Annotated in this window: 46 protein-coding genes and 4 pseudogenes (1 of these 50 cut by a window edge); 42 read left to right on the forward strand and 8 right to left on the reverse strand. The window is 52.9% G+C overall.

Annotation, left to right across the window (positions count from 1 at the left end; genetic code table 11):
* From nuoG to proB, 13 genes are all read left to right on the forward strand, one after another.
* Positions 1-509 carry the 3' end of an NADH-quinone oxidoreductase subunit NuoG gene (nuoG, locus tag NSCA4_RS0103695; protein ID WP_016686886.1) on the forward strand. Its footprint begins 1,753 nt before the window's first position, so 509 of the gene's 2,262 nt are visible here — the last part of the coding sequence; the start codon falls outside the window, past its left edge; the stop codon is at positions 507-509.
* Positions 510-511: 2 nt separating this feature from the next.
* Entirely contained in the window at positions 512-1,588 is a 1,077-nt protein-coding gene (nuoH, locus tag NSCA4_RS0103700; RefSeq protein WP_016686887.1) for an NADH-quinone oxidoreductase subunit NuoH, read from the forward strand.
* 79 nt (positions 1,589-1,667) lie between these two features.
* Positions 1,668-2,147: an NADH-quinone oxidoreductase subunit NuoI gene (gene nuoI, locus NSCA4_RS0103705; protein WP_016686888.1), complete on the forward strand. Its 480-nt coding sequence runs from the start codon at positions 1,668-1,670 to the stop codon at positions 2,145-2,147.
* An 11-nt stretch (positions 2,148-2,158) separates the two neighbouring features.
* Entirely contained in the window at positions 2,159-2,830 is a 672-nt protein-coding gene (locus tag NSCA4_RS0103710; protein WP_016686889.1) for an NADH-quinone oxidoreductase subunit J, read from the forward strand.
* The gene (gene nuoK, locus NSCA4_RS0103715) at positions 2,827-3,132 is read left to right on the forward strand and encodes an NADH-quinone oxidoreductase subunit NuoK (protein ID WP_002215628.1); all 306 of its coding nucleotides are present in this window, start codon (positions 2,827-2,829) and stop codon (positions 3,130-3,132) included. Before NSCA4_RS0103710 ends, nuoK begins: the two co-directional genes overlap by 4 nt.
* A gap of 36 nt (positions 3,133-3,168) precedes the next feature.
* The gene (gene fic, locus NSCA4_RS0103720) at positions 3,169-3,744 is read left to right on the forward strand and encodes a protein adenylyltransferase Fic (protein WP_036538041.1); all 576 of its coding nucleotides are present in this window, start codon (positions 3,169-3,171) and stop codon (positions 3,742-3,744) included.
* A 274-nt stretch (positions 3,745-4,018) separates the two neighbouring features.
* Positions 4,019-6,043: an NADH-quinone oxidoreductase subunit L gene (gene nuoL, locus NSCA4_RS0103725; protein WP_016686891.1), complete on the forward strand. Its 2,025-nt coding sequence runs from the start codon at positions 4,019-4,021 to the stop codon at positions 6,041-6,043.
* 69 nt (positions 6,044-6,112) lie between these two features.
* Positions 6,113-6,418 carry a chorismate mutase gene (locus tag NSCA4_RS0103730; RefSeq protein ID WP_016686892.1) on the forward strand — a complete coding sequence of 102 codons (306 nt, stop codon included), beginning with the start codon at positions 6,113-6,115 and terminating at the stop codon, positions 6,416-6,418.
* 224 nt (positions 6,419-6,642) lie between these two features.
* Positions 6,643-6,963: a cupin domain-containing protein gene (locus NSCA4_RS0103735; protein WP_016686893.1), complete on the forward strand. Its 321-nt coding sequence runs from the start codon at positions 6,643-6,645 to the stop codon at positions 6,961-6,963.
* Positions 6,964-7,203: 240 nt separating this feature from the next.
* Positions 7,204-8,700 carry an NADH-quinone oxidoreductase subunit M gene (locus NSCA4_RS0103740; protein WP_016686894.1) on the forward strand — a complete coding sequence of 499 codons (1,497 nt, stop codon included), beginning with the start codon at positions 7,204-7,206 and terminating at the stop codon, positions 8,698-8,700.
* Positions 8,701-8,709: 9 nt separating this feature from the next.
* Positions 8,710-10,185, forward strand: coding sequence for an NADH-quinone oxidoreductase subunit NuoN (nuoN, locus tag NSCA4_RS0103745; protein ID WP_016686895.1), 1,476 nt, complete (start codon positions 8,710-8,712; stop codon positions 10,183-10,185).
* A gap of 326 nt (positions 10,186-10,511) precedes the next feature.
* A complete protein-coding gene (locus tag NSCA4_RS0103750; RefSeq protein WP_016686896.1) occupies positions 10,512-10,811 on the forward strand; it encodes a DUF2818 family protein in 300 nt (99 codons plus the stop codon).
* A gap of 54 nt (positions 10,812-10,865) precedes the next feature.
* Positions 10,866-11,990: a glutamate 5-kinase gene (gene proB, locus NSCA4_RS0103755; protein ID WP_016686897.1), complete on the forward strand. Its 1,125-nt coding sequence runs from the start codon at positions 10,866-10,868 to the stop codon at positions 11,988-11,990.
* A 393-nt stretch (positions 11,991-12,383) separates the two neighbouring features.
* Here proB and NSCA4_RS14515 read toward each other — a convergent pair.
* Positions 12,384-12,494: pseudogene (locus NSCA4_RS14515) on the reverse strand (IS5/IS1182 family transposase); the annotation flags it as partial.
* 134 nt (positions 12,495-12,628) lie between these two features.
* Here NSCA4_RS14515 and NSCA4_RS0103760 point away from each other — a divergent pair.
* From NSCA4_RS0103760 to lpxA, 15 genes and pseudogenes are all read left to right on the forward strand, one after another.
* Positions 12,629-13,912: an FAD-binding domain-containing protein gene (locus tag NSCA4_RS0103760; RefSeq protein WP_016686898.1), complete on the forward strand. Its 1,284-nt coding sequence runs from the start codon at positions 12,629-12,631 to the stop codon at positions 13,910-13,912.
* Positions 13,913-14,035: 123 nt separating this feature from the next.
* The gene (locus NSCA4_RS0103765) at positions 14,036-15,181 is read left to right on the forward strand and encodes an FUSC family protein (protein WP_016686899.1); all 1,146 of its coding nucleotides are present in this window, start codon (positions 14,036-14,038) and stop codon (positions 15,179-15,181) included.
* A gap of 54 nt (positions 15,182-15,235) precedes the next feature.
* Positions 15,236-15,685 carry a CopD family copper resistance protein gene (locus NSCA4_RS0103770; protein WP_016686900.1) on the forward strand — a complete coding sequence of 150 codons (450 nt, stop codon included), beginning with the start codon at positions 15,236-15,238 and terminating at the stop codon, positions 15,683-15,685.
* A gap of 80 nt (positions 15,686-15,765) precedes the next feature.
* A pseudogene (locus NSCA4_RS12770) lies at positions 15,766-16,733 on the forward strand (TerC family protein).
* Between the two features lie 254 nt (positions 16,734-16,987).
* Positions 16,988-17,545 carry a ribosome recycling factor gene (frr, locus tag NSCA4_RS0103780; RefSeq protein WP_003758927.1) on the forward strand — a complete coding sequence of 186 codons (558 nt, stop codon included), beginning with the start codon at positions 16,988-16,990 and terminating at the stop codon, positions 17,543-17,545.
* 57 nt (positions 17,546-17,602) lie between these two features.
* Positions 17,603-18,349 (forward strand): undecaprenyl pyrophosphate synthase, encoded by a 747-nt coding sequence (uppS, locus tag NSCA4_RS0103785; RefSeq protein ID WP_003758925.1) that lies wholly within the window; start codon positions 17,603-17,605, stop codon positions 18,347-18,349.
* Positions 18,350-18,351: 2 nt separating this feature from the next.
* The gene (locus tag NSCA4_RS0103790) at positions 18,352-19,146 is read left to right on the forward strand and encodes a phosphatidate cytidylyltransferase (RefSeq protein WP_016686901.1); all 795 of its coding nucleotides are present in this window, start codon (positions 18,352-18,354) and stop codon (positions 19,144-19,146) included.
* Between the two features lie 122 nt (positions 19,147-19,268).
* On the forward strand, positions 19,269-20,453 hold the full coding sequence (gene ispC / locus NSCA4_RS0103795) for a 1-deoxy-D-xylulose-5-phosphate reductoisomerase (protein WP_016686902.1): 1,185 nt from the start codon (positions 19,269-19,271) through the stop codon (positions 20,451-20,453).
* A 212-nt stretch (positions 20,454-20,665) separates the two neighbouring features.
* Complete coding sequence (gene rseP, locus NSCA4_RS0103800) at positions 20,666-22,006, forward strand: RIP metalloprotease RseP (protein ID WP_016686903.1); 1,341 nt, start codon at positions 20,666-20,668, stop codon at positions 22,004-22,006.
* A 4-nt stretch (positions 22,007-22,010) separates the two neighbouring features.
* The gene (bamA, locus tag NSCA4_RS0103805; protein WP_016686904.1) at positions 22,011-24,410 is read left to right on the forward strand and encodes an outer membrane protein assembly factor BamA; all 2,400 of its coding nucleotides are present in this window, start codon (positions 22,011-22,013) and stop codon (positions 24,408-24,410) included.
* Between the two features lie 162 nt (positions 24,411-24,572).
* Complete coding sequence (locus NSCA4_RS0103810) at positions 24,573-25,076, forward strand: OmpH/Skp family outer membrane protein (protein ID WP_438284942.1); 504 nt, start codon at positions 24,573-24,575, stop codon at positions 25,074-25,076.
* A 195-nt stretch (positions 25,077-25,271) separates the two neighbouring features.
* Positions 25,272-26,315, forward strand: coding sequence for a UDP-3-O-(3-hydroxymyristoyl)glucosamine N-acyltransferase (lpxD, locus tag NSCA4_RS0103815; protein WP_016686906.1), 1,044 nt, complete (start codon positions 25,272-25,274; stop codon positions 26,313-26,315).
* Between the two features lie 124 nt (positions 26,316-26,439).
* The gene (gene fabZ, locus NSCA4_RS0103820; RefSeq protein ID WP_003741990.1) at positions 26,440-26,889 is read left to right on the forward strand and encodes a 3-hydroxyacyl-ACP dehydratase FabZ; all 450 of its coding nucleotides are present in this window, start codon (positions 26,440-26,442) and stop codon (positions 26,887-26,889) included.
* A gap of 206 nt (positions 26,890-27,095) precedes the next feature.
* On the forward strand, positions 27,096-27,776 hold the full coding sequence (locus tag NSCA4_RS0103825; RefSeq protein ID WP_016686907.1) for an Abi family protein: 681 nt from the start codon (positions 27,096-27,098) through the stop codon (positions 27,774-27,776).
* Between the two features lie 42 nt (positions 27,777-27,818).
* Entirely contained in the window at positions 27,819-28,595 is a 777-nt protein-coding gene (gene lpxA, locus NSCA4_RS0103830; RefSeq protein ID WP_016686908.1) for an acyl-ACP--UDP-N-acetylglucosamine O-acyltransferase, read from the forward strand.
* 165 nt (positions 28,596-28,760) lie between these two features.
* On the opposite strand, the gene NSCA4_RS15450 is transcribed toward lpxA, so the two are convergent.
* Entirely contained in the window at positions 28,761-28,901 is a 141-nt protein-coding gene (locus NSCA4_RS15450; RefSeq protein WP_176621467.1) for a hypothetical protein, read from the reverse strand.
* On the opposite strand from NSCA4_RS15450, the gene pdxA reads away from it, so the two are divergent.
* Complete coding sequence (gene pdxA / locus NSCA4_RS0103835; protein ID WP_016686909.1) at positions 28,900-29,931, forward strand: 4-hydroxythreonine-4-phosphate dehydrogenase PdxA; 1,032 nt, start codon at positions 28,900-28,902, stop codon at positions 29,929-29,931. The genes NSCA4_RS15450 and pdxA overlap by 2 nt on opposite strands.
* A gap of 56 nt (positions 29,932-29,987) precedes the next feature.
* Here pdxA and NSCA4_RS12775 read toward each other — a convergent pair.
* Together NSCA4_RS12775 and arsC are read right to left on the reverse strand one after the other, a co-directional pair.
* Positions 29,988-30,661 (reverse strand): annotated as a pseudogene (locus tag NSCA4_RS12775) (YdcF family protein).
* 22 nt (positions 30,662-30,683) lie between these two features.
* Positions 30,684-31,043: an arsenate reductase (glutaredoxin) gene (arsC, locus tag NSCA4_RS0103845; RefSeq protein WP_016686910.1), complete on the reverse strand. Its 360-nt coding sequence runs from the start codon at positions 31,041-31,043 to the stop codon at positions 30,684-30,686.
* Between the two features lie 189 nt (positions 31,044-31,232).
* Between arsC and NSCA4_RS0103850 the strand changes: the two genes are divergently transcribed.
* The 7 genes and pseudogenes from NSCA4_RS0103850 to NSCA4_RS0103880 all read left to right on the forward strand — a co-directional run bounded on the left by NSCA4_RS0103850 (position 31,233) and on the right by NSCA4_RS0103880 (position 38,059).
* Complete coding sequence (locus NSCA4_RS0103850; protein ID WP_016686911.1) at positions 31,233-31,715, forward strand: TlpA disulfide reductase family protein; 483 nt, start codon at positions 31,233-31,235, stop codon at positions 31,713-31,715.
* 333 nt (positions 31,716-32,048) lie between these two features.
* Positions 32,049-32,699, forward strand: a complete 651-nt coding sequence (gene ftsE / locus NSCA4_RS0103855; RefSeq protein WP_003765335.1) for a cell division ATP-binding protein FtsE — start codon at positions 32,049-32,051, stop codon at positions 32,697-32,699.
* Positions 32,696-33,613: a permease-like cell division protein FtsX gene (ftsX, locus tag NSCA4_RS0103860; protein WP_016686912.1), complete on the forward strand. Its 918-nt coding sequence runs from the start codon at positions 32,696-32,698 to the stop codon at positions 33,611-33,613. The genes ftsE and ftsX overlap by 4 nt, the downstream gene beginning before the upstream one ends.
* A 105-nt stretch (positions 33,614-33,718) precedes the next feature.
* Positions 33,719-36,319: a DNA mismatch repair protein MutS gene (gene mutS / locus NSCA4_RS0103865; RefSeq protein WP_016686913.1), complete on the forward strand. Its 2,601-nt coding sequence runs from the start codon at positions 33,719-33,721 to the stop codon at positions 36,317-36,319.
* Positions 36,320-36,490: 171 nt separating this feature from the next.
* A pseudogene (locus NSCA4_RS16260) lies at positions 36,491-36,718 on the forward strand (hypothetical protein); the annotation flags it as partial.
* On the forward strand, positions 36,715-37,203 hold the full coding sequence (locus tag NSCA4_RS0103870) for a hypothetical protein (RefSeq protein ID WP_016686914.1): 489 nt from the start codon (positions 36,715-36,717) through the stop codon (positions 37,201-37,203). The pseudogene NSCA4_RS16260 and the gene NSCA4_RS0103870, both read left to right, overlap by 4 nt.
* A 319-nt stretch (positions 37,204-37,522) precedes the next feature.
* The gene (locus tag NSCA4_RS0103880) at positions 37,523-38,059 is read left to right on the forward strand and encodes a C40 family peptidase (RefSeq protein WP_016686916.1); all 537 of its coding nucleotides are present in this window, start codon (positions 37,523-37,525) and stop codon (positions 38,057-38,059) included.
* A gap of 189 nt (positions 38,060-38,248) precedes the next feature.
* Here the strand turns inward: NSCA4_RS0103880 and NSCA4_RS0103885 are convergent, their stop codons facing one another.
* On the reverse strand, positions 38,249-38,785 hold the full coding sequence (locus tag NSCA4_RS0103885; protein WP_016686917.1) for a porin family protein: 537 nt from the start codon (positions 38,783-38,785) through the stop codon (positions 38,249-38,251).
* A gap of 437 nt (positions 38,786-39,222) precedes the next feature.
* Between NSCA4_RS0103885 and NSCA4_RS15455 the strand changes: the two genes are divergently transcribed.
* On the forward strand, positions 39,223-39,369 hold the full coding sequence (locus NSCA4_RS15455; RefSeq protein WP_176621468.1) for a hypothetical protein: 147 nt from the start codon (positions 39,223-39,225) through the stop codon (positions 39,367-39,369).
* Here the strand turns inward: NSCA4_RS15455 and NSCA4_RS0103890 are convergent.
* From NSCA4_RS0103890 to NSCA4_RS0103900, 3 genes are all read right to left on the reverse strand, one after another.
* Positions 39,328-39,777, reverse strand: a complete 450-nt coding sequence (locus NSCA4_RS0103890) for a DUF4149 domain-containing protein (protein WP_016686918.1) — start codon at positions 39,775-39,777, stop codon at positions 39,328-39,330. The genes NSCA4_RS15455 and NSCA4_RS0103890 overlap by 42 nt on opposite strands.
* 282 nt (positions 39,778-40,059) lie before the next feature.
* The gene (locus NSCA4_RS0103895) at positions 40,060-41,292 is read right to left on the reverse strand and encodes a PilT/PilU family type 4a pilus ATPase (protein ID WP_016686919.1); all 1,233 of its coding nucleotides are present in this window, start codon (positions 41,290-41,292) and stop codon (positions 40,060-40,062) included.
* Between the two features lie 169 nt (positions 41,293-41,461).
* Positions 41,462-42,508 carry a type IV pilus twitching motility protein PilT gene (locus NSCA4_RS0103900; protein ID WP_016686920.1) on the reverse strand — a complete coding sequence of 349 codons (1,047 nt, stop codon included), beginning with the start codon at positions 42,506-42,508 and terminating at the stop codon, positions 41,462-41,464.
* 179 nt (positions 42,509-42,687) lie between these two features.
* Between NSCA4_RS0103900 and NSCA4_RS0103905 the strand changes: the two genes are divergently transcribed.
* The 5 genes from NSCA4_RS0103905 to dksA all read left to right on the forward strand — a co-directional run bounded on the left by NSCA4_RS0103905 (position 42,688) and on the right by dksA (position 45,842).
* Positions 42,688-43,395, forward strand: a complete 708-nt coding sequence (locus NSCA4_RS0103905; RefSeq protein WP_016686921.1) for a YggS family pyridoxal phosphate-dependent enzyme — start codon at positions 42,688-42,690, stop codon at positions 43,393-43,395.
* A complete protein-coding gene (locus NSCA4_RS0103910) occupies positions 43,392-43,787 on the forward strand; it encodes a hypothetical protein (RefSeq protein ID WP_016686922.1) in 396 nt (131 codons plus the stop codon). The genes NSCA4_RS0103905 and NSCA4_RS0103910 overlap by 4 nt, the downstream gene beginning before the upstream one ends.
* A gap of 90 nt (positions 43,788-43,877) precedes the next feature.
* A complete protein-coding gene (gene proC, locus NSCA4_RS0103915; RefSeq protein ID WP_016686923.1) occupies positions 43,878-44,675 on the forward strand; it encodes a pyrroline-5-carboxylate reductase in 798 nt (265 codons plus the stop codon).
* A 2-nt stretch (positions 44,676-44,677) separates the two neighbouring features.
* Positions 44,678-45,232 carry a YggT family protein gene (locus NSCA4_RS0103920; protein WP_016686924.1) on the forward strand — a complete coding sequence of 185 codons (555 nt, stop codon included), beginning with the start codon at positions 44,678-44,680 and terminating at the stop codon, positions 45,230-45,232.
* A 193-nt stretch (positions 45,233-45,425) separates the two neighbouring features.
* Entirely contained in the window at positions 45,426-45,842 is a 417-nt protein-coding gene (gene dksA, locus NSCA4_RS0103925; protein ID WP_003744416.1) for an RNA polymerase-binding protein DksA, read from the forward strand.
* Positions 45,843-45,984 lie beyond the last annotated feature (142 nt).

A 45,984-nucleotide genomic window follows, 5' to 3' on the forward strand; every position in this document is an offset into this window, starting at 1 on the left:
AATCCTTCCACGGTGTCGTTCAAGGTTTCGGCGATTCGCGTCCGCTGTGGAAAGTGTTGCGCGTATTGGGCAACCTGTTTGACCTGCAAGGCTTTGAATACCACGATACCGCCGCGATTTTGAAAGACGCGCTGGATGCGGAAAGCCTGTCGTCCAAACTGAACAACCGCGCCGCTTCGGCTCAAAAAGATTTTCAGACGACCTCAAACCGCCTTGTGCGTGTGGGCGGAGTCGGCATCTATCACACCGATGCCATCGTGCGCCGTTCCGCGCCGTTGCAGGCGACCAGCCATGCCGCCGTGCCTGCCGCGCGCGTGCATCCGAACACTTTGGCGCGCTTAGGTCTGCAAGACGGGCAAACCGCCATCGCCAAACAAAACGGCGCAGGCGTGTCCGTGATGGTCAAAGCCGATGCCGGACTGCCTGAAAACGTGGTGCATCTGCCGCTGCATACCGAAAATGCCGCGCTGGGTGCGTTGATGGACACTATTGAACTGGCGGGAGCTTGATTATGCAGGAATGGTTCCAAAACCTCTTTGCCGCAACGCTCGGTCTGGGCGATTTGGGCATCACCGTAGGCTTGGTGGTGTCCGTCATCGTCAAAATCGTGATTATCCTGATTCCGCTGATTCTGACCGTTGCCTACCTTACTTATTTCGAACGTAAAGTCATTGGATTTATGCAGCTTCGCGTCGGCCCGAACGTAACCGGCCCGTGGGGTCTGATTCAGCCGTTTGCCGACGTGTTCAAACTCTTGTTTAAAGAAGTAACCCGTCCGAAGCTGTCAAACAAAGCCCTGTTCTACATCGGCCCGATTATGTCGCTCGCCCCGTCTTTCGCGGCGTGGGCGGTGATTCCGTTCAACGAAGAATGGGTGCTGGCCAATATCAATATAGGCCTTTTGTACATCCTGATGATTACCTCGCTGTCGGTTTACGGCGTGATCATCGCGGGCTGGGCTTCCAACTCTAAATATTCGTTCTTGGGTGCAATGCGTGCTTCCGCGCAAAGCATCTCCTACGAAATTGCCATGAGTGCCGCGCTGGTGTGCGTCGTGATGGTATCGGGCAGCATGAACTTCTCCGACATCGTTGCCGCGCAGGCAAAAGGCATCGCGGGCGGTTCCGTGTTCTCGTGGAACTGGCTGCCGCTCTTCCCCATCTTCATCGTCTATCTGATTTCCGCCGTTGCCGAAACCAACCGCGCACCGTTTGACGTGGCAGAGGGCGAATCCGAAATCGTTGCCGGACACCACGTCGAATATTCCGGTTTCGCGTTCGCGCTGTTCTTCCTTGCCGAATACATTTTCATGATCCTGATTGCCGCGCTGACCTCGCTGATGTTCCTCGGCGGCTGGCTGTCCCCATTCCCGCAAAGCTGGGGCTTGATCGGTACGCCTTCCGCATTTTGGATGTTCGTGAAAATGGCGGCGGTGCTGTACTGGTATCTGTGGATACGCGCCACCTTCCCGCGCTACCGCTACGACCAAATCATGCGCTTGGGCTGGAAAGTGCTGATTCCCATCGGCTTCGCCTATATCGTGATTTTGGGTCTGTGGATGATTTCGCCGCTGAATTTGTGGAAATAAGTTTCAGACGACGTATCAAGGTCGTCTGAAAACGCAGTTTTGAATATTTAACGGAATCCCTGTTTTGAGGGAACAGAATATGGCTAATTTAGTAAAAACTTTCTTGCTCGGCGAGTTGGTAAAGGGCATGGGCGTAACGCTCAAAAACTTTTTCGCCCGCAAAGACACGATTTATTTCCCCGAAGAGAAAACGCCGCAATCCGTGCGTTTCCGCGGTCTGCACGCGCAGCGGCGGTATCCGAACGGCGAGGAACGCTGCATCGCGTGTAAATTGTGCGAGGCGGTGTGTCCGGCAATGGCGATCAATATCGAATCGGAAGAACGCGAAGACGGCACGCGCCGCACCACGCGTTACGACATCGACCTGACCAAATGCATCTTCTGCGGCTTCTGCGAAGAGGCCTGCCCGACCGATGCGATTGTGGAAACGCATATTTTTGAATACCACGGCGAGAAAAAAGGCGACTTGTACATGACCAAGCCGATCCTCTTGGCAATCGGCGACAAATACGAAGCCGAAATCGCCAAACGCAAAGCCGCTGACGCGCCGTACCGCTAAGGAGCAGACGAATGACTTTTTCCGCGATTCTGTTCTATATCCTTGCCGCCATCGTCCTATACGGCGCGCTGCGTACCGTTACTGCGAAAAACCCTGTCCATGCCGCTTTGCATCTGGTGCTGACCTTCTGCGTGAGCGCGATGATTTGGATGCTGATGCAGGCGGAGTTTTTGGGCGTTACGCTGGTGGTCGTGTATGTCGGCGCTGTGATGGTGTTGTTCCTGTTCGTTGTGATGATGTTGAACATCGACATTGAAGAAATGCGTGCCGGTTTCTGGCGTCATGCGCCTGTTGCCGGTGTCGTCGGTACGCTGTTGGCGGTTGCGCTGATCCTGATTCTGGTCAACCCTAAAACCGACCTTGCCGCGTTTGGTTTGATGAAAGACATTCCTGCCGATTACAACAACATTCGCGATTTGGGCAGCCGTATTTATACCGAATACCTGTTGCCGTTCGAACTGGCGGCGGTATTGCTGCTGTTGGGTATGGTGGCGGCGATTGCGCTGGTTCACCGCAAAACCACCAATCCGAAACGCATGGATCCTGCCGACCAAGTTAAAGTGCGCGCCGACCAAGGCCGTATGCGCTTGGTGAAAATGGAAGCCGTAAAACCGCAAATCGAATCTGCCGAAGAAAACGAAGTTTCAGACGACCTCAAGCCGAAAGAGGAGGGCAAAGCATGATTACCTTGACGCATTATTTGGTATTGGGCGCGCTCCTGTTCGGTATCAGCGCGATGGGTATCTTTATGAACCGCAAAAACGTGCTGGTCTTGCTGATGTCCATCGAGCTGATGCTCTTGGCGGTAAACTTCAACTTTATCGCCTTCTCGCAGCATTTGGGCGATACCGCCGGACAGATTTTCGTATTCTTCGTACTGACCGTCGCCGCTGCCGAATCCGCCATCGGTTTGGCGATTATGGTGCTGGTGTACCGCAACCGACAAACGATTAATGTTGCCGATTTGGACGAGTTGAAAGGGTAATAAAGGTAGGTTTGGTCGAGGCCCGAAAAGGCGCCGATGCCGTCTGAAAACCCGATAGGAAAAACGATGAAGTCCATAGACGAACAAAGCCTGCACAATGCCTGCCGCCTGTTTGAAAGCGGCGACGTCGACAGTATCGAAGTCGGTACCACCGCGGGCCTGCAACAGATTCACCGTTACCTGTTCGGCGGCTTATATGATTTTGCGGGTCAAATCAGGGAAGACAACATTTCCAAAGGCGGTTTCCGTTTTGCCAACGCCATGTATTTAAAAGAGGCCTTGGTTAAAATCGAGCAGATGCCCGAGCGGACTTTTGAAGAAATCATCGCCAAATATGTTGAAATGAACATTGCTCATCCGTTTTTGGAGGGTAATGGCAGAAGTACCCGCATCTGGCTGGACTTGGTGCTGAAGAAAAACCTGAAAAAAGTCGTAAACTGGCAAAATGTAAGCAAAACTCTGTATTTGCAGGCGATGGAACGCAGCCCCGTCAACGATTTAGAACTGCGCTTTCTGTTAAAGGACAACCTGACCGACGATGTGGACAACCGTGAAATCATCTTTAAAGGTATTGAGCAGTCATATTATTACGAAGGGTATGAGAAAGGCTGAAGGTCGTCTGAAAAGCGATTTCAGACTGTTTCAGACGACCTGATGCGGTAGGTTGGGCTAACCCCCGACGAAAAAATAACATGACCAATTAAAGCCCGTTGTTTTGAAGGGCTGCTTTATCAGATTTGAGTATTTAGCGTGCAGTATGGGTTGAAAGCCCATTAATAAAGATACGAAGACAGCTTGAAAGTGTCGAATTGGCAAGCCAATCTAAAAAACCTTTCGGGCAGTCTGAAGTTTAGAAAATTCCTAAAATCAAAAAGGTTCATCCAAAATGAACGACATGACTTTATATCTCATCATTGCCCTCGTGCCTTTGGCAGGCTCGCTGATTGCGGGTTTGTTCGGCAATAAAATCGGACGTGCCGGAGCGCATACGGTTACGATACTCGGCGTGGCGGTGTCCGCCGTGTTGTCGGCCTATGTGCTGTGGGGCTTTATCGACGGCAGCCGTGCCAAGTTTGACGAGAATGTCTATACCTGGCTGACGATGGGCGGTTTGGATTTTTCCGTCGGTTTTTTGGTTGATACGATGACGGCGATGATGATGGTCGTGGTAACGGGCGTGTCGTTGATGGTGCATATCTACACCATCGGCTATATGCACGATGAACAAATCGGCTATCAACGCTTCTTCAGCTATATCACCTTGTTTACATTCAGCATGTTGATGCTGATTATGAGCAATAACTTCATCCAGCTCTTCTTCGGTTGGGAAGCGGTGGGCTTGGTGTCGTATCTCTTGATCGGTTTCTATTTCAAACGTCCGAGCGCGATTTTCGCCAACCTGAAAGCCTTTTTGATCAACCGCGTCGGCGACTTCGGCTTTTTGCTCGGTATCGGCTTGGTACTTGCCTATTTCGGCGGCAGCTTGCGCTATCAGGACGTATTCGCTTATCTGCCCACCGTACAAAATGCCACCATCCAGCTTTTCCCCGGTGTGGAATGGTCTTTGATTACTGTAACCTGTTTGCTCCTGTTTGTGGGCGCGATGGGTAAATCGGCTCAGTTCCCGCTGCATGTCTGGCTGCCCGATTCGATGGAAGGCCCGACGCCGATTTCCGCATTGATTCACGCCGCGACGATGGTTACGGCGGGTCTGTTCATGGTGTCGCGCATGTCGCCGATTTACGAAATGAGCAGCACCGCGCTGTCGGTCATCATGGTGATTGGCGCGATTACCGCCCTGTTTATGGGCTTCTTGGGCGTGATTCAAAACGACATCAAGCGCGTGGTTGCGTATTCCACCCTGTCGCAACTGGGTTATATGACCGTGGCTCTGGGCGCGTCCGCCTATTCCGTGGCGATGTTCCACGTCATGACCCACGCCTTCTTTAAAGCCTTACTGTTCTTGGCGGCGGGTAGCGCCATTATCGGTATGCACCACGACCAAGATATGCGCCACATGGGCAATCTGAAAAAATACATGCCGATTACTTGGCTGACCATGCTGATCGGTAACTTGTCGCTGATCGGTACGCCGTTCTTCTCCGGCTTCTACTCCAAAGATTCGATTATCGAAGCGGCGAAATACAGCACCCTGCCGGGCAGTGGCTTTGCCTATTTTGCCGTCCTCGCCAGCGTGTTCGTTACCGCGTTTTACGCGTTCCGCCAATACTTTATGGTGTTCCACGGCGAAGAAAAATGGCGCAGCCTGCCTGAGCATCATGATGATCATCATGGCGAAGAACATCACGGCTTGGGCAAAAACGACAATCCGCATGAAAGCCCGCTGGTCGTTATCCTGCCGCTGATTCTGCTTGCCATTCCGTCCGTCATCATCGGCTACATCGCCATCGAACCCATGCTCTACGGCGATTTCTTCAAAGAGGTGATTTTCGTCAATGCCGACGCGCATCCGACCATGCACATCATGAAAGAAGAGTTCCACGGCGCATTGGCAATGGTGTCGCACAGCCTGCATTCGCCCGTCCTCTATCTCGCTATCGCCGGCGTATTGAGCGCATGGCTTTTGTACGTCAAACTGCCGCACCTGCCCGCCAAAATTGCGCAGGCGTTCCGTCCGGTTTACGTTTTGTTTGAAAACAAATACTACCTCGACGCCCTGTATTTCAACGTCTTCGCCAAAGGCACGCGTGCATTGGGCAACTTCTTCTGGAAAGTCGGCGATACCGCCATTATCGACAACGGCATCGTCAACGGCTCCGCCAAACTGGTCGGCGCGATTGCCGCTCAGATACGCAAAGTCCAAACCGGCTTTATCTACACCTACGCCGCCGCTATGGTGTTCGGCGTATTGGTATTGCTCGGCATGACCTTCTGGGGATTGTTCAGATAAAGGCGGATTTTCAGACGACCTGTCCGTAGTCGGTCTAGAGGGCGTCTGAAAAAGGAAACACGAGAAACAATGGTTGAAGACAAATTACCGCAAACCCTAGAAGAAGTCCGCGAAGCCATCGACGGTTTGGACAAGGAATTAATAGAATTACTCGCCCGCCGGCAGAAGCTGGTACGGCAGGCAGGCCGTCTGAAACCTAAAAACGATATGCAGGCGGTTTCCGCGCCCGAACGGGTGGCACAAGTGATTGCCTCGCGCCGTGCCTATGCCGAAAAGGCCGGTTTGTCGCCCGAAGTAGCCGAAGCAGTTTGGCGCAGTATGATTGATGCATTCATTAAACTGGAGATGGAAACCAACCGTGCCGACGGGGCGTAGCCAACATTTCGGTCATAATTGATTTACTTGGATAGATACGGAATTTGCTGACCGCCGTCATTCCCGCGCAGGCGGGAATCCAGACCTATCGGCGCATAAACCTGTCAAGGGAAAAGGCTTCCTAAAATCTACGTTCTGGATTCCCGCCTGCGCGGGAATGACGGGATTTAATAAGCAGTTGTATCGACAGGTTTATCTAGATACAGAATCAAAGAGGCGCGAAAATGCCCGACACACAAACCATCCGCTCCGCCGAATTTACCGCTCCCCACGCATGGGGCGCACTCGACATTGCCAATATGAACGGCACTACCGTGCGCCTGCACTGGACGGACCAGCCCTACAAATGGCACGTTAATGACGGCGAGGAAGTGTTTGCCGTAATGGACGGCGAAGTCGATATGCACTACCGAGAAAACGGTGAAGAACACATTGTTCGGTTGAAAAGCGGCGACATCTTCTACGCAGGAATCGGCACGGAACACGTCGCCCATCCGTGCGGCGAAGCGCGGATTTTGGTGATCGAGAAAGAAGGCAGTGTTTGAGGTCGTCTGAAAAAGAAAACCATTCAAGTTGTAGGTCGGATACTTGTATCCGACATGAAAAAGAAAATAGTACAGCGTGTCGGATTCGAGAATCCGACCTACGGCTGAAAGATTCGGCAGAATTAGCTTGAGATAAATAGCAGAAGCCTGAACAATCTTTTTCAGACGACCTCTTAAAAACGTCGTCTGAAAAACCAACCCATACAACTATATTTTTATTTTAACCACAGGTTAACCACTATGTCTTCCAACTACCTACTCAGCTTGGCAATATGGATACCCATCGCTGCGGGCGTGCTAGTTTTGGCGACGGGGCCGGACAGCCGTGCGCCGCTTGCCCGCGTGCTCGCTTTAATCGGTGCGCTTGCCGGTTTCTTGGTAACGCTGCCCTTGTTTACGGGTTTCGACCGTTTGAGCGGCGGCTATCAGTTTACCGAGTTCCACGAGTGGATTCCGCTTTTGCGAATCAACTACTCGCTGGGGGTGGACGGTATTTCGGTGCTGTTTGTCATTCTGAACGCGTTTATCACGCTGATGGTGGTGCTGGCGGGTTGGGAAGTGATTCAGAAGCGTCCGGCGCAGTATATGGCGGCGTTTTTAATCATGTCGGGCCTGATTAACGGCGCGTTTTCGGCGCGGGATGCCCTGCTGTTTTATGTGTTCTTCGAGGGTATGCTGATTCCGCTGTACCTGATTATCGGCGTGTGGGGCGGTCCGCGCCGCGTGTATGCGTCGGTGAAGCTGTTTCTCTATACGCTGATGGGTTCGTTGCTGATGCTGGTGGCGATTGTGTATCTGTCTTACCAAGTCGGCGGCTTTGCGATTGAGGATTTCCAAAACATCAAACAGATTCCGCTGGGCGTGCAACAGCTTTTGTTTGTGGCGTTCTTCCTGTCGTTTGCGGTGAAAGTGCCGATGTTCCCCGTGCACACTTGGCTGCCGGATGCCCACGTTGAGGCGCCGACCGGCGGTTCGATGGTATTGGCGGCGATTACGCTGAAATTGGGCGCATACGGCTTTTTGCGCTTCATCCTGCCGATTCTGCCCGATGCGTCGCGCTATTTCGCGCCGGTCATCATCGTGTTGAGCCTGATTGCGGTGGTGTATATCGGTATGGTTGCGCTGGTACAGACCGATATGAAAAAACTGGTGGCGTATTCGTCCATCAGCCATATGGGCTTCGTTACTTTGGGGATGTTCTTGTTCATTAACGGGCAGTTGAACGACTGGGCATTGAAAGGCGCGGTTATTCAGATGATTTCGCACGGTTTCGTGTCGGCGGCGATGTTTATGTGCATCGGCGTGATGTACGACCGCCTGCACACGCGCAATATCGCCGATTACGGCGGCGTGGTGAACGTGATGCCCAAGTTTGCGGCGTTTATGATGCTGTTTGCAATGGCGAACGCGGGTCTGCCGGCGACTTCGGGTTTTGTGGGCGAGTTTATGGTGATTATGGGCGCGGTCAAAGTGAATTTCTGGGTAGGCGCACTGGCGGCGCTGACGCTGATTTTCGGCGCGTCTTACACGCTGTGGATGTATAAGCGCGTGATTTTCGGCGCGGTCGGCAATCCGCACGTTGCCGATATGAAAGACATCAACTGCCGCGAATTTGCGATTCTGGCGATTTTGGCGGTTGCGGTATTGGGTATGGGCCTGTATCCGCAGGCATTTATCGAAGTGGTGCATCAGGCGGCAAACGATTTGATTGCCCATGTGGCGCAAAGCAAGATTTGAGGTGTGCGAATGAACTTGATTGATTTGAACTTAATGCCTGCCATGCCCGAAATCGTGCTGTTTGCGCTGCTGATTGCCGTATTGCTGGCAGATCTGTGGATTAGCGATAAAAACCGCTATCTGACCCATCTGATGAGCTTGGGGACCGTCATTATCGTGGCGGTTACGCAGCTGGCAGTGTGGGAGCAGGGCAGTACGCTGGCGTTTCACGGAATGTATATTGCCGACGGTATGTCGCGCCTGTCCAAGCTGGTTTTGTACGGATTGACCTTCGGGTTGTTTATTTACAGTAAACCATACAATCAGGCGCGCGGTATTTTTAAAGGCGAGTTTTATACTTTGTCGCTGTTTGCCCTGTTAGGCATGAGCGTGATGGTGAGTGCGGCGCATTTCCTGACCGCCTATATCGGTTTGGAACTTTTGTCGCTGTCGCTTTACGCCATGATTGCGCTGCGCCGCGATTCCGGCCGCTCCGCCGAAGCCGCGCTCAAATATTTCGTCTTGGGCGCGCTGGCTTCCGGCCTGCTGCTCTACGGTATTTCAATGGTGTACGGCGCGACGGGTTCGCTCGAATTTGCCACTGTTTTGGCGTCGTCTTATAGCGAACTTGCCAACGAATGGCTGTTGAAACTGGGGCTGGTGTTTATCGTCGTGGCGGTGGCGTTCAAACTGGGCGCGGTGCCGTTTCATATGTGGGTGCCCGACGTGTATCACGGCGCGCCGACATCCGTTGCCACGTTTGTCGGTACGGCGCCGAAAATCGCCGCCGTCGTCTTTGCCTTCCGTATCCTAGTTACCGGTTTGGGCACGGTGCATCACGACTGGTCGCAGATGTTCGCCGTGTTGGCGGTGGCATCGCTGTTGGTCGGCAACCTTGCCGCCATCATGCAGGCCAATATCAAACGTATGCTCGCCTATTCTACCATATCGCATATGGGCTTTATCCTGCTGGCGTTTATGGCGGGGGCGGTCGGTTTCGCGGCGGGCTTGTATTACGCCATTACTTACGCGCTGATGGCGGCGGTCGGTTTCGGCGTATTGATGGTATTGTCCACCGATAATATTGAGTGTGAAGAAATCAAAGATTTGGCAGGTTTGAACCAACGCCATGCCTGGTTTGCCTTCCTGATGCTGCTGGCGATGTTCTCGATGGCCGGTATTCCGCCGCTGATGGGCTTTTACGCCAAATTCGGCGTGATTAAGGCTTTGTTGAGCGCATCGACCGCCCAAAACGCCGCCATGGCGGGCAGCACATACATCGTACTTGCCGTGTTCGCCGTGGTGATGTCGTTAATCGGCGCGTTTTACTACCTGCGCGTAGTCAAAGTCATGTATTTTGACGAAGCCACCCATGACCAACCCGTCGGCAGCAACTATGCCGCCAAATTCTTCCTGAGCGTCAACGCGTTCTTGCTGGTTTTGTGGGGCATCATGCCGCAAACGGTGATTGACTGGTGCGCCAGGGCTTTGGAAAACACCTTGTAAAGCGATGAACCGAAACGGCAGCCGTGTCAGAGGCTGCCGTTTTTGTTAAGATATGCAGCCCAAGATTGTTTTTCAGACGACCTTTTTCTTGTTCAATACTTGGATTTTCAATACGGCAACCGACCGTCGTCATTCCCGCGCAGGCGGGAATCCAGGGCTGTCCAGCCGGAAACCTATTGGGTAAAAAGTTTCCTAAATTCTACGTTCTAGATTTCCGCTGGAGCCTGTCCCCACACAGGCGGGGACGGGAATGACGGGGTTTAATAAACAGCTTTATCAGAATTTACCTTAAAAAGGTCGTCTGAAAAAAGAAAGACACATACATCATGACCGCATCCATGTACATCCTTTTGGTATTGGCGCTCATCTTCGCCAACGCCCCCTTCGTGACCACTAAGTTTTTCGGCGTACTCCCGCTCAAGCGCAAACATTTCGGGCATCACCTCGTCGAATTGGCGGCAGGCTTCATCCTGACCGCCGTCCTCGCCTACATCCTCGAATCCCGCGCCGGCGCGGTACAGCATCAAGACTGGGAGTTTTACGCCACCGTAGTCTGCCTCTACCTGATATTCGCCTTCCCCTGTTTCGTATGGCGTTATTTCTGGCACGCACGCAACCGCGAATAAGCTTTTCAGACGATCTCCCGCCTATCCTGCCATCCCGAATACACGAGAAAAACCATGTCCCTGCAAAACCTTTCCAACATCCGCACCCTTGTCGTCAAAGTCGGTTCCAGCCTCGTTACCGCGGGCGGCAAAGGCATAGACCAAGCCGCACTTGACCGCTGGGCGGCGCAAATCGCCGAACTGGGCAAACAAGGCGTGCAAACCGTCCTCGTTTCCAGCGGCGCCATCGCAGAAGGCATCAAACGGCTGGGCTGGAGCAAACGCCCCACCGCCATCAACGAACTGCAAGCCGCCGCCGCCGTCGGACAAACCGGCATCGCCCAAGCCTACGAAGCCGCGTTCGCACCGCACGGCATCCGCACCGCCCAAATCCTGCTCACCCACGACGACCTGAGCAACCGCACCCGCTACCTCAACGCCCGCAGCACCCTGCAAACCCTGTTGTCCAAAGGCATCGTCCCCGTCATCAACGAAAACGACACCGTTACCACCGACGAAATCAAACTCGGCGACAACGACACCCTCGGCGCGCTCGTGACCAACCTCATCGAAGCCGACGCCCTTGTCCTTTTGACCGACCAAAAAGGTCTGTACGACAGCGACCCGCGCAAAAATCCGCAAGCCAAACTGATTCCGACCATAGCAGCCGACCATCCCGACCTCGAAAGCATGGCGGGCGGCGCAGGCAGCAGCGTCGGCACCGGCGGCATGTACACCAAAGTGACCGCCGCCAAACGCGCCTCACTCAGCGGAGCCGCCACCGTCGTCGCATGGGGAGGCGAACCCGACATCCTCGTCCGCCTCAAACAAGGCGAAAGCATAGGCACGCTCTTTACCAGCGCACACAGCCGCGTCGCCGCCCGCAAACAATGGCTGCTCGGACACGTCCAAACCGCAGGCAGCCTGACCGTCGACAGCGGCGCGGCAAAAGCCCTGACCGAACAACACGCCAGCCTGCTGCCCGTCGGCTGCATCCGCGCGGACGGACATTTCCACCGCGGCGAACTCGTCGCCATCCTCGATACCGAGGGCAAAGAAATCGCCCGCGGCCTCACCAATTACAGCAGCGGCGAAACCGCCAAAATCCTGCAAACCCCGTCCGAGCGCATCGCCGAAAAATTAGGCTACGCCCACGAAGACGAACTCATCCACCGCGACAATATGGCGTCGCATGGGTAGGGAAGGAAAAGTAAATATATAAGGTCGTCTGAAACTCAACAATGCGGTTTCAGACGACCTGTGGTTTGTCTGGGCAGGAAATTCAGGTTGCAGGCCGGATATCCGTATTCGGTGGAGCGGTTGAGGTTTTCCCTGCTTCTTCACGACGATGAAATGTCGGCTTTGGAAATTCGATTTGCCGCTTCGAATCCGGTTAAAACGATAGCGGATGAACATTTAGCTAAATGACTTTATTTTCAATACGCAAATTATCGGGTATCGTCATTCCCGCGCAGGCGGGAATCCATTTTTGAAACTCAGAAACTGTTTTTCAAATCAAGGTTTCTCAAGTTTTACGATGGATTCCCGCCTGCGCGGGAATGACGGAATTTGATGGCATGCCGGATTTAAAGTTAAGTATAGTGGATTAAATTTAAACCAGTACAGCGTTGCCTCGCCTTGCCGTACTATTTGTACTGTCTGCGGCTTCGTCGCCTTGTACTGATTTAAATTTAATCCACTATATGTTTGCTATAGCTGCGTTATTCCGAATCCACTTTATCTGTTATCTGCTTAAAGACCGTCTGAAAACCGTCCGCCTTGTTTTCACAAAATTTCTGCTAAAATCAAACGCCTTATCCCTTTCAGACGACATCGCCATGCAAGCACATACATTGGTCTGGTTCCGCCGCAACCTGCGCATACGCGACAACGCCGCTCTGTCCGCCGCCGTGAAACGGGAATTGCCTGTGGCAGGCGTGTGGGTGGCGCAGGGGTCGTCTGAAATCCCCAATCCGCGTCAGGATTGGTTTCATTATCAGGCGGCGGCGGCTTTGCATGGATCGTTGGCGGCGCGCGGCGTGGCTTTGTATGTGGTGAACCGTGTGGAAGAATTGCCTGCTTTGGCGGCGCGGTTGAATGTTCAGACCGTAATTGCAGACGAAGCATATACGTCGTCTGAAATCGGGCAAGATAACCGCATTTGGCGGATTTTGGATGAACAAGGCGTTGCGTTCGAGCGTGTTAACGACCTTGCCGTATTCGCCAAGGCAGACATCATGGGCAGCCACGGCGCGCCTTATACCGACTTCCCGCATTATAAAGAAGCGTGGCTGGCTTTGTTTCGGCAGCGGTTCGGCGGGCAGGATGCAGTTTGCCGTCAAACCGAAATTTTTCAGACGACCTCAGCCGAAATGCCGCCGTTTCCTGCGTGGAACGGGCAACAGGATATGGTTTCCGCACAGCGCGGCGGCGAAGATGAAGCGGACAAACAATGGCGGCAGTTTGAAGAAAATATCGGGTTTTATCCGATTATGAAGGATTTCCCTGCCAGAAAAGGCACCAGCCGCTTGAGCGCATATTTGAGCGCAGGCTGCATTTCGCCGCGCGTGTTGGCGGTCGAAACCGCAGGGCAGGGCGCAGATACTTGGTTGGACAACTTGATACGGCGCGATTTCTATCAGCAGCTTGCCTATCACCGCGCCCGCATCGAGCCTGAATCCGATGCCGTGTCTGCAACGTTTTCAGACGACCTGACAGAACGCTGGCGGCAGGGAGAAACAGGTTTTCCGCTCATCGACGCCGCCATGCGCAGCCTGAAATCGAGCGGCTGGCTGCATCCCGCCCTGCGCTCCCTGACAGCAGAGTTTTTGTGCGGCATCCTGCATCAACCGTCCGAACCCGGCATCGCTTGGTTCGCCGCGCAGCAAACCGATTTCGACCCCGCGTTGAACGAAGGTAACTGGCAAACCGCCGCCCGCAACGCCCGCCGGCGTCCCATCGATATTATCCAAACCGCCCGACGGCTCGACCCCGACGGCACATTCGTCCGCCGCCATATCCCCGAGTTGGTGCACTTACCCGTCAACCTCGTCCACACCCCGTGGCTCGCCTCGTCTGAAATTGATGCACACGGCTATCCGTCGCCCGTCGTCGCGCCTTAAAGGTCGTCTGAAAGCAGTATTGGGGGTTTCAGACGACCTTGCCTTCAATCCTGTCAGTATTGGCTGATTCCCGTTACAATACCGCCCGATAAACCTAAAAATCTCAACAAGATAGCCCCAATCATGAACGCCTCACAACGCGAACGCTTCGTCAAACGCTGGCTCGATTCCTACGAACGCTACCGCTACCGCCGCCTTATACACGCCGTCCGACTCGGACTTGCCGTACTGTTCGCCACCCTGCTCGCCAAGCTTCTCCACCTCCAACACGGCGAATGGATAGGCATGACCGTGTTCGTCGTACTCGGCATGCTTCAATTTCAAGGCGCGATTTATTCCAAAGCCGTCGAACGCATGCTCGGCACCGTCATCGGTTTGGGCGCGGGTTTGACCGTATTGTGGCTCAACCAGCACTACTTCCATGGCGGCATTCTTTTCTACCTGACCGTCGGCACTGCCAGCGCAGCAGCAGGTTGGGCGGCGGTCGGCAAAAACGGCTACGTCCCCATGCTTGCCGGACTGACCATGTGCATGCTCATCGGCGACAACAGCAACAACTGGTTCGACAGCGGCCTTATGCGCGCCATGAACGTCCTGATCGGCGCCGCCATCGCCATCGCCGCCGCCAAACTCCTCCCCTTGCGCTCCACGCTCATGTGGCGGTTTATGCTTGCCGACAACCTGACCGAATGCGGCAAAATGATTGCCGAAATCAGCAACGGCAAACGCATGACCCGCGAGCGGCTGGAGCAAAACACGGTCAAAATGCGCCAAATCAACGCCCGCATGGTCAAAAGCCGCAGCCACCTTGCCGCCACATCGGGCGAAAGCCACATCAGCCCCGCCATGATGGAAGCCATGCAGCACGCCCACCGCAAAATCGTCAACACCACCGAGCTGCTCCTCACCACTGCCGCCAAGCTGCAAGCCCCCACCCTAAACGAACACGAAATCCGCCTGCTCGACCGCCATTTCAACCGCCTCCAACGCGACCTGCGCCTGACTGTCCGCCTCATTAAAGGCCACTACGCCCGCCGCATCCGCATCGATACCTCCATCAATCCCGAGCTGGGCAAACTTGCCGCCCGCCTCCATTACGAATGGCAGGGCTTCCTCTGGCTCAGCACCAATATGCGCAACGAAATTTCCGCACTCGTCATCCTCCTGCAACGCAGCCGCCGCAAGTGGCTGGACAAACACGAACTCCAACGCCTGCGCGAACACCTGCGCGAAACCCGCGAAGGCGATTTGGAAGAAGAGGTCGTCTGAAAACGTCCGACTGATGATACAATTTCACCCGAATATCCCACTTGGAACACGGTCATGAGTCTCTACGCCATCGCCCACATCATCCACCTCTATTGCGCCATCGCCTTTGTCGGCGGCGTATTTTTCGAAATGCTGGTTTTGTCCGTCATGCACACCGGCCGCGTCTCACGCGAATCGCGCCGAGAAGTCGAACGCGCCATGTCCTACCGCGCCGTCCGCGTTATGCCGCCCGTCGTCATTACGCTTTTCATCAGCGGCATCGTCATGGTATTCAACCGATACCTGCCCTTTTTGAGCCAACCCTTCGCCACCTCATTCGGTACGCTCCTCACCCTCAAAATCCTGTTGGCAGTCAGCGTCCTCGTCCATTTCGCTATCGCCGTCGTCAAAATGGCACGGCACACCCTGACCGTCGGCTGGTCCAAATACATCCACGCCGTCGTATTTTCCCATATGCTGTTTATCGTATTTTTCGCTAAAGCCATGTTTTACTTGTCTTGGTAAGCTGTTTTCAGACGACCTTTCCCCGACGGGTCGTCTGAAAAGCCGCCATCCAACCACCTCATCACAAGGAATCCGAATACATGACCGAACACCCTTCCGTCGGCTCCCCCCTTTTCTACGGCGTGTTCTTCGCCGCTGTTTTTATCATGATCATCATCGACATGCTCTCGCTTAAAAAAAGCGGCGCGCATAAAGTCAGTGTCAAAGAAGCCGTCGCCTGGAGTTGCGTCTGGATCGCCGTATCCTGTGCCTTCGCAGGCTGGCTCTATTTCGAGCTGGCAGGCAACCCCCTTTATGGCGCCGTCGTTGCCAAAGAAAAACCCTCGAATTTTTCACCGGCTACATCCTCGAAAAATCCCTTGCCGTTGACAACATCTTTGTTTTCCTGATGATTTTCGGTTACTTCAAAGTTTCCCCGAAATACCAGCACCGCGTCCTCCTTTACGGCGTGTTCGGCGCCATCGTCCTGCGCGCCCTCATGATTTTTATCGGCGCGGCACTGGTGCAGCGGTTCGAATGGATTCTCTACATTTTCGGCGCATTCCTCGTCTATACCGGCATCCATATGATGAAACCGGAATCCGAAGAAGAGGACCTCTCGCAAAACAAGATTTTGGGCTGGCTTAAAAAAGTCATCCCCGTCAGCCATCAGTTTGAAGGCGAAAAATTCTTTACTGTCGAAAACGGCAAGCGCATCGCCACCCCGCTTTTGCTCGTCCTCATCATGATAGAGTTGAGCGACGTCATCTTCGCCGTCGACAGCATTCCCGCCGTCTTCGCCGTAACTACCGACCCCTTCATCGTCCTCACCTCCAACATCTTCGCCATACTCGGGCTGCGTGCCATGTATTTCCTGCTTGCCGATGTCGCCGACCGTTTCATCTTCCTCAAATACGGCCTCGCCTTCGTCTTGAGCTTCATCGGCATCAAAATGCTGATTATGCACTGGGTGCACATTCCCATCTCCATTTCCCTCTCCGTCGTCTTCGGCGCACTGGGCGCATCCATCCTCACTTCGCTGGTGTACACGCGTCAGCAGCAGAAATAAGTTTGGCGGATAAAGGAAGGTCGTCTGAAAGCGGAAAAACCGTTTTCAGACGACCTTTTTTGTTGACGCAGCCCCCTATGCATCCCATTTGTAACGGCATTTAAATATCGGTTAAGAAACAAGGCCCAAAACCGCCCCTGCCTTGTCGGAATCGCCGAATGACGGTACTATGCGCAGTTAACAGCTTGATTGCCGTTCGGATGGTCATGCGTCCGGGCGGGGTTTTAAATTCAGTATCTTATTGAAAGCATAAAATGATTAACGATATTCAAAAAACAGCGGAAAGCAAAATGCAGCGCTCGGTAGAAGTGCTGAAAGAGAATTTGGCGAAAGTGCGTACCGGCCGTGCGCATACCGGTCTGTTGGACCAAGTGGAAGTCGAATACTGGGGCAGCATGGTTCCGGTCAGCCAAGTGGCCAACGTAACGCTTTTGGACGCGCGCACCATCGGCGTGAAACCTTTTGAAAGCAATATGGCGGCGAAAGTCGAGAAAGCCATCCGCGATTCAAACTTGGGTCTGAACCCGGCAGCCGTCGGCGACTTGATCCGCGTGCCGATGCCTATGCTGACCGAAGAGCGCCGTAAAGATTTGATTAAAGTCGTACGCAGCGAAGCGGAAGAAGGGCGTGTATCCATCCGCAACGTGCGCCGCGATGCAAACGATCACATCAAAAAACTCCTGAAAGACAAAGAAATTTCCGAAGACGAAGCACGTCGCGGTGAAGAGGCGGTTCAAAAACTGACCGACAAATACATCGCCGAAGCCGATAAAACGCTGGCTGCCAAAGAAGAAGATTTGATGGCGATTTAAACCCTTGTCCGCGGCGTTTCAGACGACCTTTGAACCGCCGCGCTGCGAAAGGCAGAGATGAAGAGCAGCACGCAGACCATTTTGGAACATACTTCGGTTCCGAAGCATATCGCCGTGATTATGGATGGCAACGGCCGTTGGGCGAAAAAGCGTTTCCTTCCCCGCGTGATGGGGCATAAACGCGGCTTGGACGCGTTGGAAAATATGGTGAAGCATTGCGCCAAACTGGGTGTGCAATATCTGACCGTGTTTGCCTTTTCGACTGAAAACTGGCGCCGCCCCGAAGACGAAGTGTCGTTCCTGATGGGGCTGTTTTTGCAGGCTTTGCAAAAGCAGGTGCGCCGTCTGCACGAAAACAATATGCGCCTGAAAGTGTTGGGCAGCCGCGAACGCTTCAACCGGCAGATTCTGCAAGGCATCGAAGAGGCGGAAGCCTTGACGGCAAACAATACCGGTCTGACCCTGAGCATCGCTGCGGATTACGGCGGCCGCTGGGATATTTTGCAGGCGGCAAACAAACTGATTGCCGAAGGCGTATCCGAGATTACGGAAGACGCGCTGGCGAAACACTTGATGCTGGGCGATGCGCCCGAGCCGGATTTGTTTATCCGCACCGGTGGCGAAACGCGCATCAGCAATTTCCTGCTTTGGCAGATGGCGTATGCCGAACTTTATTTTACCGATACCCTGTGGCCCGATTTTGACAGCAAAGCCTTGGATGATGCTGTCGCCTCGTTCCAAAAACGCGAACGGCGCTTCGGCCGCACTTCGGAACAGCTGCCGGTAGAGCAGCAAAGGGGTTAAAAATGTTGAAACAACGGATTATCACGGCGCTGTGGATGCTGCCGTTGATGCTCGGTATGCTGTTTTACGCGCCGCAATGGCTGTGGGCGGCATTTTGCGGATTGATTTCTCTGGTTACGCTGTGGGAATACGCTCGCATGAGCGGACTGGAAAAACTGAAAACCAATCATTATCTCGCTGCGACGCTGGTGTTCGGCGTGATTGCCTACGCAGGCGGTTGGATGCTGCCGGATATCGTCTGGTACGCTGTTTTGGCGTTTTGGCTGGTCGTCATGCCTTTGTGGCTGAAATTCAAATGGAAATTGAACGGCGGCTGGCAGGCTTATACTGTCGGCTGGCTTTTGGTTATGCCGTTTTGGTTCGCACTCATGTCCCTGCGTCCGCATCCCGATTATGCCTTGTCGCTGCTTGCCGTGATGGGTTTGGTGTGGGTTGCCGATGTTTTTGCGTATTTCAGCGGCAAAGCGTTCGGCAAACACAAAATCGCACCGACCGTCAGCCCCGGTAAAAGCTGGGAAGGCGCAATCGGCGGCGCGATTTGCGTGGCAGTGTATATGACTGTGGTGTGGTGGTCAGGTTGGCTGACGTTTAACGCAGGCTGGTTCAATACCGTGTTAATCGGTTTGGTTTTGACCGCTGTCAGCGTATGCGGCGACCTGTTGGAAAGCTGGCTCAAACGCGCGGCGGGCATTAAAGACAGCAGCAATCTGCTGCCCGGCCACGGTGGCGTGTTCGACCGCGTGGACAGCCTGATTGCCGTTGTCAGCGTCTATGCCGCCTTTGCGAGTTTGTTCTGAAGCGGTTAAAAATCGTTGGAAAACATCAAACACAATATCGAATAAGCGTTTTCAGACGACCTTTCCGACCTCAAGCCCAAAGGTCGTCTGAAATCCCGAAGCAGTACATTAAAGAACACACCATGACACCACAAGTCCTGACCATATTAGGCAGTACCGGCAGCATAGGCGAAAGCACGCTGGACGTTGTCTCCCGCCACCCCGAAAAATTCCGCGTATTCGCGTTGGCGGGGCATAAGCAGGTTGAGAAACTGGCGGCGCAATGCCGGACGTTCCGCCCCGAATATGCCGTCGTCGCCGATGCGGAACACGCCGCCCGGCTTGAAGCCCTGTTGAAAGGCGACGGCACGGCGACGCAGGTTTTGCACGGTGCGCAGGCATTGGTTGATGTTGCCTCTGCCGACGAAGTCAGCGGCGTCATGTGCGCCATCGTCGGTGCGGCGGGGCTGCCTTCCGCGCTTGCAGCGGCGCAAAAAGGCAAAACCATTTATCTGGCGAACAAAGAGACGCTGGTAGTTTCCGGCGCGTTGTTTATGGAAACCGCGCGCGCAAACGGCGCAGCAGTGTTGCCCATCGACAGCGAACACAACGCCATTTTCCAAGTTTTGCCGCGCGATTACACAGGTCGTCTGAACGAACACGGCATCCGTTCGATTATCCTGACCGCTTCCGGCGGTCCGTTTCTGACGACCGATTTAGGCACGTTCGACAGCATTACGCCCGCGCAAGCGGTCAAACACCCCAATTGGAGCATGGGGCGCAAAATCTCCGTCGATTCCGCCACCATGATGAACAAAGGTTTGGAGCTGATTGAAGCGCATTGGCTGTTCAACTGCCCGCCTGATAAACTCGAAGTCGTCATCCATCCGCAATCCGTGATACACAGCATGGTGCGCTACCGCGACGGCTCCGTGCTGGCGCAACTGGGCAATCCCGATATGCGTACGCCCATCGCTTATTGTTTGGGCCTGCCCGAGCGCATTGATTCGGGAGTCGGCGACCTGGATTTCGACACTTTGTCCGCACTGACTTTCCAAAAGCCCGACTTTGACCGCTTCCCCTGCCTGAAGCTCGCCTATGAAGCTATGAACGCGGGTGGAGCCGCGCCCTGCGTATTGAACGCCGCCAACGAAGCCGCGGTCGCCGCCTTTTTAGACGGACAGATTAAGTTTACCGACATTGCCAAAACCGTTGCTCACTGTCTTGCACAAGACTTTTCAGACGACCTCGGCAACATCGAAAACCTGCTGGCGCAAGATGCCGTTACCCGCAGACAGGCGCAGGAATTTATCGCCGCATTGAGATAAGCTGCGGCGTCGCGATAAAAAAATGACAGGTCGTCTGAAAACCCGCCCATCCGTCATGTATGGCGGACAAAACGGCAGACTGACTTTATAATCGGCAAAATAACGCCAATAATATTTTCTACACATTGCGAATGCTTTTCAGATGACCCCTGCCTTGATACGTCGTCTGAAACATCGACAACGTCAACCCATACCCAACCAGAGAGATTCTTTTGCAAACCCTTCTAGCTTTTATTTTCGCCATCCTGATTTTGGTCAGCCTGCACGAGTTCGGACATTACATCGTTGCCAGATTGTGCGGCGTCAAAGTCGTACGCTTTTCCGTCGGCTTCGGCAAACCGTTTTTCAGCAGAAAACGCGGCGATACCGAATGGTGTTTGGCGCCCATCCCCTTGGGCGGCTATGTCAAAATGGTCGATACGCGCGAGGGCGAAGTGGCTCAGACAGACCTGCCTTACGCCTTCGACAAACAGCATCCCGCCAAACGCATCGCCATCGTCGCCGCAGGTCCGCTGACCAATCTCGCGCTGGCGGTTCTGCTTTACGGCTTGAGTTTTTCCTTCGGCGTTACCGAAATCCGCCCTTATGTCGGCATGGTCGAGCAAAATACCATTGCCTCAAAAGCAGGTTTTCAGCCCGGAGACAAAATTATTTCGGTTAATGGCGTTAACGTCGGCGAGTGGGAAAAAGCCCAGCAAGAAATCGTGTTGAACATCGAGTCAGGCAAGGTAAATGTTGCCGTTCAGACGACCTCGGGACAAGAAACCATGCGGATTATCGATGCCGCAGGTACGCCCGAAGCAGGTAAAATTGCGAAAAACCAAGGCTATATCGGGTTGTCGCCTTTTAAAATCACCACCCGTGTCGGCGAAATGAAAGAAAACAGCCCTGCCGAAAAAGCCGGTTTGAAAAAAGGCGACAAGCTGATCAGCGCCGACGGACAAGACATTGAGTCTTGGCAGCAATGGGTAGAAATTGTACGCCAAAGCCCGGGTAAGAAAATCGCATTGAGCTACGAGCGCGACGGTAAAACTTTTCAGACGACCATCCGTCCCGACAGCATCCAACAACCCGACAGAACGCTGGTCGGCAGGGTAGGCTTCGGTTCTCAGGGCGACGAAGAGTGGACAAAAGAAATCAAGCGCGAATATAAGCCGTCTGTCGTAGAAGCATTTGCGATGGGCTGGGACAAAACCGTCAACAACGCTTGGATGACGGTAAAATTCTTCGGAAAACTGATTACAGGCAATGCCTCCCTGAACCATATTTCAGGTCCGCTGACCATTGCCGACGTCGCCGGAAAAACGGCACAGCTGGGGTTTCAAAGCTATTTGGAATTTCTCGCATTGGTCAGCATTAGTTTAGGCGTGTTGAACTTGTTGCCCATCCCCGTGTTGGACGGCGGGCATTTGGTGTTCTACACTGCCGAATGGATACGCGGAAAGCCCTTGAGCGAGCGCATACAGGCAATCGGCCTACGCCTCGGACTGGCTGCCATGCTGTTAATGATGGCACTGGCTTTCTTTAATGACATCAACCGTTTGTTTGGATAATTTTATGAAATTGAAACAGATTGCTTCTGCTTTGATGGTATTGGGCATGTCGCCTTTGGCATTTGCCGACTTCACCATTCAAGACATCCGCGTCGAAGGTTTGCAGCGCACCGAACCGAGTACGGTCTTCAACTACCTGCCCGTCAAAGTCGGCGACCAATTCAGCGACGCACGCAGCGAAGAAATCATCAAAACTCTGTATGCGACCGGTTTTTTTGACGATGTCCGCGTAGAGACCATGGGCAATCAGGTCTTGCTGACCGTTATCGAACGCCCGACCATCAGCACGCTGAACATCACCGGCGCGAAAATGCTGCAAAACGATGTGATCAAGAAAAACCTTGAATCCTTCGGTTTGGCGCAATCCCAATACTTCAATCCTGCCACGCTGAGCCAGTCTGTCGCCAGCCTGAAGGAAGAATACAAAAGCCGCGGCAAACAGTCGGTCCAAATCACGCCGACCGTAACCAAACTTGCGCGTAACCGCGTTTCTATCGACATCGCCATCGATGAGGGTAAAACCACCAAGATTACCGAAATCGAATTTGAAGGCAACAAAGTCTATTCCGACCGCAAGCTCATGAAGCAAATGTCTTTGAGCGAAGGCGGTATGTGGACTTGGCTGACCAAAAGCAACCAGTTTAACGAGCAAAAATTCTCGCAAGACATGGAGCGCATCAGCGAGTTCTACCAAAACAACGGCTACTTCAATTTCCGCATTCTGGATACCGACATCCAGACTAACGAAGACAAAACCAAGCAAACCATCAAAGTTACGGTTGACGAGGGCGAACGCTTCCGCTGGGGCGACGTGCGCATAGAAGGCGACACCCGCGAAGTGCCGAAAGAAGAGCTGCAAAAACTGCTGACCATGAAAAAGGGCAAATGGTACGAACGCGCCCAAATGGTCAAATCGCTCGAATCCATCCAAAACCGCATGGGTACGGCAGGCTACGCATTCAGCGAAGTCAATGTTCAGCCTATGCCTAATGCCGAGACCCAAACTGTCGATTTCGTCCTGAACGTCGAACCCGGCCGCAAAATCTATGTGAACGAAATCAACATCACCGGCAACAACAAAACCCGTGACGAAGTCGTGCGCCGCGAATTGCGTCAAATGGAATCCGCGCCTTACGACACCTCCAAGCTGCAACGTTCCAAAGAGCGTGTCGAGTTGCTGGGTTACTTTGACAACGTACAATTCGATGCTGTGCCGGTTGCCAATACGCCCGACCAAGTCGATTTGAACATGAGCGTGAATGAGCGTTCTACCGGTTCGCTGGATATGAGTGCGGGTTGGGTTCAGGATACCGGCTTGGTCATGTCTGTGGGCGTTTCCCAAGACAACCTGTTCGGTACGGGTAAATCCGTTTCCCTACGCGCTTCACGAAGCAAAACCACGCTGAACGGCTCGCTGTCGTTTACCGATCCGTATTTCACACCCGACGGCGTGAGCCTCGGTTACGATATTTACGGCAAGTCTTACGACCCGCGTAAAGCCTCTTCCAGCGCGAAACAGTATAAAACCACCACCGCAGGCGGCGGCGTGCGCATGGGCATTCCCGTTACTGAATACGACCGCGTCAATTTAGGTCTGGCGGCGGAACACCTGACCGTGAATACCTACAAAGGCGCGCCTAAACGTTATGCCGACTTTATCAACCAATACGGTAAAGGCACGGACGGCGTGGGCAGCTTCAAAGGCTGGCTGTACAAAGGTACCATCGGCTGGGGACGCAATAAAACCGACAGCGCATTGTGGCCGACCCGCGGTTACATGACCGGTATCAACGGCGAAATCGCCCTGCCGGGCAGCGACCTGCAATACTACACGCTGACCCACAACCAAACTTGGTTCTTCCCGCTAACTAAAGACTTTACCCTGATGCTCGGCGGCGAAGTCGGCGTCGGCAACGGCTACGGCAAAACCAAAACCATGCCGTTCTTTGAAAACTTCTACGGCGGCGGCTTAGGCTCCGTACGCGGTTACGAGAGCGGTACGCTGGGTCCGAAAGTTTATGACGAATACGGCGAGAAAATCAGCTACGGCGGCAACAAAAAAGCCAACGTTTCCGCCGAGTTGCTATTCCCGATGCCGGGCATCAAAGATTCCCGTTCCGTCCGTCTGAGCCTCTTTGCCGACGCAGGCAGCGTATGGGACGGTAAAACGTATAACGACATCAGCAGCAATACCTACTACACCAACAATGCCGCTCAAAACCCATACGGCTTAGGCACGACCCACAAATCGACCTTCAAGGAAGAGTTGCGCTACTCCGCCGGTGCGGCAGTAACCTGGCTCTCGCCGCTAGGTCCGATGAAGTTCAGCTACGCCTACCCGATCAAGAAAAAAGACAGCGACGAAATCCAACGCTTCCAGTTCCAATTGGGTACGACATTCTGATGTAGGCAGAAAAAGGTCGTCTGAAAACCGAAATTCCTATGCGGTCAACGTTTTCAGACGACCTGAAGGAAAAGGGGCAGGGCGTTCTGCCTCTTTTTAAAAAACAAACCGTCATCCCGCTGATGGGCGGGATACAAAATCAAGGAAATCCAGATGAACATCATTGCCAACGCCTTCCGCCTCGGCGGTGCGGCTTTATTGGGCTTCGGGTTGATGAACCAAGCTGTGGCGGCGGAAGCCGTACAGAAAATCGGCTTTATCAATACCGAGCGCGTTTATCTTGAATCCAAGCAGGCGCAACGCATTCAGACGACCTTGGAAAAAGAATTCCGCAGCCGTCAGGACGCTTTGCAGAAATTGCAGCAAGAAGGTGAGAAGCTCGAAAAATCCCTGACCGAAGGCAAATTGCAGGGCAAAGAGCGTGAAGCTGCGGCAAAACACTGGGGCGAGCTGGTTCAGCAGTTCCGCAAGAAACAGGCGGAGCTGGCAGAAGACTACAACCTGCGCCGCAACGAAGAATTTGCCGCCCTCCAGCAAAACGCCAACCGCATCATCGTCGATCTTGCCAAACGCGAAGGCTACGATGTGATTTTGCAGGACGTGATTTACGTCAATGCGCGTTACGACATTACCGACAGCGTGATTAAAGCCCTGAATACACGTTAATCGGAAGGCTGAACGAGATACAGCAAACCTGTTTTCAGACGACCTCTTTCAAGCGAAGGGTCGTCTGAAAATCCAATAAACGATATAATTACCTGTCTTATCACTCCTGCCGGCATACGTTTTAGGCAAACCGTTCTGTCTGACTGCCCCCGCCGTCCCTTTCAGACGACCTCATCTCAAAGCTGACGAAACATCATGACTTCAAAAACCTACACCCTGTCCCAAATCACAGCGCAGCTTGGCGGCGAATGGCGCGGCAAGGACATTTCCGTCGCCGCCGTGCGCCCGCTCGCAGACGCGCAGGCGGAACACATCAGCTTCCTTGCCAATCCGAAATACAAAGCCGAAGTCCACGACAGCAGCGCGGGTGCGGTCATCGTTTCTGCCAAAGCAGTGGACGAATTTGAAGGGCGCAACCTGATTGTCGCCGACGACCCCTATCTCTATTTCGCCAAAGTTGCCCGTCTGTTTTCACCCATCGTCAAAGCACGCGGCGGCATCCATCCGACCGCCGTCATCGAAGAGGGTGCGACCGTGCCCGCAAGCTGCGAAATCGGCGCAAACGCCTACATCGGCGCGAATACCGTACTCGGCGAAGGCTGCCGCATCTTGGCAAACTCGGTTGTCCAACACGATTGCAAACTGGGCGACGAAGTCGTCCTGCATCCCAACGCCGTCGTTTATTACGGCTGCACACTGGGCAACCGCGTCGAAATCCACAGCGGCGCAGTCATCGGCGCGGACGGTTTCGGACTCGCCTTCGCCGGCGATTCATGGTTTAAAATCCCGCAAACCGGCGCGGTAACGCTGGGCGACGACGTAGAAATCGGCTCGAACACCAACATCGACCGCGGCGCGATGAGCGACACCACCGTCGGCAACGGCACCAAAATCGACAACCAAGTCCAAATCGGACACAACTGCAAAATCGGCTCACACACCGTCATCGCTGCTAAAACTGGCATTTCCGGCAGCGTTACCATCGGCAACTACTGCATCATCGGTGGCGGCGTCGGTACGGTCGGACACATCGAAATCGCCGACAAAACCACCATCGGCGGCGGCACGTCCGTGACCCACAGCATTACCGAAAGCGGCAAACACCTCGCCGGCATCTTCCCAATGTCCACCCATAAAGAATGGGCGCGCAACGCCGTTTACATCCACCGCCTGAGCGAAATGAACAAACGCCTCAAAACATTGGAAAACCGTCTGAGCGACAGCGAAAAAGACGAATAACCCCACAATCGGTTTACATGGCGGATGCACTTTAAATCCCAACAAAGCGGCAAAGCCTGCCGTTTTAAAGCCCCCGCGATGAAACTGCCCAGCCAACCCCGAAATACCAAGGAATACGACGAACATGGACGTACAACTCCCCATCGAAGCCAAAGACATCCAAAAACTCATTCCCCACCGCTACCCGTTTTTGCAACTCGACCGCATCACCGCCTTCGAGTCCATGAAAACCCTGACCGCGATTAAAAACGTCACCATGAACGAGCCGCAGTTCCAAGGCCATTTCCCCGACCTGCCCGTCATGCCTGGCGTACTCATCATCGAAGCCATGGCGCAAGCCTGCGGCACACTCGCCATCCTCAGTGAAGGCGGCCGCAAAGAAAACGAATTCTTCTTCTTCGCCGGCATAGACGAAGCCCGCTTCAAACGCCAAGTCATCCCCGGCGACCAGCTTGTTTTCGAAGTCGAGCTGCTGACCAACAAACGCGGCATCGGCAAATTCAGCGCCGTCGCCAAAGTGGACGGGCAAGTCGCCGTCGAAGCCATCATCATGTGTGCCAAACGCGTGGTTTGAGTGTTCACAAAAAGGTCGTCTGAAATTTTCAGACGACCTTATAAAAAGAAAACCCACCAGTTTAGGTTTATTCAAACCCAGGGACTCGGTGGGGATTAGTTTTAACTAACTATATCAAATATAGTTTGAAACGTCAATTTAAAAATAAAGAATCAGGTGTTAGCGTGAATTATAAGGAATGCTGTAGTATTTTTTCTGATTTCAGAATGGAACGGTATAAAAATGCCGTTGGGGAAGACAAAGCAGCTGAATTGTATTTATTGAATTTATCTTTATCAAGAGAACTTTTTCATGTTGTTTCAATATTTGAGATTGTTTTAAGAAACAAAATTGACATTTGCCTTCAGCAGGAGTTTAAAGACAGAAACTGGTTATATGATAGCATACAACCACAGACGAATCCTACATTGAAATATCAAGGTTGTTTTTTAAGAAGTGGTACGAAAGAATCTGCTGAATTAATCAGGGTTGCATTATCTAAAATACGAAATAATAGCGGGGGAAAGTTTGACCATAACCAATTAGTTGCAGGACTAGGATTCGGTTTTTGGCGGTATCTGTTTGCAGGAGGGAAAGATGCTCAATTTGATGCTACAGGGAAAGTATTAATGAAAGTTTTTCCAAAAAGGCCCAAATCTACACCAAGTGTACAATATAACCAAAAATGGATTTTTCGAGAACTTTCCAATATTAACAATTTCCGTAATCGTTTGGCACATCACGAGCCGATTTGTTTTAAAGGTGCAATAAAAGATACTAACTACGCTAGAAATATCCACCAATCTATTTTTGAACTGCTTAATTACATGGATGTAGATACTACTTCAGTATTTAGCCATTTTAGCGATCAAGTGATTGCGGTCTGCGATGAAATCGACAAACTGTAATTTTCTATTATTTGTCTTAACAAGCAGCGGAGTATTAAAAACATGACCCTCATCCACCCGACCGCCGTCATTGACCCCAAAGCCGAACTCGACTCCAGCGTCAAAGTCGGCGCGTACACCGTCATCGGTCCCAACGTCCAAATCGGCGCGAACACCGAAATCGGTCCGCATACCGTCATCAACGGCCACACTACCATCGGCGAAAACAACCGCATTTTCCAATTTGCCAGCCTCGGCGAAATCCCGCAGGACAAAAAATACCGCGACGAGCCGACCAAGCTGATTATCGGCAACGGCAACACCATCCGCGAATTCACCACCTTCAACCTCGGTACGGTAACCGGCATCGGCGAAACCCGCGTCGGCGACGACAACTGGATTATGGCGTACTGCCACCTCGCGCACGACTGCGTCATCGGCAACCACACCATCTTCGCCAACAACGCCTCGCTCGCCGGACACGTTACCATCGGCGACTACGTCGTCTTGGGCGGCTACACGCTGGTGTTCCAGTTCTGCCAAATCGGCGACTACGCCATGACCGCCTTCGCCGCAGGCGTACACAAAGACGTACCGCCGTACTTCATGGCGGCAGGCTACCGCGCCGAACCCGCAGGCATCAACAGCGAAGGCATGCGCCGCAACGGCTTCACCGCCGAGCAAATCTCCGCCGTCAAAGATGTGTACAAAACCATCTACCACCGCGGCATCCCGTTTGAAGAAGCCAAAGCCGACATCCTCCGCCGCGCCGAAACGCAAGCCGAGCTGGCGGTGTTCAAAGACTTCTTCGCCCAATCCACGCGCGGGATTATCCGCTGAAAAAAAATCTGCCTGCCTGAAGGTCGTCTGAAAAATGTGGCAGGGTTGACGTTTCAGGCAGCCTTCAATTTTGCTGGAGCTGATGGGTCGGATTTTTGAATCCGGCCTTTTTGTAGCGGATTACAATAGGGTTGATCTACTCGTTTTTTGATACGGACTCTGCCGTCATTCCCGCGCGTGGGTATGACGGGATGGCGGGGTCTTATTGGAATCCGCCCTATATTGCAAAGATGAAAACCAAGGTCGTCTGAAATCCCCATCAACCACTTTCAGACGACCTTTATCCAGATTAAGGAATCGCATCATGTCCCTTCCCGTATTGGCAGTTACCTCCGGCGAGCCTGCCGGTATCGGTCCCGATATTTGTTTGGATTTGGCGTTTGCCGAGTTGCCGTGCCGCCCCGTCGTTTTGGGCGACAAAGACCTATTGGCGCAGCGGGCGGAGATGTTGGGCAAAAACGTTGTCTTAAGGGATTTTGTATCAGGTAATGCCGATAAAGCCCCGTTGTGCCATGGGGAATTGGAAGTTTTGCATATTCCGCTTGCCGCCCCTTGCGAAGCCGGCAGGCTCAATCCTGCCAATGCGCGTTATGTCTTGCAACTGCTGGATACGGCATATCAAGGCATTGCCGAAGGCATATTCGACGGCATGGTAACCGCGCCGCTGCATAAAGGCATCATTAACGATGCAGGTGCGGGTGGCGGATTCTTCAGCGGACATACTGAATACCTCGCCGAAAAAAGTCAGACGGAACAAGTCGTCATGATGTTGGCAGGCGGCGGGCTGCGCGTCGCTTTGGTTACGACCCATTTGCCGCTGCGCGCGGTCGCCGATGCCGTGACGCAGCCGCTCGTCGAGTCTGTCGTCCGTATTTTGAACGCCGATTTGTGCGACAAATTCGGCATTGCCCAACCGCATATCCTGGTTACCGGATTGAATCCGCACGCAGGTGAGGGCGGACATTTGGGACACGAAGAAGCCGGCATCATCATCCCTGCGCTGACCCGCCTCAGAAGCGAAGGCATACACGTCAGCGGCCCTTATCCCGCAGACACGGTGTTTCAGCCGTTTGTGCTGAAAGATGCCGATGCCGTTTTGGCGATGTATCACGATCAAGGTCTGCCGACGTTGAAATATGCCGGTTTCGGGCAAGGCGTCAACATTACGCTCGGCCTGCCGTTTATCCGTACCTCCGTTGACCACGGTACCGCGCTGGATTTGGCGGGAACAGGCAAAGCCGCCTCCAGCAGCCTGATTGAAGCTGTCCGCACCGCTTTGGAAATGGCGGCGGAAATCCGCAAAAAAACAGCGTTAAACAAGACGGAATACCGTTAAAAAGGCCGTCTGAAACCCGATTCCGTTTCAGACGGCCTTTTTTAATTTTTTCCAAACTATATCTTTTCTTTCCTTTCCCGAACGGTCAGCCAGTCCCAAAAGTTTTCACTCCATTTGCCGATGCGGTAGAGGAAGAGGGCGTAGCTTTCTTGAAGTAGGAATTTGTTTTTTCTTTGCTTTGGTCGAAGCGCGTGGTCGGGGTGGCGGAGATGTAGGCTTCGATGTCGAGATCGGAGGCGATTTCGAGGGCGCGGGCGAGGTGGTAGGGGTCGCTGACGATGATAATGCTTTCGATGCCTTCGGCGCGCAGTATCGGACGGATGTTGCGGATGTTTTCGTAGGTATTGCGCGAGGTGTTTTCAAAGAGGATATTGTGCGCGGGTATGCCTTGTTTGAGGGCGTAACGCCGTCCGACTTCGGCTTCGGTCATGTAGCCTTTTTTGGATGTGCCGCCGGTGAAGACGATTTTTTCAACGCGGTGGCTTTGGTAGAGCGTGATGGCGTGGTTGATGCGTTCGCGGAAGATGGGCGAAGGCCGTTTGTCCCATGCGGCGGCGCCGAGCACGAGTGCTGCATCGGCGCGGACATGACGCGGCAGCGGCTGCGAGCCGGTGTGGTACACCTGCCATGCGCCGATGCCGAATATGCCGAGTACCAACAGGATACTCAGACCTATGCCGCAAAAGAGATAGTAGCGCAAGCCGTTGCGGCTGTGAAACAGGGAAATCATGTAGGGACGGCCTTCCCGCACCTTAGTCCAACAGGGCTTCGATGTTTTCGAGCGGTCTGCCGATGGCGGCCTTATCCTGTGTGGTCAGGATGGGGCGTTCGAGCAGGGCGGGGTGGGCGGCGATGGCTTCGAGCAAGGCTTGGTTGTCGAGGTCGGGCTTGTTCAAACCGAGTTCTTTGTACAAGTCGTCTTTGACGCGCATCATGCCGCGTACGGACTCCAAGCCCAGCTTGGCAAAGATGGCTTGCAGCGTTGCCAAATCAGGCGGAGTGTCGAGGTATTTGACGACTTCGGCTTTGATGCCGCGCGCTTCGAGCAGGTCGAAAGCGGCGCGCGATTTGCTGCAACGCGGATTGTGGTAGAGCGTGAATTCAGACGACATAGCGTTCTCCGATGTTTATAGATTTTGCTGATGGGCTTTATTATCGGCTGCATTGGAGATTTACTCAACTTATCCTGCCGATAATCTTCATTTTCGACCGCTAAAATCCAACATCTTGATTTTCTCCATAGACAGCACGCTGAAAGGGGTTACAATGCCATCATCTGATTGATGCAAAGGATGGAACTTATGAAAAAATTATTGCTTGCCTCTGTTTTGATGACTGCCGCCCTGTCTGCCCCTGCGTTTGCCGCTGACTCGCTGGCAGGCTGGAACGACAACAAGCCGCAAAGCCTGCAATCGCTCAAAGCCCCCGTGCGCGTGGTGAACCTGTGGGCGACTTGGTGCGGTCCGTGCCGTAAGGAGATGCCTGCTATGTCCGCTTGGTACAAAGCGCAGAAAAAAGGCAGCGTCGATATGGTCGGCATTGCGCTGGATACTTCCGACAACATCGGCAAATTCCTGAAACAAACCCCCGTCAGCTATCATGTTTGGCGTTATACCGGCGCGGACAGCCGTAATTTCATGAAGTCTTACGGCAACAACGTCGGCGTATTGCCGTTCACCGTCGTCGAAGCGCCGAAATGCGGCTACAAACAAACCATCACCGGCGAAGTCAACGAAAAAAGCCTGACCGCCGCCGTCAATGCGGCTAAAGAAAAATGTAAATAATTCGGACTGAAGCCGATGTGGAAGGTCGTCTGAAAAAGGATACGGCGGGTTTGATTGAAACGCCGAATCCCTTTTCAGACGACTTTTTGACATGTGGATAAGTATTTAAGCATTTTGCAAACGCGACAATCACACTTGTAATATTGTGTTGTAAAGCCGTCAGTCCGACGCTTTGCCTACTGCCGTCCATATCTGGGCAAACTATCAAAAAAATGCCGAAATCTTTATAATTCGGCACATATCCTATTTTTCAGACGACCTATCTCCGATAGCGCATCCTTTTGTGGATTAACTGTGGATAAGTTTGTCCTGACCCCTTTCCAGGAATACCTTATGATCCGTTTCGAACAAGTTTCCAAAACCTATCCCGGCGGTTTTGAAGCCCTGAAAAACGTCAGCTTCCAAATCAAAAAAGGCGAAATGATATTTATCGCCGGCCATTCCGGCTCCGGCAAGTCCACCATCCTGAAGCTGATTTCCGGTATTACCAAACCCAGCAAAGGCAAAGTGTGGTTCAACAACCAAGACTTGGGCGAATTGAGCGACAACCAAATCGGCTTCATGCGCCAGCATATCGGCATCGTGTTCCAAGACCACAAAATCCTCTATGACCGCAACGTCCTGCAAAACGTCATCCTGCCGCTGCGGATTATCGGTTATCAGCCGCGTAAAGCCGAAGAGCGCGCCCGTATCGCCATTGAAAAAGTCGGCTTGAAAGGCCGCGAATTGGACGATCCCGTAACCCTCTCAGGCGGCGAACAGCAACGATTGTGCATCGCCCGCGCCGTCGTCCACCAACCCAGCCTCCTGATTGCCGACGAACCCTCCGCCAATCTCGACCGCGCCTACGCGCTCGACATCATGGAATTGTTCAAAACCTTCCACGAAGCAGGAACCACCGTCATCGTCGCCGCCCATGACGAAACCCTCATGGCAGACTACGGCCACCGCATCCTGCGCCTCTCGAAAGGACGACTCGCATGAGCATCATCCACTACGTCTCGCTGCACGTCGAATCCGCGCGCACTGCGCTCAAACAACTCCTGCGCCAACCCGTCGGCACGCTGCTCACCCTCCTGATGCTCGCCGTCGCCATGACCCTGCCGCTTTTCATGTATTTGGCCATCCAAAGCGGGCAAAGCGTTTTAGGCAAGCTCAACGAGTCGCCGCAAATCACGCTCTATATGGAAACCGACGCGTCCAAAGCCGACAGCGATACCGTCCGCAATCTGTTGGAACGCGATGCCCGCCTCAATAAAATCCGATTCATCAGCAAGCAGGAAGGCTTGGAAGAGCTGCAATCCAACCTCGATCAAAACCTCGTTTCCATGCTCGACGGCAACCCCTTGCCCGACGCATTTATCGTAACGCCCGATCCCGCTACGCCGCCCGCACAAATGCAGGCGATTTATCAGGACATGGTCAAGCTGCCCATGGTCGAATCCGCCACCATGGACACCGAATGGGTGCAAACGCTGTATCAAATCAACGAGTTCATCCGCAAAATTTTATGGTTTCTTTCACTGACGCTGGGTATGGCGTTCGTCCTTGTCGCGCACAACACCATCCGTCTGCAAATCCTGAGCCGCAAAGAAGAAATCGAAATCACCAAGCTGCTCGGTGCGCCCGCATCGTTCATCCGCCGTCCTTTCCTTTACCAAGCCATGTGGCAGAGCATCTTTTCCGCCGCCGTCAGCTTGGTACTATGCGGCTGGCTGCTTTCCGCCGTGCGCCCGTTGGTCGATGCCATCTTTAAACCCTACGGACTCAACATCGGCTGGCGTTTTTTCCATTTCAGCGAAGTTTCGCTGGTATTCGGCTTCGTCATAGCCTTAGGCGTCTTCGGCGCATGGCTTGCCACCACGCAACATCTGTTGGGCTTTAGAGCTAAGAAATAAAAACATTGGATTGAAGCAAAGGCAAAAGGTCGTCTAAAACCTTGTTTTAGGGTTTCAGACGACCTTTTGCTACAATAAGGCTTTTCCGTTTTGCAAGGCATTCCCATGAGCAAATCCGCCGTTTCCCCGATGATGCAGCAGTATCTCGCCATCAAATCGCAGCACGCCGACAAGCTGGTGTTTTACCGCATGGGCGATTTTTACGAGCTGTTTTTGGATGACGCGGTGGAAGCGGCGAAGCTGTTGGACATCACCCTGACCACCCGCGGGCAGATGGACGGCGTGCCGATTAAGATGGCGGGCGTGCCGTTTCACGCGGCGGAGCAGTATCTGGCGCGGCTGGTGAAGATGGGCAAAAGCGTGGCGGTGTGCGAGCAGGTGGGCGAAGTCGGCGCGGGCAAAGGGCCGGTGGAGCGCAAAGTCGTGCGCATCGTTACGCCCGGCACGCTGACCGACGCGGCATTTTTGGAAGACAAGGAAACCAACCGCATCGCGGCGGTGAACGCGGATAAAAAACACATCGCCATCGCGTGGGCATCTTTGCAAAGCGGCGAATTCAAAACCAAGCTGACGACGGCGGACAAACTCGCCGACGAGCTGGCGCGTTTGCAGGCGGCGGAAATCCTGTTGCCCGAAGGCAAAAGCCTGCCTGATGGTTTTCAGACGACCTCCGCCAACATCACGCGCCTGAACTCATGGCAGTTTGCCGCCGATGCGGGCGCGAAATTGTTGACCGAATACTTCGGCTGCCAAGACCTGCACGGCTTTGGTTTGGACGGCAAGGAACACGAAGCCGCCGTCGGCGCGGCGGGCGCACTGTTGAACTACATCCGCCTGACGCAAAACCTGATGCCGCAACACTTAGACGGCATTTCGCTCGAAACCGACAGCCAATATATCGGCATGGACGCCGCCACGCGCCGCAATCTCGAAATCACGCAAACCCTCTCCGGCAAAAAATCGCCGACCCTGTTTTCCATACTCGACGGCTGCGCTACCCACATGGGCAGCCGCCTCTTGGCACTCTGGCTGCACCACCCCTTACGCAGCCGCGCCCACATCCGCGCCCGCCAAGAAGCCGTTGCCGCGTTGGGTTCGCAATACGAAGCCCTGCAAGGTCGTCTGAAAAACATCGCAGACATCGAACGCATCGCCGCCCGCATCGCCGTCGGCAACGCCCGCCCGCGCGACCTCGCCGCCCTGCGCGACAGCCTGTTTGCCCTGTCCGAAATCGAATTGTCCGCTTCAGGCAGCAGCCTGTTGGAAACGCTCAAAGCCGTTTTCCCCGAAACCCTGCCCGTCGCCGAAACCCTCAAAGCCGCCGTGATGCCCGAACCCGCCGTCTGGCTCAAAGACGGCGGCGTCATCAACCAAGGCTATTGCGCAGAACTTGACGAGTTGCGCCACATCCAAAACCACGGCGACGAATTCCTGCTCGACCTCGAAGCGCGCGAACGCGAACGCACCGGCCTTTCCACCCTCAAAGTCGAGTTCAACCGCGTCCACGGCTTCTACATCGAGTTATCCAAAGTCCAAGCCGAACAAGCCCCTGCCGACTACCAACGCCGCCAGACCCTGAAAAACGCCGAACGCTTCATCACCCCCGAACTCAAAACCTTCGAAGACAAAGTCCTGACCGCGCAAGAGCAAGCATTGGCATTGGAAAAACGCCTGTTTGAAGCCCTCCTCAAAGACATTCAGACGACCCTGCCCCAGCTTCAAAAAGCCGCCAAAGCAGCCGCTGCGCTGGACGTACTCTCCACCTTCGCCGCCACCGCCGCCGAACGCGGCTTCGTCTGCCCAGAGTTCGCCGACTACCCCGTCATCCATATCGAAAACGGCCGCCATCCCGTCGTCGAGCAGCAAGTGCGCCACTTCACCGCCAACCACACCCGCCTCGACCACAAACACCGCCTCATGCTCCTGACCGGCCCCAACATGGGCGGCAAATCCACCTACATGCGCCAAGTCGCCCACATCGTCCTCATGGCGCACACCGGCAGCTTCGTCCCCGCCGATGCCGCCCAAATCGGCCCCATCGACCAAATCTTCACCCGCATCGGCGCCTCCGACGACCTCGCCTCCAACCGCTCCACCTTCATGGTCGAAATGAGCGAAACCGCCTACATCCTCCACCACGCCACCGACCAATCCCTCGTCCTCATGGACGAAGTCGGACGCGGCACCTCCACCTTCGACGGCCTCGCCCTCGCACACGCCATCGCCGAACACCTGCTGCAAAAAAACAAATCCTTCAGCCTCTTCGCCACCCACTATTTCGAGCTGACCAAACTGCCCGAAGCCCACGCAACGGCAGTTAACATGCACCTTTCCGCGCTCGAACAAGGACAAGACATCGTCTTCCTCCACCACATCGAACCCGGCCCCGCCAGCAAAAGCTACGGTATCGCCGTCGCCAAACTCGCAGGCCTGCCCAACCGCGCCCTCAAAGCCGCCCAAAAACATCTGGACGAACTCGAAGCCCAAGCCGCCGCCGTCCGCCCGCAGCTAGACATCTTCAGCACCCTGTCGTCTGAAGACGAAACAGCGGACACTGAAGCCCAAACTGCCGCAAGCCAAGAAACCAACCCCGCCCACCACACACTCGCCGAAGCCCTAAACCAAATCCGCCCCGACGACCTCACCCCCCGCGAAGCCCTAGACGCACTGTACCGCCTCAAACAGATTGTTGAAGGCGGAGAGTAAGCGCGTTGGTTTATATAAAACAAGGTCGTCTGAAAATTTTCAGACGACCTTTTTAACGGCAAATTCACAGGCAAAGCCCACGTTACTTGAGTTTTCCCAAGCCAATTTTCATTGCATAAATGATCGTCTGAAAACCCGATTCAGGTTTCAGACGACCTCAAAAAGACTACAAAAAGTACGGGGATTGGTTGTATCAAGGAGGCTTTCAGCAAATATAGCCCTGGTGCTGTCATTTCCAATGTTCCAAGTACACCTGCTCCGCTAAGAGGAAGAAAACTTGCAGGAAAACTTATTTTAGAAGTTCCTGCTCAGGTCAATCCAATTCCACAATCTGTATTAAGGGCGGCACAAGAAGAAAATGTTATCATTAGAGATACAACAGGAAGGATTTACAAATGAAGAAAGATATTTTTTATTGTGAGCAGTGGTCTTATGGTTATAAGAAACTTCATAAGCCTTTTTCTGAGAAACAAGCTGAGGAAAAACATCTTAAAGGGGAGTTATATACTGCCGTAATAGGTTCGGCGACACAACCTGAATATGTAATTACCTTGCGAGAGGAAGTAGGTTTTTTTTCGGTAGATTTTTTCGATAAATTTGGAAGGGATTATTTGACCCATCAATTTCAAAAATATTCTAATTCGAATTATTATTTTCTTTCTACGGCTGTATGGAGAGATTATATAACTTTGGAATCTCATGATTTGGCAGAAGGATATACTTATTTCTTCAATGAAAATACAGATGATTGCTATGTTTTGAAAGAGGATTTTATTAATAATGAGCGATATGAAAAAACAGAATTATATCCCCAAAAAGATAAGGTAATCCTATTTCCAAAGTTTGGCGAATATGATTTGGTGCTGAATCCGGACATTATTTGATTGAGTTTTAAGGCCGTCTGAAAAAATTTTCAGACGGCTTTTTTATTGTTGGGCTGGCAATCTGAGACCAAAACTGACAAAAACAGGAAATTATCCGGTTACTATAACGGGCAATGGTATAACAGTAATTGTTCACGTATATTTCAGCAAAGGAGTGTCTCGTATTACAACTATTTTGAAAATGTAAGGATGGAATATATGAGCCAGTTTTGTTTATCTGAGTATGAGAAGACCTTCTTATGTATAATTATTGAAAGCAATATTATATGGAAGGAATATTTAATAGAGTAATCAGTGTTACTCATAAAGGTTAACCATCATGAAACACATATTTCAAACTATCCTGACAGCCACCTTAATCCCTTTTCTTGCCTCATGCGGCTTCTCAACAGGCAAACACCGTCCGACGGCCAAAACCCACGCTTCTGCCCGAAAAGTCCAACCCGTCCGCATCAGCAATATCGACCACACCCAAGGTTCGCAAGAGCTGATGTTGCACAGCATGGGCCTTATCGGTACGCCGTACAAATGGGGCGGCAGCACTACTTCCACCGGTTTTGATTGCAGCGGCATGATCCAATTCGTCTATAAAAACGCTCTCGGCGTCAGCCTGCCGCGAACCGCCCGCGATATGGCGGCAGCCAGCCGTAAAATCCCCGACGGCCGCCTCAAGGCAGACGATCTCGTTTTCTTCAACACAGGCGGCGCGAACAAATACTCGCATGTCGGCCTATACATCGGCAATGGTGAATTCATCCATGCGCCAAGCAGCGGCAAAACCATTAAAACCGAAAAACTCTCCAGCCCGTTTTACGCGAAGAATTATTTGGGCGCGCATACCTTCTTTGCCGACTGAAAAACAGCAAATCAGCAATCGGTATGATCCGTTTGGTTTTTGATACGGTATCGATTATCATCATTCCTGTATACGAATGATGAACTGAGAAGTCGGCTAGATAGTCAATCCAAATCGGAAATGCTGATAAAAAAGGTCGTCTGAAACCAAAATTTGGGTTTCAGACGACCTTTGTCTGTTTAAAAAAGATTATTTGAAGCGGTAGCCGACAGTAGCCATGTAGCTGTTGTTGCGGACTTTCAAATCGTCTTTTTTATAACGTGTTTGCTCCCATTCTGCGCCGACTTCGACATTCGGTGCAACGGCGTATTTCGCGCCCACACCGTAGCCCAGGCCGTTCATATTGTTGCGTTTCGCGCCCAGATTGTCGAAGCGGCCGTAGTGGTAGCCGACTTTACCGTAGGCCATTACATCGTCGTTGAAACGGTAGCCTTGGACGTAGGAAACGTTGGCATCGACTTTTTGTTTTGCATTGCCCGCAATTTTGCGGTGCAGCGGTTTGACGCCGGCTTCAACGCCGCCAATCCAGTTGGTTTGTCCGAATTGTGTGTTGTAGCTGCCGCGTACGGCGACGTCGCCTTTGGTTTTCTCATTCAGCTTGGCATTGCGCACATCACTTTTGGTCACGCCCGCGCCGACTTCCAAGCCTGCGCCGGTAAATGAGCCGTCAGCGAAAGTAATAGCGGAAGTGGTCGCCAATAAAACAGTCAGTAGGGTTTTTTTCATGATAATACTCCTTCACGGATAAACAGGAAGCTTGTTCTGCTTCCGACGAATCCAGTATCGGATGCTTGCAGATGTCCTGCAACCGCCTTTGCCGAGGCGTTACCCATTTTCGCAAGTGCTTAACGTTTGTAATTTGTTGAAACTGCTAAATTTGTGTCGTCTGAAAAATCGGATGCGTGATTTTTAATTTGCGTAAAGTACGATGAAAAGTATCAAGATTTATGAACTTTATTGAATGAAAATGGAGCAATCGGTTACGACTTCGGGTTATATAAAAATGATGATAGGCTGAAAGCCGGTTTACATTGGTTGGTGTGGCTTTATTGCTATAAGGGCGAGAAAGGTCGTCTGAAAACCTGAATTGAGGTTTTCAGACGACCTTCGTTTTGTCGGGCTTGAAGGGGTTTCTCTTATTTCTTGTTACGAAGGATAAAATCATGGAGGAACCCGCCTCCAAAGAAATGAAAAAATCTGATGAAGAAGCCCAAACCATTAAAGAACAAGGCAAGACCGTTTTAAAAGGCAATGCGACCATTAGACGGCTAATTGTTCTCGAATTTCAAATAACGCCACAGCAAACCTAAGCCCAAGACGCTGCATACCAGATAAATGATGCTGGAAATGCCGTGCCACATACCGAAAGAGCCGCCCAATAACGAAAGCAGCCAGTTTGCCGTGCCTGTCTTGTGTGCCTCGATAACAGGGCTTATCAGGAATTGGTTGGATGCGGTCAGCAGCAGAAGGAGGATAATGAATTTCGGTGCGACTTTGCCGTTGTCGGAAAACGAACGGTTTCGGTTGCTTCGCACTACCAGCCAAGCCACTATCCAAGCCAGCAGACCAAAATAATTGTTGATGGAAAACAGTACGCCGGCGATATTGCCTGCTTCCTGCTTGCCAAGCCGTTCAAATAAAATCGGGGCGGCAATATAGCCCGCCATTACCTGCATACCCAGCCACAGGCTGGTCAGCAATGCGCACAATCGGTTCATCATTTAGTCCTGAAATTCAAATCTGCCGCATACTAACATAGTTTTCAGACGACCTGAGGCTCACGCCGACTTACGCCAAATTCGATCCGTTCTGCGGATGCGGATAAATGCAAACTCAGCGAGCGTAAAAGCAATCATACCTATCACTAAAAGAGGGGAAACGACAGCATCCGGTTTGCAGTACACAAGGATCAGAGGTCTCGAGGAAATATGAAAGAAGGTCGTCTGAAAAACCCGAATCGGGGTTTTCAGACGACCTTTGTTTTGCCTGAAATCGGGTGTTTACGAAATCAGGTTCAAATCGCTGATGCGGTCGTAGAGGCGGTCGGGGTCGTTGCCTTCTTCGTGCATTTGGATGCGCAGGCGCAGATCGTTGGTGGAAACGGCTTGGCGCAGGGCTTCGTCGTATTCGATTTGACCTTTGATGTAGAGTTCGAACAGGTGTTGGTCGAAGGTCTGCATGCCGTCCGTGCCGGAGCGCGTCATGAGTTCGCGGATTTCCATGAGTTCGCCTTTGAAAATCAAATCCTGCATGGCGGGGGTGTTGAGCAGCAAATCGACGACGGCGGTACGCTGGCTGCGGTTTTTCTTGATGGCGAGGCGCTGGCCGATGATGCCGGTCAGGTTGAGCGCCAAATCCATGAGGACTTGTTTGCGTCGGTCTTCTTGGTAGAAGTTGATGATACGCTCGATGGTTTGGGCGGCGGTGTTGGCGTGGATGGTGAAGACGCACAAGTGGCCGGTTTGGGCAAGCTGGAGGGCGTATTCCATACTGGCTTCGCTGCGCACCTCGCCGATACAGACGACGTCGGGCGCTTGACGCATCGCGCTTTGGACGGCGATTTTCCAGTCGTTGGTATCGATGCCGACTTCGCGTTGGGTGAAGATGCTGCGGCGGGGTTTGTAGATGAATTCGATAGGGTCTTCGATGGTGACGATGTGGCCGGGCATTTTGTGGTTGCGGTAGTCGAGCATGGATGCCATGGTGGTCGATTTACCGGAACCGGTCGGGCCGGCAAGGATCAGCAGGCCGCGCGGGGAAAGGGAGAGGTCTTTGAGTTTGGCGGGCAGGCCGAGGCTCTCCATTTCGGGGATTTCTTGGTTGATACGGCGCAAGACCATGCCGACGCGGCCTTGTTCGTGGTAGGCGTTGACACGGTAACGGGTGTTGCTGCGGGATTGGACGGAGTAGTTGAGTTCCCATTCGCGGTTGAAGGTTTCAAGCTGCTCGGGGTTCATGGTGGATTCGACGATGGCGGCGGTATCTTCGCCGGTCAGGGCTTTGTGCGGGACGGGGGTCAGGGTGCCGCTGACTTTGACGGCAGGCGGGAAACCTGCGCTGATGAAAATGTCGGATGCGCCGCGTTTTTCTGCTTCGACGCACATGCGGTCGAGCAGGGGATGGAGGTGTGTGCCGATTTCGGCGGGGGTGGGGATATGCGGCGGTTGGTTTTTTTGCGAGTAGGCTTGCACCATTTCGCTGAGTAAGTTGTGTAAAGGAGTTGTTTCGCTCATTTTGTGTACTCTTTATAAGTAAGTGGATATTGAGACCGGCGGGCGGTTTGTTTGTTATTGGGTGTTGCCTGCCTTACGGAGGTCGTCTGAAAACGGGAAACGGTTTTCCTTGTTGTGTAAACTGCGTTTTCAGACGACCTTGTCTGTTCCCGATAATAGAATGCGCTGATCAAACGATGGTCATGCTTTCGCTGTTTTGCGCTTTGCTGCGGGCTACGTCGGGGCTGATAGTGCCTTGGCGGACGAGGGTTTGCAGCGCTTGGTCGAGGGTTTGCATGCCGTGTGCTTGACCGGTTTGCAGAGCGGAGTTGATTTGGGCGATTTTATTTTCGCGGATCAGGTTGCGCACTGCCGGAGTGGAGATGAGAATTTCGTGTGCGGCGACACGGCCGTTGCCGTCGCGGGTTTTCAGCAGGGTTTGCGAAATGACCGCGCGCAGGGATTCGGACAGCATCGAACGCACCATTTCTTTTTCGCCGGCAGGGAATACGTCAACGATACGGTCTACGGTTTTGGCAGCGCCGGTGGTGTGCAGCGTACCGAATACCAAGTGGCCGGTTTCGGCGGCGGTCAGCGCAAGACCGATGGTTTCTGGGTCGCGCATCTCGCCCACGAGAATTACGTCCGGGTCTTCACGCAATGCGGAACGCAGGGCGTTGGCAAAGCTGTGGGTGTGTTGGTGCAACTCGCGCTGGTTGACGAGGGCTTTTTTACTTTGGTGGACGAACTCGATCGGGTCTTCGATGGTGAGGATGTGTGCGGGTTGGGTTTCGTTGATGTAGTTGATCATCGCCGCCAACGTGGTGGATTTACCGGAACCGGTCGGGCCGGTTACCAATACCAAACCACGCGGGTTGTCGGCGATTTTTTGGAAAATACGCGGGGCGCGCAGGTCTTCCAGCGTCAATACGGTACTCGGAATGGTACGGAAGACGGCGGCAGGGCCGCGGTTGGAGGTGAATGCGTTGACACGGAAGCGGGCGACGTTGGGCAGCTCGAAGGAGAAGTCCACTTCCAAATCTTGTTGGAAGAGTTTGCGTTGATGGTCGTTCATGACCGAAGTAACCATGTTGCCGACTTCTTCGGCGGACATTTCGGGCAGGTTGATGCGGCGGATGTCGCCGTGAACGCGGATCATGGGAGACATTTCCGAGCTTAAGTGAAGGTCGGAAGCTTTGTTTTTGACGCCGAAAGCGAGTAAGTCGGTAATCTGCATAATGTGGCCTTGTTTTAGTTTAGAATAATGAGGCGGAACCCGATTTAAAATGCGGACGCGGAATGCCGGGCGTTTCCCTGTTCAGGTTCCGATAAATTGTATTATTTTAAATACATAAACCGTTCAGACCAAGTAAAATTTTCAAAATCGCTGTAATTGATGTAATAAAGGAAGAAATCATGTCGGTATTGCAACAAAATTATGCGGTGGTGAAAAGACGCATTGCCGAAGCCGAGCAAAAGGCAGGCAGGCAGGCGGGAGAGGTGGGTTTGATTGCCGTCAGCAAAACCTTCCCTTCAGACGACATCCGCGAGGTATATGCCGCAGGACAGCGTGATTTTGGTGAAAACTATATTCAGGAGTGGTACGAGAAAACGGAAACGCTCGCGGATTTGCCCGACATCGTTTGGCACGTCATCGGCGATGTGCAGTCGAACAAAACCAAATTTGTCGCCGAACGCGCGCATTGGGTGCATACGATAGGTCGTCTGAAAACCGCCCGCCGCCTGAGCGAACAGCGTCCGCCCGAAATGCCGCCCTTGCAGGTGTGCATCGAAGTCAATATCGCGGGCGAGGAGGCGAAACACGGCATTGCTCCCGATGAGGCGGTCGCGCTGGGGGTGGAAGTGGCGAAGTTGCCGAATGTGGTTGTACGCGGGTTGATGTGTGTCGCCAAAGCAGGCAGCAGCGAAGCCGAATTGCGCGTTCAGTTCCAAACCATGCAGAAACTGCTTGCCGACCTGAACGCGGCGGGCGTTGATGCGGATGTGTTGTCTATGGGAATGTCTGACGATATGCCTGTGGCGGTCGCGTGCGGCGCAACGCATGTGCGCATCGGCAGCGCGATTTTCGGCAGACGGGAGCAAAAAGGGAAAGACGGTCAATGAAACAGATTGTCTCGGTCGTTTTGCTTGGTTTGATCTTAACGGGTTGTCGGTTGATGGGCTGGTATCAATGTGAGTCCTTATCAGGCTGGTGCAAGCCCAAAAAGCCGGCAGCAATAGATTTTTGGGAAATTAAAGGCGAACCGCCGCCTTCTATCGAGGATTTCCGCGGAACACGTTTTGCAGACGGGAGTTATTCCGTTGACGACAATGCTTATCGTGCCGCAGCTAATGATTATTTCATGAGGAAAATCAAAAAGTTTGAAGCTTGCGGACTAGCTTGGCATATCCGCGATAAACGCCCTTTAGCGGAAACTTTCAAACAAGAAGGCTTCGATTGTTTGGAAAAACAGGGCTTATACCGAACATCGCTACCCGAAAGCGTCCGTTGGTAAAAAGGTCGTCTGAAATTTTTCCGCTTTGATAGAAACGGCATTTCAGACGACCTCAGAAAATGTATTTCATTTAAAAAATTAAGGAAATTTATGAACATCTACTTTTTAGGCGGCGGCAATATGGCAGCCGCCATTGCGGGCGGGCTGGTCAAGCAGGGCGGATACCGTATCCACATCGCCAACCGTGGCGCAGAAAAACGCGGGCGTTTGGCAAAAGAATTAAATGTCGAAGTTTCTGAGTCGCTGCCCGAATTGCTTTCAGACGACGTATTAATCCTTGCCGTCAAACCGCAGGACATGGAAGCCGCGTGCCGCAACGTTCGCGTCAACGGCGCATTGGTGCTCTCCGTTGCCGCCGGTTTGTCTATTGATACCCTCAGCCGCTACCTTGGCGGAACGCGCCGCATCGTCCGTACCATGCCCAACACGCCGGGGAAAATCGGTTTGGGCGTATCCGGCATGTTTGCCGAAGCGGAAGTATCCGAAGCCGACCGCGCCGCCGCCGACCGCATTATGCGTTCCGTCGGTTTGACCGTTTGGTTGGGCGAAGAAGAGAAGTTGCACAATATTACCGGTATTAGCGGCAGCGGTCCCGCCTACGTCTTTTACCTGCTCGGCGCACTCCAAGCCGCCGCTCAGGCGCAAGGATTCAGCGAAGAAGATGCCCGCGCCCTCAGTCTCGCTACGTTTAAAGGCGCAGTCGCCTTGGCAGAACAAAGCGGCGAAGACTTCGCGCAATTGCAGCAAAACGTTACTTCCAAAGGTGGAACCACCCACGAAGCTATCGAAACGTTCAAATCATGCCGCGTCGCCGAAGCCATTGCCCAAGGCGTTGACGCTTGCGTCAAGCGTTCGCAGGAAATGGCACAACAATATAAGATCGTCTGAAAATGCGTGGAGATTTATTGATATTGCTTGCCGACGGCATCGTTATCCTGTGTTTGGCACGTCTCTTCCTGCAGTCGGCGGGATTGAGTGAAAATCATGCACTCTTAGCGTTCAGCAAGCGATCAACCGATTGGCTGGTCAACCCGCTGCATAAAATTCTGCCAGTTAAAAAATACGACCCCGCCTGCCTGTTGTCAGGACTGTTGCTATATTACATCGTATTTACCTTCATCACTTTAGTGGCGCAACCTACCGCATTCAGCGTCAAAATCATCATCGCCAATTTTATACTGGCAATATTGAATACAATTAAATCAGCAGCTTATGTGTTGTTGATAGGATTGTTTATCCGCATGGCGCTCAGTATTAAAGATCCCTATTCCCAACTTTCCGTCGCGTTGGAACGGATATATCGCCCCATACTTTCTCCCGTGCAATTTTTAAAGTACGGACGCTACGATTTTTCAGGTAGTATATTGGCATTATTACTGTGGATCTGGTTAAGCAGTCTATCGCCCCAAATTACCCGCCAAATCAACTTGTGGCTACTGCAATAGACAGCGAGTTCATTAAGAATTTGCAGTATGACGTAAGCAAAATGCAAAAAAGTGAAAATCAAAACCACGGCTGTGAAAACATGGTATTATGCCGCCATTTCTAAACGGACTTGAGAAAAGAAGTTCTAAGAAATCAATAAAATAAACCACTTGAGTAGCATTTCGTTTCCCACAATAGATTGAAAGAAAAATTATGGCAAAGCTGACAGAACAAGACATTTTGAATTGGGACGGCCCGGAAGAAGATTACATGAATAGCGACCAGTTGGCATTCTTCCGCGAACTGCTGGTAAAAATGCAAGACGAACTGATTGAAAACGCATCTGCCACCACCGGTCACCTGCAAGAACACGAATCGGCTCCCGATCCTGCCGACCGCGCCACTCAAGAAGAAGAGTATGCGCTGGAATTGCGCACCCGCGACCGCGAACGCAAACTTCTGGGTAAAGTACAAGCAACCATCCGCAGCATTGACGAAGGCGAGTACGGCTTCTGTGCAGATACCGGCGAACCCATCGGTCTCAAACGCCTCCTTGCCCGCCCGACTGCTACACTTTCCGTAGAAGCACAAGAACGCCGCGAACGTATGAAAAAACAGTTTGCCGACTAAAATAACGAAGTCGGTTGATTGAATTAGGTAGTAAGAAAATACAAGGTCGTCTGAAAAAGATTTCAGACGACCTTTGGTGTTGTTGAGGTAGGTTGTTGAGTTTGGTTTGAGAATGGTTTTGAAAGTTTCGAAATAAAAGCTT

The sequence above is a fragment of the Neisseria sicca 4320 genome (assembly GCF_000193735.1).
GTDB lineage: Bacteria > Pseudomonadota > Gammaproteobacteria > Burkholderiales > Neisseriaceae > Neisseria > Neisseria sicca_E.

What these genes read in the sequence shown, in the direction of transcription:
- NSCA4_RS0103790 (WP_016686901.1), top strand. Translation starts at nt 18,352, where the DNA reads ATGTTGAAACAACGGATTATCACGGCGCTGTGGATGCTGCCGTTGATG.
- nuoI (WP_016686888.1), top strand. Translation starts at nt 1,668, where the DNA reads ATGGCTAATTTAGTAAAAACTTTCTTGCTCGGCGAGTTGGTAAAGGGC.
- NSCA4_RS0103730 (WP_016686892.1), top strand. Translation starts at nt 6,113, where the DNA reads ATGGTTGAAGACAAATTACCGCAAACCCTAGAAGAAGTCCGCGAAGCC.
- mutS (WP_016686913.1), top strand. Translation starts at nt 33,719, where the DNA reads ATGAGCAAATCCGCCGTTTCCCCGATGATGCAGCAGTATCTCGCCATC.
- nuoK (WP_002215628.1), top strand. Translation starts at nt 2,827, where the DNA reads ATGATTACCTTGACGCATTATTTGGTATTGGGCGCGCTCCTGTTCGGT.
- NSCA4_RS15450 (WP_176621467.1), bottom strand. Translation starts at nt 28,901, where the DNA reads ATGATGCGATTCCTTAATCTGGATAAAGGTCGTCTGAAAGTGGTTGAT.
- NSCA4_RS0103870 (WP_016686914.1), top strand. Translation starts at nt 36,715, where the DNA reads ATGAAGAAAGATATTTTTTATTGTGAGCAGTGGTCTTATGGTTATAAG.
- fabZ (WP_003741990.1), top strand. Translation starts at nt 26,440, where the DNA reads ATGGACGTACAACTCCCCATCGAAGCCAAAGACATCCAAAAACTCATT.
- NSCA4_RS15455 (WP_176621468.1), top strand. Translation starts at nt 39,223, where the DNA reads ATGGAGGAACCCGCCTCCAAAGAAATGAAAAAATCTGATGAAGAAGCC.
- nuoL (WP_016686891.1), top strand. Translation starts at nt 4,019, where the DNA reads ATGAACGACATGACTTTATATCTCATCATTGCCCTCGTGCCTTTGGCA.
- uppS (WP_003758925.1), top strand. Translation starts at nt 17,603, where the DNA reads ATGAAGAGCAGCACGCAGACCATTTTGGAACATACTTCGGTTCCGAAG.
- arsC (WP_016686910.1), bottom strand. Translation starts at nt 31,043, where the DNA reads ATGTCGTCTGAATTCACGCTCTACCACAATCCGCGTTGCAGCAAATCG.
- NSCA4_RS0103750 (WP_016686896.1), top strand. Translation starts at nt 10,512, where the DNA reads ATGACCGCATCCATGTACATCCTTTTGGTATTGGCGCTCATCTTCGCC.
- NSCA4_RS0103825 (WP_016686907.1), top strand. Translation starts at nt 27,096, where the DNA reads ATGGAACGGTATAAAAATGCCGTTGGGGAAGACAAAGCAGCTGAATTG.
- NSCA4_RS0103885 (WP_016686917.1), bottom strand. Translation starts at nt 38,785, where the DNA reads ATGAAAAAAACCCTACTGACTGTTTTATTGGCGACCACTTCCGCTATT.
- ftsE (WP_003765335.1), top strand. Translation starts at nt 32,049, where the DNA reads ATGATCCGTTTCGAACAAGTTTCCAAAACCTATCCCGGCGGTTTTGAA.
- NSCA4_RS0103735 (WP_016686893.1), top strand. Translation starts at nt 6,643, where the DNA reads ATGCCCGACACACAAACCATCCGCTCCGCCGAATTTACCGCTCCCCAC.
- lpxD (WP_016686906.1), top strand. Translation starts at nt 25,272, where the DNA reads ATGACTTCAAAAACCTACACCCTGTCCCAAATCACAGCGCAGCTTGGC.
- NSCA4_RS0103910 (WP_016686922.1), top strand. Translation starts at nt 43,392, where the DNA reads ATGAAACAGATTGTCTCGGTCGTTTTGCTTGGTTTGATCTTAACGGGT.
- fic (WP_036538041.1), top strand. Translation starts at nt 3,169, where the DNA reads ATGCCGTCTGAAAACCCGATAGGAAAAACGATGAAGTCCATAGACGAA.
- NSCA4_RS0103765 (WP_016686899.1), top strand. Translation starts at nt 14,036, where the DNA reads ATGAACGCCTCACAACGCGAACGCTTCGTCAAACGCTGGCTCGATTCC.
- pdxA (WP_016686909.1), top strand. Translation starts at nt 28,900, where the DNA reads ATGTCCCTTCCCGTATTGGCAGTTACCTCCGGCGAGCCTGCCGGTATC.
- NSCA4_RS0103880 (WP_016686916.1), top strand. Translation starts at nt 37,523, where the DNA reads ATGAAACACATATTTCAAACTATCCTGACAGCCACCTTAATCCCTTTT.
- NSCA4_RS0103890 (WP_016686918.1), bottom strand. Translation starts at nt 39,777, where the DNA reads ATGAACCGATTGTGCGCATTGCTGACCAGCCTGTGGCTGGGTATGCAG.
- dksA (WP_003744416.1), top strand. Translation starts at nt 45,426, where the DNA reads ATGGCAAAGCTGACAGAACAAGACATTTTGAATTGGGACGGCCCGGAA.
- NSCA4_RS0103740 (WP_016686894.1), top strand. Translation starts at nt 7,204, where the DNA reads ATGTCTTCCAACTACCTACTCAGCTTGGCAATATGGATACCCATCGCT.
- proB (WP_016686897.1), top strand. Translation starts at nt 10,866, where the DNA reads ATGTCCCTGCAAAACCTTTCCAACATCCGCACCCTTGTCGTCAAAGTC.
- NSCA4_RS0103905 (WP_016686921.1), top strand. Translation starts at nt 42,688, where the DNA reads ATGTCGGTATTGCAACAAAATTATGCGGTGGTGAAAAGACGCATTGCC.
- lpxA (WP_016686908.1), top strand. Translation starts at nt 27,819, where the DNA reads ATGACCCTCATCCACCCGACCGCCGTCATTGACCCCAAAGCCGAACTC.
- NSCA4_RS0103920 (WP_016686924.1), top strand. Translation starts at nt 44,678, where the DNA reads ATGCGTGGAGATTTATTGATATTGCTTGCCGACGGCATCGTTATCCTG.
- nuoH (WP_016686887.1), top strand. Translation starts at nt 512, where the DNA reads ATGCAGGAATGGTTCCAAAACCTCTTTGCCGCAACGCTCGGTCTGGGC.
- frr (WP_003758927.1), top strand. Translation starts at nt 16,988, where the DNA reads ATGATTAACGATATTCAAAAAACAGCGGAAAGCAAAATGCAGCGCTCG.
- ftsX (WP_016686912.1), top strand. Translation starts at nt 32,696, where the DNA reads ATGAGCATCATCCACTACGTCTCGCTGCACGTCGAATCCGCGCGCACT.
- NSCA4_RS0103770 (WP_016686900.1), top strand. Translation starts at nt 15,236, where the DNA reads ATGAGTCTCTACGCCATCGCCCACATCATCCACCTCTATTGCGCCATC.
- nuoN (WP_016686895.1), top strand. Translation starts at nt 8,710, where the DNA reads ATGAACTTGATTGATTTGAACTTAATGCCTGCCATGCCCGAAATCGTG.
- NSCA4_RS0103850 (WP_016686911.1), top strand. Translation starts at nt 31,233, where the DNA reads ATGAAAAAATTATTGCTTGCCTCTGTTTTGATGACTGCCGCCCTGTCT.
- proC (WP_016686923.1), top strand. Translation starts at nt 43,878, where the DNA reads ATGAACATCTACTTTTTAGGCGGCGGCAATATGGCAGCCGCCATTGCG.
- bamA (WP_016686904.1), top strand. Translation starts at nt 22,011, where the DNA reads ATGAAATTGAAACAGATTGCTTCTGCTTTGATGGTATTGGGCATGTCG.
- NSCA4_RS0103710 (WP_016686889.1), top strand. Translation starts at nt 2,159, where the DNA reads ATGACTTTTTCCGCGATTCTGTTCTATATCCTTGCCGCCATCGTCCTA.
- ispC (WP_016686902.1), top strand. Translation starts at nt 19,269, where the DNA reads ATGACACCACAAGTCCTGACCATATTAGGCAGTACCGGCAGCATAGGC.
- NSCA4_RS0103760 (WP_016686898.1), top strand. Translation starts at nt 12,629, where the DNA reads ATGCAAGCACATACATTGGTCTGGTTCCGCCGCAACCTGCGCATACGC.
- NSCA4_RS0103895 (WP_016686919.1), bottom strand. Translation starts at nt 41,292, where the DNA reads ATGAGCGAAACAACTCCTTTACACAACTTACTCAGCGAAATGGTGCAA.
- NSCA4_RS0103900 (WP_016686920.1), bottom strand. Translation starts at nt 42,508, where the DNA reads ATGCAGATTACCGACTTACTCGCTTTCGGCGTCAAAAACAAAGCTTCC.